This is a genomic window from Paenibacillus sp. AGC31 (genome assembly GCF_057334655.1).
In genome coordinates this window covers 1-57671 of the sequence record NZ_JBHFJH010000037.1, presented here as the reverse complement: position 1 = coordinate 57671, position 57671 = coordinate 1, and the positions used below count along the sequence as shown (strand labels likewise).

Annotated in this window: 46 protein-coding genes, 1 rRNA gene and 1 riboswitch (1 of these 48 running past the window's edge); of the genes, 32 read left to right on the top strand and 15 right to left on the bottom strand. The window is 47.4% G+C overall.

Annotated elements, in window-relative coordinates; genetic code table 11:
• The 3 genes in view from ACE04G_RS23455 to ACE04G_RS23445 are tightly spaced (at most 38 nt apart) and all read left to right on the top strand, a layout consistent with a single transcriptional unit that may run on beyond the window.
• A protein-coding gene (locus ACE04G_RS23455) for an alpha-mannosidase (protein ID WP_449003746.1) crosses the window boundary here: on the top strand, window positions 1-1170 show its final stretch. The gene continues 1977 nt to the left of window position 1, outside the view; 1170 of the gene's 3147 nt are visible here — the last part of the coding sequence; its start codon lies beyond the left edge, outside the window; the stop codon is at window positions 1168-1170.
• Between the two features lie 38 nt (window positions 1171-1208).
• Complete coding sequence (locus tag ACE04G_RS23450) at window positions 1209-2084, top strand: sugar phosphate isomerase/epimerase family protein (RefSeq protein WP_449003745.1); 876 nt, start codon at window positions 1209-1211, stop codon at window positions 2082-2084.
• Window positions 2085-2096: 12 nt separating this feature from the next.
• A complete protein-coding gene (locus ACE04G_RS23445) occupies window positions 2097-2969 on the top strand; it encodes a sugar phosphate isomerase/epimerase family protein (RefSeq protein WP_449003744.1) in 873 nt (290 codons plus the stop codon).
• Between the two features lie 48 nt (window positions 2970-3017).
• Here the strand turns inward: ACE04G_RS23445 and ACE04G_RS23440 are convergent, their stop codons facing one another.
• Both ACE04G_RS23440 and ACE04G_RS23435 read right to left on the bottom strand, forming a co-directional pair.
• Window positions 3018-3779, bottom strand: a complete 762-nt coding sequence (locus ACE04G_RS23440; protein ID WP_221822284.1) for a MerR family transcriptional regulator — start codon at window positions 3777-3779, stop codon at window positions 3018-3020.
• Between the two features lie 16 nt (window positions 3780-3795).
• Window positions 3796-4671 (bottom strand): CPBP family glutamic-type intramembrane protease, encoded by an 876-nt coding sequence (locus tag ACE04G_RS23435; protein ID WP_339181212.1) that lies wholly within the window; start codon window positions 4669-4671, stop codon window positions 3796-3798.
• A 177-nt stretch (window positions 4672-4848) separates the two neighbouring features.
• Here ACE04G_RS23435 and ACE04G_RS23430 point away from each other — a divergent pair, with 177 nt between their 5' ends.
• From ACE04G_RS23430 to ACE04G_RS23415, 4 genes are all read left to right on the top strand, one after another.
• Window positions 4849-5076 (top strand): hypothetical protein, encoded by a 228-nt coding sequence (locus ACE04G_RS23430; RefSeq protein ID WP_017691180.1) that lies wholly within the window; start codon window positions 4849-4851, stop codon window positions 5074-5076.
• Window positions 5077-5155: 79 nt separating this feature from the next.
• Window positions 5156-5539: a hypothetical protein gene (locus ACE04G_RS23425; RefSeq protein ID WP_449003743.1), complete on the top strand. Its 384-nt coding sequence runs from the start codon at window positions 5156-5158 to the stop codon at window positions 5537-5539.
• The gene (locus tag ACE04G_RS23420; RefSeq protein WP_449003742.1) at window positions 5532-5714 is read left to right on the top strand and encodes a hypothetical protein; all 183 of its coding nucleotides are present in this window, start codon (window positions 5532-5534) and stop codon (window positions 5712-5714) included. Before ACE04G_RS23425 ends, ACE04G_RS23420 begins: the two co-directional genes overlap by 8 nt.
• A 168-nt stretch (window positions 5715-5882) precedes the next feature.
• On the top strand, window positions 5883-6311 hold the full coding sequence (locus tag ACE04G_RS23415; RefSeq protein WP_047841503.1) for a VOC family protein: 429 nt from the start codon (window positions 5883-5885) through the stop codon (window positions 6309-6311).
• A 114-nt stretch (window positions 6312-6425) separates the two neighbouring features.
• Here ACE04G_RS23415 and ACE04G_RS23410 read toward each other — a convergent pair whose 3' ends face one another.
• Window positions 6426-7280 carry a hypothetical protein gene (locus ACE04G_RS23410; RefSeq protein ID WP_449003741.1) on the bottom strand — a complete coding sequence of 285 codons (855 nt, stop codon included), beginning with the start codon at window positions 7278-7280 and terminating at the stop codon, window positions 6426-6428.
• A gap of 224 nt (window positions 7281-7504) precedes the next feature.
• Here ACE04G_RS23410 and ytxJ point away from each other — a divergent pair, with 224 nt between their 5' ends.
• The 10 genes from ytxJ to ACE04G_RS23360 all read left to right on the top strand — a co-directional run bounded on the left by ytxJ (window position 7505) and on the right by ACE04G_RS23360 (window position 19849).
• Window positions 7505-8044, top strand: coding sequence for a bacillithiol system redox-active protein YtxJ (ytxJ, locus tag ACE04G_RS23405; RefSeq protein ID WP_256704196.1), 540 nt, complete (start codon window positions 7505-7507; stop codon window positions 8042-8044).
• A gap of 110 nt (window positions 8045-8154) precedes the next feature.
• Window positions 8155-8913, top strand: coding sequence for a spr1630 family ClpXP-sensitive toxin (locus ACE04G_RS23400; RefSeq protein WP_076210263.1), 759 nt, complete (start codon window positions 8155-8157; stop codon window positions 8911-8913).
• A 32-nt stretch (window positions 8914-8945) separates the two neighbouring features.
• Window positions 8946-10142 (top strand): spr1629 family repressor/antitoxin, encoded by a 1197-nt coding sequence (locus ACE04G_RS23395; protein ID WP_449003740.1) that lies wholly within the window; start codon window positions 8946-8948, stop codon window positions 10140-10142.
• A gap of 325 nt (window positions 10143-10467) precedes the next feature.
• Entirely contained in the window at window positions 10468-10545 is a 78-nt protein-coding gene (locus ACE04G_RS23390) for a potassium-transporting ATPase subunit F (RefSeq protein WP_074096687.1), read from the top strand.
• A 59-nt stretch (window positions 10546-10604) separates the two neighbouring features.
• Entirely contained in the window at window positions 10605-12284 is a 1680-nt protein-coding gene (gene kdpA, locus ACE04G_RS23385) for a potassium-transporting ATPase subunit KdpA (RefSeq protein WP_445253530.1), read from the top strand.
• Between the two features lie 208 nt (window positions 12285-12492).
• Window positions 12493-14493, top strand: coding sequence for a potassium-transporting ATPase subunit KdpB (gene kdpB, locus ACE04G_RS23380; protein WP_449003759.1), 2001 nt, complete (start codon window positions 12493-12495; stop codon window positions 14491-14493).
• Window positions 14494-14554: 61 nt separating this feature from the next.
• The gene (kdpC, locus tag ACE04G_RS23375) at window positions 14555-15115 is read left to right on the top strand and encodes a potassium-transporting ATPase subunit KdpC (RefSeq protein WP_221822272.1); all 561 of its coding nucleotides are present in this window, start codon (window positions 14555-14557) and stop codon (window positions 15113-15115) included.
• 92 nt (window positions 15116-15207) lie between these two features.
• Window positions 15208-17547 carry a histidine kinase gene (locus ACE04G_RS23370; RefSeq protein WP_221822270.1) on the top strand — a complete coding sequence of 780 codons (2340 nt, stop codon included), beginning with the start codon at window positions 15208-15210 and terminating at the stop codon, window positions 17545-17547.
• Window positions 17548-19146 carry an ATP-binding protein gene (locus tag ACE04G_RS23365; RefSeq protein WP_260632853.1) on the top strand — a complete coding sequence of 533 codons (1599 nt, stop codon included), beginning with the start codon at window positions 17548-17550 and terminating at the stop codon, window positions 19144-19146. It abuts the gene before it with no gap.
• A 1-nt stretch (window position 19147) separates the two neighbouring features.
• Window positions 19148-19849: a response regulator gene (locus tag ACE04G_RS23360; protein ID WP_221822269.1), complete on the top strand. Its 702-nt coding sequence runs from the start codon at window positions 19148-19150 to the stop codon at window positions 19847-19849.
• Window positions 19850-19966: 117 nt separating this feature from the next.
• On the opposite strand, the gene melA is transcribed toward ACE04G_RS23360, so the two are convergent.
• Entirely contained in the window at window positions 19967-21268 is a 1302-nt protein-coding gene (gene melA, locus ACE04G_RS23355; protein WP_036616368.1) for an alpha-glucosidase/alpha-galactosidase, read from the bottom strand.
• Window positions 21269-21470: 202 nt separating this feature from the next.
• Between melA and ACE04G_RS23350 the strand changes: the two genes are divergently transcribed.
• A complete protein-coding gene (locus ACE04G_RS23350; RefSeq protein ID WP_449003739.1) occupies window positions 21471-22298 on the top strand; it encodes an AraC family transcriptional regulator in 828 nt (275 codons plus the stop codon).
• A gap of 76 nt (window positions 22299-22374) precedes the next feature.
• Window positions 22375-22567: riboswitch (cobalamin riboswitch) on the top strand.
• Window positions 22568-23284: 717 nt separating this feature from the next.
• Here the strand turns inward: ACE04G_RS23350 and ACE04G_RS23345 are convergent.
• The 7 genes from ACE04G_RS23345 to ACE04G_RS23315 form a co-directional block, all read right to left on the bottom strand.
• Entirely contained in the window at window positions 23285-26179 is a 2895-nt protein-coding gene (locus ACE04G_RS23345; protein WP_486094921.1) for a DUF5704 domain-containing protein, read from the bottom strand.
• 496 nt (window positions 26180-26675) lie between these two features.
• Window positions 26676-27947 (bottom strand): S-layer homology domain-containing protein, encoded by a 1272-nt coding sequence (locus tag ACE04G_RS23340; protein WP_449003738.1) that lies wholly within the window; start codon window positions 27945-27947, stop codon window positions 26676-26678.
• Between the two features lie 333 nt (window positions 27948-28280).
• Complete coding sequence (gene csaA / locus ACE04G_RS23335) at window positions 28281-28610, bottom strand: chaperone CsaA (protein WP_076210279.1); 330 nt, start codon at window positions 28608-28610, stop codon at window positions 28281-28283.
• A gap of 112 nt (window positions 28611-28722) precedes the next feature.
• On the bottom strand, window positions 28723-29355 hold the full coding sequence (udk, locus tag ACE04G_RS23330; RefSeq protein WP_036616377.1) for a uridine kinase: 633 nt from the start codon (window positions 29353-29355) through the stop codon (window positions 28723-28725).
• Between the two features lie 240 nt (window positions 29356-29595).
• Window positions 29596-30138, bottom strand: coding sequence for a VanZ family protein (locus ACE04G_RS23325; RefSeq protein ID WP_449003737.1), 543 nt, complete (start codon window positions 30136-30138; stop codon window positions 29596-29598).
• A gap of 34 nt (window positions 30139-30172) precedes the next feature.
• Window positions 30173-31297: a DUF4179 domain-containing protein gene (locus ACE04G_RS23320; RefSeq protein WP_449003736.1), complete on the bottom strand. Its 1125-nt coding sequence runs from the start codon at window positions 31295-31297 to the stop codon at window positions 30173-30175.
• On the bottom strand, window positions 31281-31817 hold the full coding sequence (locus tag ACE04G_RS23315) for an RNA polymerase sigma factor (RefSeq protein WP_449003735.1): 537 nt from the start codon (window positions 31815-31817) through the stop codon (window positions 31281-31283). The genes ACE04G_RS23320 and ACE04G_RS23315 overlap by 17 nt, the downstream gene beginning before the upstream one ends.
• A gap of 339 nt (window positions 31818-32156) precedes the next feature.
• On the opposite strand from ACE04G_RS23315, the gene ACE04G_RS23310 reads away from it, so the two are divergent.
• The 4 genes from ACE04G_RS23310 to ACE04G_RS23295 all read left to right on the top strand — a co-directional run bounded on the left by ACE04G_RS23310 (window position 32157) and on the right by ACE04G_RS23295 (window position 37533).
• A complete protein-coding gene (locus ACE04G_RS23310) occupies window positions 32157-32993 on the top strand; it encodes a PRD domain-containing protein (RefSeq protein WP_036616378.1) in 837 nt (278 codons plus the stop codon).
• A gap of 139 nt (window positions 32994-33132) precedes the next feature.
• Window positions 33133-35061, top strand: coding sequence for a beta-glucoside-specific PTS transporter subunit IIABC (locus ACE04G_RS23305; protein WP_449003734.1), 1929 nt, complete (start codon window positions 33133-33135; stop codon window positions 35059-35061).
• A gap of 48 nt (window positions 35062-35109) precedes the next feature.
• Window positions 35110-36567 (top strand): glycoside hydrolase family 1 protein, encoded by a 1458-nt coding sequence (locus ACE04G_RS23300; RefSeq protein ID WP_449003733.1) that lies wholly within the window; start codon window positions 35110-35112, stop codon window positions 36565-36567.
• Between the two features lie 6 nt (window positions 36568-36573).
• A complete protein-coding gene (locus ACE04G_RS23295) occupies window positions 36574-37533 on the top strand; it encodes a 2-keto-3-deoxygluconate permease (protein WP_449003732.1) in 960 nt (319 codons plus the stop codon).
• 103 nt (window positions 37534-37636) lie between these two features.
• Here the strand turns inward: ACE04G_RS23295 and ACE04G_RS23290 are convergent, their stop codons facing one another.
• A complete protein-coding gene (locus ACE04G_RS23290; RefSeq protein WP_100526493.1) occupies window positions 37637-38320 on the bottom strand; it encodes a type 1 glutamine amidotransferase domain-containing protein in 684 nt (227 codons plus the stop codon).
• Window positions 38321-38702: 382 nt separating this feature from the next.
• Between ACE04G_RS23290 and ACE04G_RS23285 the strand changes: the two genes are divergently transcribed.
• Complete coding sequence (locus ACE04G_RS23285; RefSeq protein WP_076210297.1) at window positions 38703-39167, top strand: hypothetical protein; 465 nt, start codon at window positions 38703-38705, stop codon at window positions 39165-39167.
• 112 nt (window positions 39168-39279) lie between these two features.
• Here the strand turns inward: ACE04G_RS23285 and ACE04G_RS23280 are convergent, their stop codons facing one another.
• Both ACE04G_RS23280 and ACE04G_RS23275 read right to left on the bottom strand, forming a co-directional pair.
• Entirely contained in the window at window positions 39280-42300 is a 3021-nt protein-coding gene (locus tag ACE04G_RS23280) for a DEAD/DEAH box helicase (protein WP_449003758.1), read from the bottom strand.
• Window positions 42301-42305: 5 nt separating this feature from the next.
• Window positions 42306-44084 carry an SWIM zinc finger family protein gene (locus ACE04G_RS23275; RefSeq protein WP_486094897.1) on the bottom strand — a complete coding sequence of 593 codons (1779 nt, stop codon included), beginning with the start codon at window positions 44082-44084 and terminating at the stop codon, window positions 42306-42308.
• Between the two features lie 280 nt (window positions 44085-44364).
• On the opposite strand from ACE04G_RS23275, the gene ACE04G_RS23270 reads away from it, so the two are divergent.
• Window positions 44365-45183, top strand: a complete 819-nt coding sequence (locus ACE04G_RS23270; protein WP_449003730.1) for an endonuclease/exonuclease/phosphatase family protein — start codon at window positions 44365-44367, stop codon at window positions 45181-45183.
• A 177-nt stretch (window positions 45184-45360) separates the two neighbouring features.
• On the opposite strand, the gene ACE04G_RS23265 is transcribed toward ACE04G_RS23270, so the two are convergent.
• Window positions 45361-46188 carry a methyl-accepting chemotaxis protein gene (locus tag ACE04G_RS23265; RefSeq protein WP_449003729.1) on the bottom strand — a complete coding sequence of 276 codons (828 nt, stop codon included), beginning with the start codon at window positions 46186-46188 and terminating at the stop codon, window positions 45361-45363.
• 370 nt (window positions 46189-46558) lie between these two features.
• On the opposite strand from ACE04G_RS23265, the gene ACE04G_RS23260 reads away from it, so the two are divergent.
• The 8 genes from ACE04G_RS23260 to ACE04G_RS23225 form a co-directional block, all read left to right on the top strand.
• A complete protein-coding gene (locus tag ACE04G_RS23260; protein WP_221822250.1) occupies window positions 46559-48805 on the top strand; it encodes a glycoside hydrolase family 88/105 protein in 2247 nt (748 codons plus the stop codon).
• Between the two features lie 333 nt (window positions 48806-49138).
• Complete coding sequence (locus ACE04G_RS23255) at window positions 49139-50479, top strand: ABC transporter substrate-binding protein (RefSeq protein ID WP_221822248.1); 1341 nt, start codon at window positions 49139-49141, stop codon at window positions 50477-50479.
• Between the two features lie 47 nt (window positions 50480-50526).
• Complete coding sequence (locus ACE04G_RS23250) at window positions 50527-51477, top strand: carbohydrate ABC transporter permease (RefSeq protein ID WP_260632850.1); 951 nt, start codon at window positions 50527-50529, stop codon at window positions 51475-51477.
• The gene (locus tag ACE04G_RS23245; protein WP_192136130.1) at window positions 51474-52322 is read left to right on the top strand and encodes a carbohydrate ABC transporter permease; all 849 of its coding nucleotides are present in this window, start codon (window positions 51474-51476) and stop codon (window positions 52320-52322) included. Before ACE04G_RS23250 ends, ACE04G_RS23245 begins: the two co-directional genes overlap by 4 nt.
• 28 nt (window positions 52323-52350) lie before the next feature.
• A complete protein-coding gene (locus ACE04G_RS23240) occupies window positions 52351-54219 on the top strand; it encodes a cache domain-containing sensor histidine kinase (protein ID WP_221822246.1) in 1869 nt (622 codons plus the stop codon).
• On the top strand, window positions 54216-55820 hold the full coding sequence (locus ACE04G_RS23235) for a response regulator (protein WP_449003728.1): 1605 nt from the start codon (window positions 54216-54218) through the stop codon (window positions 55818-55820). Before ACE04G_RS23240 ends, ACE04G_RS23235 begins: the two co-directional genes overlap by 4 nt.
• Before the next feature lie 51 nt (window positions 55821-55871).
• Window positions 55872-56417 carry a GNAT family N-acetyltransferase gene (locus ACE04G_RS23230; protein WP_449003727.1) on the top strand — a complete coding sequence of 182 codons (546 nt, stop codon included), beginning with the start codon at window positions 55872-55874 and terminating at the stop codon, window positions 56415-56417.
• Between the two features lie 632 nt (window positions 56418-57049).
• Window positions 57050-57671, top strand: a 16S ribosomal RNA gene (locus ACE04G_RS23225); the annotation flags it as partial.

The following is a 57671-nucleotide window of genomic DNA, read 5'->3' as shown; positions in this document are numbered from 1 at the left end:
CTGCTCGTGCATGTTCCGTCGATTCCTGCTTTTGGGTATACAACGATATGGCTACGAGAGGCACCGGATGTTATCCTTCCATTAAGGGAAGAAGAACTTTTCCCTTCCACGTGGGAAACGGAATTTTACACGCTTGAGTTCAATGACTTGGGAGAGATTACCAGATGGTATGACAAAACGGTAGGACGCGACTGGCTGAAGCCCGGTGATCGGGCGAATGAGTGGCAGTTTTTCCATGACAAACCGACGTACTGGGATGCATGGGATATCGATCCACGGTTTGAATCCCAGCGCGCAGGTGAAGTGCAGTTGATCTCCAGAGAGGTTGTACAGCACGGGGCTACGCGAGATGTACTGCGTTTTGTCTGGAAGCTGAATCAATCGGAGATCAGTCAGGATATCATTTTGCATCGTTACCAGCGGCGTGTTGATTTCCATACAAAAGTGAACTGGAATGAGAGCCATAAGCTGCTCAAGGTGGCATTTCCGGTGGATCTGGTGGCAGCCAAAGCAGCCTATGAAATCCCGTTTGGAGCGCTGGAGCGTCCAACTCATAACAACACCAGTTGGGAGCAGGCACAGTTCGAGGTCTGCGGACATCGTTGGGCGGATATCTCGGAGGGCAACAGCGGTGTGAGTTTGCTGAATGATTGCAAGTACGGCTATGACATCAAGGATCGGACGATACGTCTGTCCCTGCTTCGTGCCCCGAAATGGCCGGATGAACATGCCGATCAGGGCGATCATGAGTTCACGTATTCATTTCTGCCCCATCAGGGGGATTGGCGACAAGCTGCCGTGGTTAGCCGGGCGATGGAGCTTAACCATCCGTTGGAGGTTGTGGCAGCGAGTCAGCATTCTGGTCCATTGCCAGCAGAACACGCTTGGATTCAGTTCCAGAGTGAACATGTCATTCTGGATGCAATTAAGCCTGCAGAAGATGGCTCGGGAACGGTACTACGTTTCTACGAATCATCAGGCAGTCGAGAAACGGTGCATGTCCAGTGGGCTGAAAAGGAAATCAAAGCGTCCATCATTAATCTGTTGGAGGATGAGATCCATCCGTTGGCTAGTGTGAATGGAGCATTCGAACTGACCTTTAAACCGTATGAGATCAAGTCGGTGAAACTTGTTGATATCAGTAATGAGTCGAACCTTACATTTATATGAGAACGTAGAGTTACTCATTCAATCACGGGAGGTATGACATGAAATTAACGAACAAGATCGGTGTCATCGTGGATAGCTTTGGTGTAGGCGTACGGGAAGGGTTGAACAAAGCCAAAGACGTAGGTGCAGAAGGTGTGCAGATCTACGCCGTCAAGGGAGAGATGGACCCCGAAAATTTGTCGCCTGCGGCGCGCAAAGAGTTAAAGAGTTACATCGATTCTCTAGGTCTCGACATTTCAGCATTGGTCGGCGATCTGGGTGGACATGGGTTTCAGGTCAAGGAAGATAATCCGTGGAAAGTAGAGAAGTCGAAGCGAATCGTGGATCTCGCTTTGGATCTGGGCACCAACATCGTCACAACACATATCGGTATTGTTCCACATGATTCTTCATCGGAAGTCTACGCTACGCTTCACGCTGCTTGTGAGGAGCTGGGCCAATATGCCAAAAGTGTTGGTGCATACTTTGCCATTGAGACAGGACCGGAAACGGCTGCTGATTTGAAAGGATTTCTGGATACGCTGTCGACCAACGGAGTATCGGTGAATTTTGACCCGGCGAATATGGTGATGGTGACCGGAGATGATCCGGCGCGGGGCGTTCATCTGCTCAAGGATTACATCGTACATACCCATGTGAAGGATGGGGTGCGGCTGAAGGAAGTGGACCCAAGAGATGTATACGGTGCAGTCGGTTATGCACCTATGGATCACGATAAGATTGCCGAGATGGTCTCTTCCGGAACCTTCTTCCGTGAGGTGCCACTGGGCGAGGGTGGCGTTGATTTTGACGGATACTTTGCAGCTCTTCAGGAGATTGGGTACACCGGTTATCTGACGATTGAGCGTGAGGTAGGCGATCAGCCGGAGCGAGACATTCGCAAGGCAGTTCAATTTATCCAACAATATCGATAGGGAGTTGAGCAGATGAGAGTGGGCCTGAGCACGTATAGTTTGTTGAATGATTTGAATTCGGGTGAGATGACGGTGCTGGATGTGATCGATTGGATTGCGGCGAACGGCGGCGAGCATATGGAGATGGTTCCTTACGGTTATACCGTGGAGGATAATCATGATCTGGCTGATGCGATTCGGGAACGGGCGGCATCTGCAGGTATTGAACTGTCCAACTACTCGATGCCAGCCAATTTTGTGCAGGAGACGGAAGAGGCATTTGCTGAAGAGATGGCTCGGGTCAAAAGACATGTGGATGTCGTTCACCGGATGGGTGTAAAACATATGCGTCATGACGTCACGGCGTTTACCCTGCCGAAAGAGAAGATGACCATTGCCTGGTTCGAGGAACATCTGCCGCTGATGGTGCGGGGAAGCCAGATTATTGCGGATTATGCTGCGCAGTTTGGTATCACCACTACCATTGAAAATCACGGCTTCAGTGTACAGGCGAGTGATCGGGTGCAGCGTGTTCTGCATGCTGTAGATCGTCCGAACTTCAAAACAACACTCGATATTGGCAACTTCATGTGCGTGGATGAGAATCCGATTATCGGTGTCATGAAAAATCTGCCGTACGCTTCTCTGGTCCACTTCAAAGATTTCTACTTCCGTCCTTATGATGAGCATCCGGGTGAGGGTGAATGGTTCACCACAGCCTACGGCAACTTCCTGCGTGGGGCCATCGTTGGACAAGGTGACATTCCAATTCGTAAAATTGTAAAGCTGATCAAAGACTTCGGTTATGATGGTCACATTACGGTGGAGTTCGAAGGCATGGAGGAATGTAAGTCCGCATCCAAAATCGCCATGGACAACCTGCGTCGCTTCTGGGAAGAGGCGTAACGAAGCATAAAGAAGGAATGGATCAAGGGCCACTTTTCGAAGTGGCCCTTATTGTTGATCATCAGGATTCTGGACTGCCCATCGATCCAGGATCATTTCGATGTAACGCATGGTTTCCGTTGTCATACCATATACACGAGCTGACTGATCATCCTCTGGGGCGATATAATCCCAATATTTTTCTGCCAATTCTGCATTCCCTTGAAAAGCCCTTTCAGCATAATCAGAGATTCGGATGGCCAGTAACCGTGAGGCTTCGGAATCCGGAGGTTCCATCTTGCATGTATGAATTTCTTTAAGAATATCGGCCCATTCCAGGGATATTGAATTGTTCTGATTATTCAGAGGTAACGATTCCATTTCTTCATGTGTAAAAACATCTTGACGGAACTTGCCCGGAGGCTGATCCAGTTCACGGATGAAACCCAACATTTCATCCAGACTGATTGTACCGGATGCTCTGATGGCATATAGGGTTGAAAAAAGAAGATGCTCGACCTTGCTTAATCTCTCCTGCTGTTCCTTAACGACGGCCAATTGTTGTTCCAACGTATTATTCCATAAAGTAAGGGTACTCTCTGGTTCAGAGCGAGCAGCATCCTGATCGAGGAATTCTCCAATCTCATTCAATTTAAAATGCATTTTCTTCAGAATGGTAATCTGCTGAAGCCGTAAAATATCCTTTTCACCATATAAGCGATACTGATTGTTCTCATTACGGGCCGGTCGCAGTAAACCCAGCTTCTCATAATAATGCAGTGTTCGGATGGACACTCCGGTATGTTTGGATAGTTGTCCAACGGTATACAACAGGCAGATCCCTCCCTCATGATTTCTGTATTCTCCACCAGCGCCATGCATTGAGCACCGCCAGAATGATCCCACCGACGAAGATTATCATCATATACAAAATAAATATTTCGGCCAACCCGTTATCTTGCGCGGTATAGTTTAACAATGCGGGTCTATCACCTGGCATAACAACGAATCTGGCTACTTCCAGGTAAGCGACATGAAATCCGATGGAGGCCCATAAAGATCCGGTCAAACTGCGCAGAAGCTGTAACGTAATACCATAGGTCAAGAGCAAGATCATATAATCCAAGGTTATCCGGCTTCCGGCATCCATACCGACGAGCTCTTGCAATAGGCTGACACTCATCGGAACCAGCAGAAAGAGTATGATTTGAGTTACATAAGCGAAAAACACAGGAAGTCGCAGTCTGAAGCGTAATCCATCATAGACCATGCCTCGCATGGATAGTTCCTCTGGCAAAGCCTCATACAAGAAAGCAATACAACTATTAAGTACGACAGCAAGCAAGAACTCAGCTGAGAAGTGCCACTCCGTAATCGTAATCCAGTTGTTCATACTGGCTATCGCCAACCCGATGAAGGCCAGAGAAGTGGCAAATAATGCGCCAGAGAGCAAGTGAACTATGCTTTTTCCTGTCAGAGGAAGAAGAATGGACTTCATATGGAAGTGTCTTCGAATGATGAACAGTGCGGGTAAGACGATACTAATAATGACAACAGCTTGGGTGAGATGAACCATCCAATCAGCAGCACCAATAGTGCCGACAAGCTCCCCTGCGAGTGTAGCAAAAAACAAACCCAATGTCATCGTTAACCAACTCATTCCAATAATGGCTATTCCACTGCTGCGTCGTTTCTTGGTTACATGTTCAGGTGACATACTCATGCTAATCCCCTCCTGAAGCCAGTATAAACCCTCGAGTTAACGTCAGGGTCAAGCAGGGAATATGCCTATCAGAATATGGTTCTGCGCAAGGATTAAGTTACGAGCAGCACAAGTGTGGTATACTGGATATATTCAGCCTGATAATAACTGGCTATGGATAGGAGATGTCACTGATCTATGCAGGTATTCGAGGACTGGAATCAGAAAGTAAAGAGGACGTTTAATGCTACGAACCCAGAGGTAGTGTTGACGGTATCGGAAGCTGGAAGTTTGCTTGGTTTGACCAAAGACCAGATGAAACTGTACGTGGACAAGAACAAACTAACGAAGGTCCCGATCATGAGAAGTGTTCACCGATACCTCTTATTGAAAAGTGAAATAGATAACATCGTTCAAGCTCGATAATTTCATAGGATTGAACACAACCATTTTACCGATAGGATTCGGGAGAGTGGTCTTTTTTTTATCGGAAAGGGGACAGAATGTGCTGAATAAAGTGTCAGGTTGGTTCTATCAGCGGGTGAATTGGAAATGGGTTGTAGCTGCGGTTGTTGTTTTTGCCTGTTTTATTGCATTCATTCTGCCCTGGCAGGCGGCAAAGTCGGAGGAGGCCACAGGTGGTGGGCAGTCCCCGGATTCATCGTTTCTGTACACGGCGGATGATCTTTATCAGATGGCTGAGCAGTATGGAGAAGCAGGGCGAAGCGCCTATATTCAGGCACGGTTCACATTTGACCTCATATGGCCCTTGGCCTATCTGTCCCTCTTGGTTGTTCTGTTATCGATACTCTATCGCGCTTCCGATAAAGAGTCGCTGGCGTTGGGTGAATCTGATTCCGGTCTTAGGTTGGGCTATGGACATGCTTGAAAATATAGGTGCATCCCTGATCATGTATCGTTATCCTGAACGTACGCCTGTGCTTACTGAACTCACTCCGATATTTACCTTGTTGAAATGGTGTCTGATCTATGCCAGCTTTGCAGCACTGGTTCCGGGTGTTCTGATCACGGTTCTCTATTATATACGCAAGCGCAAGAAGTAGTGGAGAGAGGGATGGATTAAAAATTATTTGGTAACCCTAATCGTGTAATGGTCCAACAGAAGTAGTGAGAAAATATACGCTTGTCAAAGGACAACCTGTTCATATATACTCATGTCGCAAGTGGCGTGAATCGTATAAATTACATGAGCCCAAGGAGATGAAGAACTCATGTCGATCAGCTTGAATGTGTATCTGGTTACAGACGGTAATGGACGTGAAGCGGTAGATTTTTATCAAAAGGCATTTGGAGCCGAAGTACTCGCGCTTCAAACATTTGGCGACGGTCCATCTGACCCGAATCACCCCATCCCGCCAGAAGCGAAAGACCGCATTATGCATGCTTCTTTGCAGATTGGCAGCTCGGTATTAATGTTGTCCGACACGTTTCCAGGTATGCCGTACACTGTCGGTAATCATGTTACGGTTACGGTGAACACGGATACGGCGGATGAAGCCAAAGCGATTTTCAACCAGTTGCAAGACGGTGGCGAAGTGAAAATGCCGATACAAGAAACGTTCTGGAGTCCAGCCTACGGTTCGGTTGTCGATAAGTTTGGCGTACAGTTTCAGATCAGTGCTACGCCGGGACAAGCTTAAGAGTGTACTCTTTGCTAATATAAACTTCAAATGGCAAAAACCTCCGCGGTCTGCTTTGAGCAGTTGTGGAGGTTTTTTGCTTTTTTGTAATGAATCGTGATTAATCTTCCTTGATTAGTCTTCCTTTTGAATCTTGGAAGGGTTGTTGATTTTATAAGGAACCGGGTTACGTGTCAGCTTCTTCTTGATAATTTTCGCTTCAAACGTGATAACATCTCCCACTTCCAGTTCTTGTTTCTTAACCGTAGCACTGTGGCTCGACCAGGCTTCCCCAACATCGATGACGTCTGGCTCCGTGATGGTAACTGCTTCATAGATGATGACTTCATCGTCATTGTCAGAGAAGTGATTCGGCACAGTGGTGAATTCTTTGACAACGGCACTCATCTTCACTTTACCTTCGGGCAGATCAATCTTGACGGCCTTGGCTTTGCTTGCTGTCTTGGCTTTGGGTTTGGCTTCACTGGCTGCCCCAGACTGAGGTCCAACATACTCTTCTACTAGCCCATCCGGATCACCCTTCAGCCCAGAGGAGAATTCATCTGTGTCCGTATCTTCCGCATCATCCAGATCCACCGGCATTTCATCCGGGTTAACCAGGGCATCTGAAGTTGGCGTAACATCAGCAGAGACTGGTGCAACTGTATCCGAAATTGCCGATTCTGTGCTTCGATCTGAACCGGCATTACTTATGCTTCTGGCACTGTAACTGGACGCTTGCATTTCCTTCAGATAAGACGGGTGAATACAATGCTTTTGTCCATTATCCAGTTGAATAACGGCTGCCATGTGGTCGACATATCCAATGATGGTGCACGGCATGTTTAATCCGTTTCCTTTATAATAGAACGTTTTGAGTTTGGTCGCTTTACCCGAAAGCAGGCCCCACTCCTGACATTTCTCAATCAGCTCATCTTCGTTATCCAGCGCAATAAAATCCTGCGGTTCAATCATAAATGCGTATGTCATATGGAATTTCCGCCCTTCCAATCCATTCTTCATGTTCATCGTTTCCAAATTACAACCAGTGTATCACAAATGAGCATTTTGCATAAATCCAATCACTGAAATCTGTACCCGGAGATGAAGATTATTAACGATTGCTCACAGAGGCCTATGCTATAATTTGATCAGAATATAAGGTAGGAAGTTTTATAGCCCTGATATACATATTTCAGGAAGGGAAGATCTGCATGAAGAAAAAAGTAAATCATCAAGCCTTATGGCTTGCTATAGGAACGGCTATGGGAGTCAGCATTGGTACGGCTACGCAGCAGCTTGGACTCGGGATTGCTTTTGGCTTGGCGCTTGGCATTGTGATTGGTTCGGTGGTTAGCAAACGTGCAGGGTCAGACTCGGAACATATGCTCAGCGAACATGTCCGTGAATTGCACAAAACGGATGACTGGGAAGATGCGCTTCATCGCTCGCAGGCTCATCCGGTCCTTATCCTGAAACACAGCACGACTTGTCCGACAAGTGCGAGAGCGTACAGAGAGTTTATGGCGTTTGTAGGCACCCATGCATCAGATCCCAAACAACCCATGGATTACCGCATCGTCAAAGTGATTGAAAATCGCTCGTTGTCCCGCCATATTGCGGAAGAGACAGAGGTTCACCATGAGTCACCCCAGGTACTTCTGCTCGATCAGGGGCAAGTTGTCAATCATACCTCCCATGGCAAAATCACAAAAAAGAGATTATTGCAGTGGGCACAGAATCCATTTGGATGAAGTGTATGAGATAGGTTTACTTTAAAAATATCAAAAAAAATCATATCTTTGCACACGAACTTCGATTAAAATATAACTTGTCTTCATATTTATGAATCGGAGTGATCTATATGGAACAATATAAGTTCAAGTCGGAACATAGTCAGATGCTTGTTGATGCTATTGTTGAAGGATACCGCGAATATATTGATCACCGTAAAGATCGGAAGAGAAACATGAAGATTAGTTCAGCCTTTGCCTGGACAAAGGGAAATTTTATTGAGAGCAAAATCGCAGATTATTGCGGTGAACAAGGATTCACTCACAAGAAATCCAAAGCAGGTTTAACATGGGATTATCTCCAGTTCACACATGAAGAATCAAAAGTTCTGTTTCTGATAAAGAACGCAGCCTACTTTAATGAGAATAGTTTTTCCAGTGCCAAGCTACCTACGGGCGTTGACAACAAAGGTGCTTTCCGTACCTATTTACACGATCTCTCCAAGATTAATAACGATCTGGAATTTTCTTTGATTCAACCACGCCGTAATGAACATGGTGAGTTGGAGAGGGTTGAGCAACTTTCTTTTCCAATCTCAGAGAGTCAGGTCAGCCGTGTGAAAGAAGAACTTGAACATCTTGCATCTACATATAATGAGTTTCATATACTCACTTATGCTATTGATGATGCATACCAAATTTCGAAGGTTCAGCATTATCTGCCTAATCCGAATGATAATATCGCTTATTTTATAGAAGATTTATCGGACCTCATCTCTGGTGCTGAACTGGATGATAGTGAACGGGAGGCGCTTACGCCTGATGTGGAAGATATCGTTGATCCGGCAGCTTATGATATTGAAATTTTGGAAGGAGAACAGCGGGGGTGATTCCCTGTGTCGTTCAGTAAGGAGGGAGCAGCATGTTCGTTGGTGAAAATTTGACCAATTTGCGGATCATGCATGGGTATTCTAGAAAACAGCTCTCCGAACAATTAGGTGTGACAGAACAAGCAGTCTGGCAATATGAAAATGCGTATACCTCTCCGAAGGTGCCAATTGTGAATGAGTTGAAACGCATTTTCAGTGTGAAAAGCAAGTATTTTTATACGAAAGATATGCTTACACAGCGTAATAACGCAGCCAACATTGATGTTATGAACATTGCCTATCGTTCGAAAGTGATGAATGTGATATCCAAGACACAGACAGAAGCAAAGCATGTAGAATATCTGGACACGTTCATTAATTATATTACCGCTCAGATCAGCCTTCCCACACTGAATATTATCCAATTGCGGGAAGAGGCAATTGAGTATATGAACCATACAGACGATGATCGTACGACTCAGATCCATTATGTTGCCCATCTTGCGAGACAACGGCTGAATATGGAGCCATCCACGAATGAGAACCTGATGTTCCGGATCGAAAAAAGTGGTGTATATGTTTTTGAAAAAGCGATTGGTGAAGAAATTGATGCGTACAGCCTTTGGACAAGAAATGATCGTCCGTTTATCATACTGGGCAACATCAAACGTTCTGCGGTTCGTAGGAATTTTGATATTGCACATGAGCTTGGTCATTTGTTGCTTCATTATCGTCTTGAATTTGTCAATCTGGACCGAAAAGAACACAAATTGATTGAAAATGAAGCTAATCTGTTTGCGGGTGCATTTTTATTGCCCGAAGAAGAGTTTTCATCGGACATGAATGAAATCACTTATAAGACGAATCCCGATCAATATCTTGATTTGAAAAATAAATGGAAGACTTCCCTACAAGTGCTGGGATACAGAGCAGCACATCTAGGAATGATGGAAGCTAAGGATCATCGTAATTTCTATGCGGCGATGCACCGAAGAGGATATCTGGAAAAGGAGCCTTTCGACAGGGAGATTCCACTTCAAAAGCCGATGCGAATTAAAACCATTATTGACCTGCTTTCCAATAAAGGTCTTGTGGATATTCGTCATATGATTGAGGAGGATTGGAAAGTGGAAACTTCCTTCTTTCATCATATGACAGGAATAAACACCGACTTTTTTAACAAGTACATGACGAAGAAGCCACAAACTAGTATTCAAAATGTTAGGGAAATGCCTACACGCAGTTCTTGAAATGACGGGTAGGTAATAGATTGACACGTAATGGAGTGCTCCGTATAAAAATGATGATAGACCCGTTCTTTTCAGCCCATTGCTGAGGAGATCGGGTCTTTTTTACGCTTTTTTTACACCTGTGGAGGTATTTCTTTACCCCTTTTTTACAGCGTTTCGTATTACGATTTTACATGTAGCAGGTGCAGAGAACGGTAGAGAGAGGGAGGAAGGGTGCATGGTAAATGATGCCACGATGATTGGATTGGTGGTGCTACTGTTTGGGGTATTTTGGGGATTCTTGAAATTCTGCGAGAAGGCTTGAGGGTAGAGAGGGGGAAGCCAGATGATTGTCATCGGCATGATTGTGCTCGCACTGGTGATTTATCTCGGTTATGTGCTGGTGAAGCCGGAGAAATTCTGATGCTGGCGATGTGCGTAATACGGGAACAAGGGAACGTCGAATAGGGAGGAAATGCGGATATGGGTATCGGTGTAGTGCAAGTAGCAGTGACGCTACTGATCATCCTGCTGTTGGTTAAACCGGTGGGGAAATATGTAGTGAACGTGTTCGATGGACAGCGAACGGGGCTGGATCGGGTTTTTGGCGGGCCGGAACGACTGCTCTATCGCGTGATGGGAGTACGCGAGAACGAATCCATGGGGTGGAAAAAGTACCTTACGGCGGTTCTCCTCTCCAACTTTGTAATGTTGGTATTGATGTTTCTGGTGCTGCGGCTGCAAAAGTATTTGCCACTTAACCCGGATGGGATCGGCAATATGCCAGCGGCGCAAGCATTTAATACGGCGGTATCCTTTATGACCAACACGAACTGGCAGTCTTATACGGGCGAGAACGCCCTGTCGTATCTGTCACAGATGCTGGCCGTGACGTTCCCGATGTTTACGTCCGCAGCGACCGGATTCGCGGTGGCTATTGCGTTCATTCGCGGGCTGATAGGCCGCCGGGATGAACTGGGAAATTTTTACGTCGACCTTGTACGGTCGATTACACGTATTTTTTTACCGCTGAGCTTCATCGTGGCTCTGTTCCTCGTGTTCCAGGGTGTGCCTCAGACGCTTGCGGGAGCGGTGAACGCAACCACGCTGGAAGGCGCGCAGCAGACCATTTCACGTGGACTGGTCGCCTCACTGGAGTCGATCAAACACATTGGCACCAACGGTGGTGGCTGGTTTGGAACCAATGCTGCACATCCATTCGAGAATCCGACGGCCCTGAGCAATCTGGTGCATATCGTCTGTATGATGCTGTTACCCACTGCACTGGTATACGCCTTCGGCTTGATGGTCAATAACCGGAAGCAGGGTTGGGCATTGTTCGCAGCGATGAGTTTTCTTTTCCTTGTGATGTTGACCACCGTATTTGTCTCCGAATATCGCGGTGTACCTGCGCTGGATGCAGTGGGTCTTCAAGGCAATATGGAGGGGAAAGAGGTCAGATTCGGCATACCCGAATCGGCTTTATTCACGGCAGTCACGACAGCGGCTACAACAGGTTCGGTCAACAATATGCACGAGTCGCTCACTCCACTTGGAGGCATGGTATCACTGGCTCAGATGATGCTCAATAACGTGTTTGGTGGCAAAGGAGTAGGGCTAATCAACGGACTGTTGTATGTGATTCTGGCTGTGTTTATCTGTGGATTAATGGTGGGACGAACACCTGAGTTTCTGGGCAAAAAAATCGAGGGGAAAGAGGTAAAGCTCGCATCCATTGCGTTGCTCATTCATCCTTTGATTATTCTTGCGCCAACGGCACTCGCGCTTATGCGGCCTGAAGCCATTGTATCCATCTCGAACGGGGGCATGCATGGCCTGACTGAAGTTCTCTATGCTTTTGCCTCAGGTGCAGCCAATAATGGATCGGCCTTTGCCGGACTAAATGCCAATACAGACTTTTACAACATCGTAATTGGTATCGTTATGCTGCTGGGAAGGTACGTTTCGATGATCGCCATGCTGGCCATAGCGGGTTCACTCGCTACGAAACGGGTTGTACCGGTAACTACAGGTACGCTGCGTACACACACGCCTTTATTTGCTGGCATCTTGGTCATGATGATCGTTGTTGTCGGCGCGCTTACGTTCTTCCCGTCGCTTGCTCTTGGACCGATTGCAGAGCATCTGGCGATGATTCAATGAGGGTTATAACAGGGACAGACAGAGGAATTGGGCGCAAGGACGTAACGCATGGAGGTGGCAGTGCACGATGAATGCAGTTGAACGAAAGAAGGAACAGACGATGCAACACATGGATACAGAAATGTTCAGATCGAAGGGCAATGAGCCGGGCAACAATCGCGGTAATATTCAACGTGATCCTGGATCGAAACGGTCGTTAAGCAAGGATATGATACTTCAGGCTTCACTGGATGCGTTCAAAAAGCTAAATCCGGTGGTCATGATCAAAAATCCGGTCATGTTTATTGTCGAGGTAGGTACATTCATTACGCTCTTATTATGCATTAATCCCGATCTATTCGCCGCATCCGAGGCTGGACGCGGGTACAACATCGCCGTGTTTTTCATTTTGCTGTTCACACTGCTGTTCGCTAACTTCGCGGAGGCACTTGCAGAAGGCAGAGGTAAGGCGCAGGCGGATACGTTACGCAAGACGAAGTCGGACACCTTGGCCAATCTGGTGCAGAAGGATGGAACAATCCGGCAAGTGTCTTCGACCCAGTTGAAAAAAGGCGATATGGTCCGCGTGGAAGTCGGTGAACTGATCCCAACGGACGGTGAAATTACAGAAGGTTTGGCCTCCATTGATGAATCGGCCATTACGGGAGAATCCGCACCGGTTATCAAGGAGGCAGGAGGCGATTTCTCCTCGGTTACCGGGGGTACCCGCGTCGTGTCCGATTATATCGTCATGCGTGTTCAGACCGATCCGGGTGAGTCATTCCTTGACCGGATGATCTCTCTGGTTGAGGGTGCACAGCGCCAGAAAACACCCAATGAAATTGCGCTGACAACCCTGCTCGCCGTATTAACCTTGATCTTTCTGATCGTCATTCTGACAATGGTTCCGATGGCGAGTTACCTGGGTATTCGACTGGATCTGGCGACTCTGATTGCACTGCTCGTCTGCCTGATCCCAACCACAATTGGTGGATTACTGTCTGCCATTGGTATTGCCGGGATGGACCGTGTTACGCAGTTCAATGTGCTCGCCATGTCGGGTAAAGCGGTAGAAGCGGCCGGGGATATCGATACGTTGATTTTGGACAAAACGGGGACGATCACATACGGAAACCGCATGGCATCTGAATTCATTCCAGTTCAGGGCATTACTTCGTCAGAGATGACGCAAGCTGCTTTACAGGCTTCTGTGTGGGATGAGACCCCGGAGGGACGCTCTGTTGTGGAATTGGCAGGTAAACAAGGTCAGAGCTGGTCTGAGACGGAGTATGCGAATGCGGAAAATGTGGAATTCACAGCAGAGACTCGGATGTCCGGTCTCAATCTGAGTAACGGTATGAAGATTCGTAAAGGTGCCGTGGATGCGATCAAACGTTATATTGCTTCCGAAGGAGGTCGCATACCCGATGATCTGGATGAGATTGCAAATCGTATTGCGAAGGCTGGAGGCACCCCGCTTGCTGTAGCCATCGATGAGCGAATCTACGGTGTGATCTATCTGAAAGATACCGTGAAGCCAGGGCTGAAAGAGAAGTTCGCCGAGATGCGCGCCATGGGCATCAAGACCATTATGTGTACAGGCGATAATCCGCTGACCGCAGCGACCATAGCGCTGGAAGCGGGCGTGGATGATTTTATTGCCGAAGCGAAGCCCGAGGACAAGATTGCGGCGATCAAAAAAGAGCAGCAGGAGGGCAAACTCGTCGCCATGACGGGCGATGGTACGAACGATGCTCCTGCTCTGGCGCAGGCCGATGTGGGCCTGGCGATGAATTCGGGCACCATGGCGGCCAAAGAAGCGGCCAACATGATTGACCTGGATTCCGACCCGACCAAGTTATTGTCGGTCGTCTCCATTGGCAAGCAGTTGCTGATTACACGCGGCGCACTGACAACCTTTTCGATATCCAATGATATCGCGAAGTATTTTGCCATCATTCCAGCCATGTTCATTCTCGCTATGCCGCAGCTTCAGGCTCTGAACATTATGAATCTGGCTTCACCGCAGTCTGCGATCCTTTCGGCGCTGATCTTCAACGCTATTATTATTCCACTGCTTATTCCCATTGCGATGAAAGGGGTTAAGTATCGGGCGATGTCAGCCGAGAGGCTGCTTGGCCGCAATGTATTTATTTATGGCGTAGGTGGTGTAATTGTACCTTTTATCGGCATTAAGCTGATTGACTTGGTTCTGTCAGGAATTCTTTAACGAGATAACAACGCTTATCAACATTATTCTTTTATCCTAATGAATTCAGGAAGTGATCTGTATGAACATGTTCTTGCCCGCTATACGGTTATCCGTCGTGCTTATGCTGATATGCGGCCTAATCTACCCGCTCGTAACGACTGGCGTAGCCCAGCTTCTCTTTCCTGCGCAGGCGAATGGAAGTCTGATTACGCAAGATGAGAAAATCATCGGCTCGTCACTGCTGGCGCAGGAAATCCAATCGCCGGGGCTGTTCAAGCCCCGGGCATCGAATGCCAGTTATGACCCAACGGCTTCAGCCGGCTCAAATCGCGCTGTAGCTTCAGAGGAATATATCAGCGAGATGAAGGAAAAGATTGCTCAGCTCCAGCAGGAAAACCCGGGATTGAAGCAGATCCCTGCTGATCTCGTGACGGGTTCAGGTTCGGGACTTGATCCGGATCTCTCTCCTGAAGCTGCTGAGGTGCAGATCCCGCGCATTAGCGAAGCTACGGGAATTAGTGAACAGCAGCTTATGCAAATTGTAAATGAGCATACGGAAGGCCGTCAGATGGGGATATTCGGGGAGCCGCGTGTGAATGTAACGGCTCTGAATCTGGCGCTGACAGCAGAACTGAAATAAAGGACGAATGTAATTAGCCTGCTCACGATATATCGGGAGGGGCTTTCTCCATTTTTTCATCGTATTTTTAAAGGAAAGGGGGAGATGGACGGATGGAAGACAGCTTCAAGCGCAAATCACCGGAAGAGATGCTGAAGATGATTACGAAGCTGCAGCAGGGTACGCTCAAAATCTACATCGGCCCAGTCAGCGGATCGGGCAAAACGTATCACATGTTACGAGAAGGGAATACGTTGCGTGAGCAGGGCATTGATGTGGTCATCTGCGCCGTCTCGACGATGCGCAGACCGGAAACGGTGGAGCAACTTGGCGCACTCGAACGAATTCCAAGCATTCACTGGGTGCGCCGGAGTGATGATGTAGAGATAAAGGATCTGAACTTGGATGCACTCATGGCGCGTAATCCGGAGGTAGTGCTGGTGGATGGTTTGGCACATCGCAACAGAGAAGGCGCTCGCTATGCTACCCGGCTGGAGGACATTCAGTTTTTGCTCCGAAACAACATCAGTGTCATGACAACGGTGAATGTGTATGAACTGGAAGGCTATACAGAGCTGGCACGGCAACTTACGGGGATCGCAGCAGAATATACGGTGCCTGCCGATACATTGGAGCTTGCGGATGAAGTGAAGTTGATTGATGTCACGCCGGAAACGATACTGAACCGTCTTGCAGAGGGTCATTTGCAGGGACATGAGGGTGAAGCTGTATTTCGTCAAGGCAATCTGGGTATTCTGCGCGAACTGGCCCTGAGATTGGTTGCGGAAGGGGTGAATGAATCCCTGCGTGAGCATCGGGAGGAGATGGGGATTACCGTCACGACAGGCATCATGGAGCGGATTCTGGTATCCACGCAATATCATTGGAACGGCTCCATCTATATCCGGCGTGGGCAACAGATTGCCAAACGGCTGAATGGTGATTTGTGCGCCGTTGTTTTCCGGAATATGAAGCAGCCATTAACCAAGGAGGCAACCGTATTTCGGCGCAATATGATCAAGCTGGTAGAGAAGTTTGGCGGCCATATGGAGGAGTTGTCTATTTTACACCGTCGCAACATCCCGTCTACGCTGGCGCGTTACGCAATGGAGCACCAGATTACCCGCATTGTGATGGGACACTCCCGGCGTACGCGCTGGCAGGAACTGTGGCAAGGGTCCGTTGTTAACTCGCTGCTGCGCAGATTACGTGGTGTCGACCTGTTTCTGGTTGCTGATCGAGCGGCCCGGGAGGGTGAACGTGTGGTTCCGGCTAAAGTTAACGATGTGGAGTCACTGACATACCGCAGACTAAGCGAGCAGGAAATGAAGGAACAGATTGGTCAGATTCAGCGCGGCACATTCAAAATATATATCGGAGCCGCACCAGGTGTAGGCAAAACCTACATGATGCTGCGGGAAGGCAATGACTTGCTCCGCAAGGGCATCGATGTGCAGATCGGCTTGCTGGAGACACATGGGCGGGCGGAAACTGTGGAGCAGAGGGGTCACTTGTCTGTGATCCCTCGCGCACAACGCGTTTATCAGGGAACTCGTCTGGAAGAGATGGACACGGAAGCCATTCTGCATCTTTGCCCAGAAGTGGTGCTTGTGGATGAACTGGCGCATACGAATGTACCCGGGAGTGTTCGGCAAAAGCGTTATGAAGATGTTCTGCTCCTGCTGAATGCAGGCATCTCGGTGATTACCACAATGAACGTACAGCATCTCGAAAGTCTGAATGATGCCGTTGAACATATTACCGGTGTTCGTGTCCGCGAGACCGTACCCGATCGGATCATTCAGATGGCGGATGAGGTGCAGTTGATTGATGTGGCGCCCCAGGCCTTGCGGCAGCGCATGAGGGAGGGTAAAATCTATGCAACTGCCAAGGTCGAGCAAGCCCTTGCGAATTTTTTCAAAATCGGCAATCTGATTGCCTTGCGAGAACTTGCCCTGCGCGAGCTGGCGGACGATGTGGATGAACGGCTTGAAGCACAGCAGGCCAAAATTGCACTTCGAGGACCTTGGCGCAGACAGGAAGCAGTCTTTGTATGTGTAAGCAGTGATCGTCATGCCGAGCGGCTGATCCGGCGCGGATTCCGCATGGCTTTTCGTCTAAAAGCCATCTGGCATGTACACCATATCCACATCGGTGAGTCCATGAGTGACGAAGTGAAGTGCCATCTGGAAGCGTTGGAGCAGCTGACGATTCGGCTTGGTGGTCAATTTCATATTCATCACAGTCCAAGGCTGCGCGATGTACCTGAGATGTTGGCCAGAAAGGCATCGGAGGCGAGAGCAACCCAGTTGGTGGTCGGGCAGGCTAGAAGGGTGTGGTGGCTGAATGGCTACCGCGGCTCAGGTTCGGTGGTCAACCGACTAGTACGCTTGTCGCGGCATCTGGATGTGTTAATCGTTGCAGATTATGATTATGAACTGAGCGGGATGTGAATGATTTTGTCTGAACGGATAAAAAAAGAAACGCGGGAATCCCATGGGAAACGGGTTCCGGCATATGCATATGTATGGGTGACCCTCGGGGTGACGCTGCTAACTTTGCTGTTTCATGCCATCGGCATGAGTGGTGATCTGGTTAATGTTGGGCTTGTATACCTGTTTCCCGTCTTGGTGAGTGCCGTGTACTGGGGAATGGGACCAGCTGTATATGCTGCGAGTATTAGCGTCATTATGTTTGACTTCTTTTTTGTACCGCCATATCTGAGCTTCACGGTTGAGGATTTGAGATATCTCATCTCCTTTGTTGTGTATCTTGCGGTGGCAATCCTGACAGCCAGTCTTGCAGGTCGATTGCGACAACAGCTGGAGATGGTAAAAGCACGTGAAGCTACGACTAACTCCCTGTACGCATTGAGTCGTCAGATGACAGCCATTACGGATCTGAATACGTTGCTGGTTAATATTGCAACCCAAGTATCGCTTACCCTGGGTAAGCCGGCCGCTGTGTATCTTCCAGATAAACAGGGTGATCTGCTGGTTACAAGCTCTTCCGCATCAGAAGGAGATAAGGATGGGTGGGGGAATGGGGAGTCGGAGATTGCCATTGCCAAATGGGTATATCTTCACGGACAGATCGCCGGTAAGGGATCATCCACTTTGCGGGAATCTACCGGACTTTACGTGCCGCTACGCACAGAGGAGCAGATTCATGGCGTGCTCGCCGTGAGCATGGACGCTGGTGAGGGTCATGAGCAGCAAGAAGAGCTTCGTCTGTTGGAGGCATGCGGCGGACTGGCCGCAGGTGCCATTGCCCGAGTGAAGCTGGCGGAAAAGGCAAGATTGGCACAGATCACTGCCGAATCAGAGCGCATACGCACAGCGCTGCTGGACTCTGTCTCTCATGAATTGCGTACGCCCCTAACCGCCATTATCGGCTCGGCTACGGGATTGTTGGAGAATGATACTCTTTTTACACCCGAGGATCGGAGAGAATTAACAGGCAACATTCGGGATGGAGCCTTGCGTATGAATCGTCTCGTCACGAATCTGCTGGGTATGGTTCGGCTGGAGAGCGGTATGTTGCAACTGAACCGGAAATGGTGTGACGTGGAAGATATAATCAGCGTTGTACTGACACAGGTTCGGGAATTCAGTCTCAATCGTAACATTCAAGTTGAACTTCCTGATGATCCGGTGTTCATTTACGGAGATGAAGTATTGCTGGAGCAGGTATTGGTCAATATCGTCAGCAACGCCATCAAATATTCGCCTGATGAGAGCCGGATTGTCATCACTGTGACGAGTGACAAGAGTCCAAGTCAATTGACGATCATGGTGGCTGATCAAGGTATCGGTATACCGGAAGCGGAAAGAATACGTATATTTGATAAGTTCTATCGCTCAGAGTCGACTCAGCATGTCACCGGGACAGGGCTTGGTCTGGCCATCTGCAAAGGCATTGTGGAGGTCCACGGAGGTACTATAGTAGCAGAGCCGAATTCGGGCGGAGGAACGAGAATACGCATAGATATCCCCATGGAGGCTCACGGACCGCGGTTTCCCTATTCAGAACAAGGAGAGGTTGAAGAATAACATGAACGTACCACTAGGGGCTCGCATACTGGTGATCGATGATGAGCCGCAGATTCGCAAATTGCTCAAGGTCACCCTTCAGGCACACCAATTTGAACTCCACGAGTGTGGGGATGGCGAAGAGGGTGTTATTCAGGCCAGTATTGTACATCCGGATCTGATTATCCTTGATCTTGGTTTGCCGGGCATGTCCGGTATGGAGGTCCTTCGCCGGATTCGCGAATGGTCACAGGTACCGATTATTGTGCTGACAGCGAAGGATCAGGAGGGAGACAAAATTACCGCGTTGGATGGTGGTGCAGATGATTATGTAACCAAACCATTCGGGATGGGTGAGTTGGTCGCCCGTATTCGGGTGGCGCTGCGTCATGTAGCCAAAACGACAGATGAGCCCATATTGCGCTTCGGATCACTTACGATTGATCTGGCCCAAAGGCAGGTCGAACTGGAGGGAACTTTGGTCAAATTAACCCCAACGGAATATGAGATGCTGAAGGTGCTTGCTTCCAATGCGGGAAAGATCATCACCCAGCGTCAGCTTTTGCAGCAAGTATGGGGAGGGCATCATCATGAGTCTGACAGCCATTACCTCCGGGTATATGTGGGACATCTGCGTAAAAAATTAAATGAAGATCCGACAAATCCCCGATATATTCAGACGGAGCCGGGCATCGGTTATCGCTTTTTGCTCCCTGCCGAATAAGGTTTAAGGGAGCGAGACATTTCTTAACCATGATGTGATGCACCATTCAGCGGGTGAGCGTTATGGAACGAACAAAACACCGTCCCCTTTTGCAGCAAAGGAAACGGTGCTTTTATATTATGACGTGTATTTTGGCAACCAGTCGCCGTGAGCCTCAATCAACTCATCACACATGGCTACGATGTCATCGATAGACAGTTCTGCAGCTGTGTGTGGATCAAGCATGGCGGCATGATAGATATGTTCTTTTTTGCCAGTGATTGCCGCTTCAATCGTCAGCAGTTGCGTGTTGATGTTTGTCCGGTTTAGTGCCGCGAGTTGTGGAGGCAGATCCCCAATGTACGTAGGGCTGATTCCTGATCCATCGACCAAACAAGGTACCTCAACACAAGCCTCGCGAGGCAGGTTGGTGATCAGTCCGTTGTTCATAACGTTTCCGCCAATCTTGTACGGGTTATTCGTCTCCATCGCTTCGATAATATGCGATGCGTATTCACGGCTGCGGGTATGTTCAATATTTTCGCTGGCAAACAGTTTGGTACGCATCTCTTTCCAGCCTTCAATCTGGTTCACACAGCGGCGTGGGTACTCATCCAGTGGAATGTTGAAGCGTTCGATTAGCTCCGGGTAATTCCGTTTGATGAAGTAAGGGTGGTACTCAGCATTGTGCTCGGAGGACTCCGTTACATAATAGCCAAAACGCTGCATCAGCTCAAAACGAACCATGTCGTCATGCTGTTCCTTCTGTTTTTCCTTCGCCAGACGTTTGATCTCGGGGTACAGATCCTGCCCGTCTTTGGTAACTTCGAGCAGCCACGCCATGTGGTTGATGCCTGCAATTTTGGCTACGACACCCGTCTGATCGATCCCCAGTGCATCAAAAAGATGCGGTACACATACCTGCACGCTATGACACAATCCTACGGTTTTGATCCCACCATGTACGTTCATGACGTTAGTAAGCACGGCCATTGGGTTGGTATAGTTCAGGAACCATGCATCCGGACATACTTCCTGCATATCCCGGGCAAAATCCAGCATGACCGGAATCGTCCGCAAGTTACGGAAAATTCCGCCGATACCGAGTGTGTCTGCAATCGTTTGACGCAGTCCGTATTTCTTCGGAATCTCGAAGTCCGTAATGGTGCATGGATCATACCCACCCACCTGAATGGCGTTGATGACATATTTGGCCCCGCGCAGCGCTTCTTTGCGGTCATGATATACGTTCACGACGCAACGACTTCCGAGTGAACGGGCCAGACTGGTCAACAAACGCTCTGAATCACTCAAGCGTTCAGCATCGATATCGAACAATGCCAGCTCAAAATCTTGCAGTGCTTCGGTCATCATGACATCACCCAATACATTTTTAACAAAGACGGTGCTGCCTGCACCGAGGAACGTAATTTTATTCATTTAAGTTTAGCCTCCCTGAAAAATGTTGTACCCCAACTATAGGCCGATTCGGCACATATAACTATGGCTCAAACCCTTTCAAACATGTCATAATCCCATTTTTGTTTCCGCTTTCAACTAATATGGAAGTACTTTAGCTGTTATAATATAAATAGTCTTAATGAAGAGATAAGCGGAACGAAGTCAGGATGGAGGGCGAAAAATGAGTCGCATTGAGATGAATGTGGTTCCCGCAGGCTGGACACAGATGGAGCTGATTTTGTTGTTTTTCGGGTGGGAGGCATGTGATCCTGCGCATTATTGGGGACCAGGTGTACGTGATTCTTACATTGTGCACTACATCCATGAAGGACGGGGGATTGTGTACATGGGGGACCAAGAATACAAGTTGACTCAGGGACAGGGTTTTGTCATACTTCCGGACACGCTTATACATTATGAGGCAGATCCAAAGGATCCCTGGACGTATTCATGGTTTGGATTCAAAGGTGTGCAAGCCAAGGCATTCATGCAACGTGCCCGATTGAGCCCGGAGCATCCAGTGTATGATGCCCGTGATACGAATACAATGGAACACTTGTATACGGAGATGGTTCAGGCCTCCACGTATTCGGGAGGGGATGTGATGAACCAGAGTCTCTTGTACCGCCTGATAGCGGAGTTGATCTCATCGTCACCGGTAGAGGAAGAGGAGGGGCAGCTTCTTTCGAACAAAGAAGAGTACATCAGGCAGGCAGTCCAGTTTATGGAGAACAGGTACAGCCAGCGGACCTCTATTCTGGATATTGCCCACGCCGTGGGGCTGGATCGCACGTATCTGTCGGGATTGTTCAAAGAGCGATATGGCATGTCGCTACAGTCCTTTTTCCTGGAATACCGTATGAATCGGGCTGCCGAACTTCTTCAGAATCCAGGGCTGTCGGTCAGTGAAGTGGCCCATTCGGTTGGTTATACAGACCCATTATTATTTTCAAAGATGTTTAAGCGTGTGACGGGTGTGTCTCCGAAGGGATCGAGAATTCGCGGTTAGACGTATCCAGTGTTTCAAATTTGAAAGAAAAGTTTTGATCATTATTCGTCATCCCGCCATACTGATCAGAAGTGTAATTGAATATGTGGAACTTGGTGCTTTGCCCGTCAGGGTGGAAGCTTAATAGGGAAGGCCAGTGTAATACCGGCGAGGTCCCGCTATTGTAACAGAGGAGTCAGGTAGCGATAATCCACTGGTTTAGACCGGGAAGGAGCTGCAAGTGACGATGATTCTGGAGCCAGGAGACCTGCCAGGTTTAACAAACACAGTAGTACCCTACGGGAGATAGGAAGGTGTTTAGAGAGCATGATTTTTTCTGAAAATCTGTTTATTTAAGGCGTCCTCATCCAGTAACACGGAGAGGGACGCCTTTTTTGATAGAATTTATAAGTTTTCAGCGGAGCTGTGGACGGAGAACATCATGGCACATACATAAAGTTGTGGGCAAGGACGTTTGAGCACTTGAGCAGATATATCGTTAAGCGTTTATTACAACTGGTTGTCGTATTGTTCGGCATCACGTTCCTGACGTTCCTGCTAACCTACCTGTCTCCTGGAGAAAGTTTGTCAGGATAATACGGATGTGCGGGTTTTCTTTATAGTCTAAGTAAGGTTATAAAATGAGAATGATGCAAGAAGGGTTACCCCAGAAGTCCATAGATGACTTTTAGGATAACCTTTTTGTTGTATAAAGGCATGTTGTGTGTAGTTGGGATGTGACACTGGAATCACTTGTGAATGCTTTATCGTATGTGGTTCAGTACACCTATGTCATTCAGTACACCATAGTTTTGCACAGGCTGTATAGTACTTAGTCTGGCACTTCATGGCTATTTCATCATATATTTATTGATTGCTTCATGGGTGAATATCGCTCTACAGATATTCAGTCTTATTTTGGAGAGGTACTCCGCATATAGACTCTTCGGTCCATATGCAGTTGGCTACATCTGCTTAGCCAGTCGTACTGACATGAGAGATTTAAACTAATGTGGTACCTGGGATTGAAAATCGTTCCGGCTGGACTGATCAGCATGGTAAAAGACAATATCGCCATCCTTCAGGGGCCAGGTTCTGCCTTGACTGTCTGTTGGCGTTTTGTTGAAACCTTCCATCTGCCATTGATTCATCAGAGGTGCGTGAATATATTGCAGATGGGGCGCCTCTGTATTTCCATTCCGCAGGCTCTCCATGTTGAAGTTAACCACAATATAACCATTCTTTAGAAAAACATTCGATTTCTCATCCAGTTGATTTTGTCGAGCAAGAGGTTCGAGATCTGTACCTTTTGGTACGGCATATACATCGGCAGGTAAGCTGTACTCCCCGTACCAGCGCTGGATTGATGCATTGGCCCGGGCCACGTTGACCCCGGAAGGAATGTCCGTTTTGGGTCCAATGAGTGTCCGAATTGGAGCAGACAGGATCATCCAGTCATAACGACCTACCCATGTTTTTTGATGAGAAATCTGATCGACCAGGCGAACCATATGTTCTGCCAACGTATGCTGGTTACGTTCTTCCGCTGACAGTTCATAAGTATACTGATAACGCGCTGTATCGCCTAACTCTGTGCCGGGTACATTTCGAAGCCGGGAGTTCAGGACAACAAATCGTTTCTCCAGATCCTGTGCCGATCCGATACGGATCAGGCGTTCCTGACCTCGATGGTAGTACAGATCCACTTCTTGCCGGGAGGCCCCGTCTTTACTCACAAAAGCAAAAGTGGGTGTAATTCGAATACCATCCTGTTTACCAAACATATTGCCCTTAGTCTTGAGATCAAACTTAAAATGGTACCCTGTCTTCACAGTTGCATTAGCGAATCCCTGCACCGGATGGCTTCCTGGTCGGATGGGCAATACAAATGGAGCCAGATTACCTCGTGGATCACCATCAATGTTATTCATCCCGGTCCAGTAGCTATAGCCTGTTGGTTCGGGACTGCCCAATCGCTTGCGAAATACATTTTCCCAATTGTAATCGGAGATATCCGTGACGTGAAAATCATATAACCTTCCGATGACATCTACTGGTACGGTGTCCGCAGCAACATGATGTGCCAGATTGGTATTGGCATCCTGTTGCTCGGTAAAGTTTGCAGGTGCATTCTCTGCAATATTACGGAATGCAATGTGATATTTGCCTTCGTCTACCCATACAGGGAGATTGAATGTGGTGTCCAGTTGATTGACCGGAATATCGACCCATGTCTTGGCAGGAATAAACTGACTTCGATCTGCGTTGTAGACATCAAACGGGAATTGCACCTGTTTGATTCGAAAATATTTAGCATAGTCCCGATTTCCATAACCGGGATAACTCGCTGCGTCCAAGTGCTGTCCCGATGTGGGAATTCGCACAATGAACGGACGTTCCAGAATGAGTGCAGCGCTGGTTGGGTCTGGTACGGTTTTCTGATTATGCGGCTGATCATCCGATACCCAGGCGTAGTTGATGACAGGGGTATGTACCGTGACCGTGTTGATGCCGTTAATCGGTAATATTTTATTGGCGCCGCCATTCACGTTACCCGGTAGCAAATCATAATAGATCTCACCAGAGCTTGTGGTGTTTGCTTTATTCAGCAGGGAATTGCTGATCATATTACCCGGTTTGTATAGCACATCACGCCCAATCATCGTTGGATTAGGAATATTGGATGGCGTTGGTCCATCTTTGGTTGCTTCCACAGCATTCATAATGGTTGTGTTGTTGAATTTCACTAAATCATTATTCACTTTACTTTGAGGTGTGTTGGATTCAGCCATTCCTTTTAACCGTGATGTATCATCAGGCACACTGGGAGGTTGGTTCAAACCACCTGTTAATTTGGGTGGATTATATGAGATTGAAGTGGTTTGCCCTGGTCGTACATGGCTTTCTACGGATTCATCATTTTTAGACTCCAGTGTTGGTGGTGTATATCCTGCAGGACTCATCGTAACGGTCTCTCCGGGCAAAGCATAATTGTTCATGGTTGCTTTAGCGATCTTGTATACTTCCAGATTGTTAATTTTCCAGTAGGAGTAGTCTCTTGTGATTTGGAAAGTGTATGGCTTGGGTGCCGTGTCGTTCGCGGGTACAGGTGGCCCTGGTGTACAACCATCATCATCACATTCCTCTGGTCCAGGTACTGTCCATTCTCTGTCGTAAGAGATTGTGATATTACAGTTGTATGTAACTTTACCGCTCATTTTCGCCCAAGCTTGTTTAAACAGGTAATTATCAGCAAGGGCATTTGTGTAGAGTGACTCGGAAGTAGGGATACCTTTTAATACATCGAATGTCTCATTATCTCTGTTATCTGACTTAATAACACCGTTGGCATTTGGATCGAGATCGTTCATGCTCATGATGGTTCCAGCAGATGGTGGTCCAATCGTTGGCGTGCAACCTCCACCACCGCCTCCGTTACCGTCGCCCCCGCCCGTACCTGGGTTCTCTTCAACACCAATGTTTGTTGTGGTAGTTAACTGAAATCCATCTTTCTTCCACAGTACAGTGATGGTTGTAGTTCCCCTACTGACTGCTTGAACTACTCCGGAATTACTAACGGTAGCAACACCAGGATTGGAGGATTCCCATGTGGTTGTACCACCGCTACCGGTGTTTACATTGGTCTCCGCTCCAAAGTTTCCATCTCCAGTTTTCGTTTTGACCGTTGCATTCAATTGTTTGGACTGGTTCAAGCTAAGTTGCCCGCCAGCTGTGAGGTTGATCTCTTTGGTTATTTCGGCAACGGCCCGCCAATATATATCCGTATTGAATATGTAGTCGGCAGAAAATTTAGGTGGATTGTAGGGTCTGTGAGCTGTTGGTTCAATCGCACCTCCGATTTGAGTTGTAAATTTCACCGTATCACCGTCAAATGATTCCACACTAACCAAGATTGGTTTTCCTGGTAAGTAATATTGTGTGTTATCCATGTACATGGGCTTTAAGGAAATTGTAGTTAATTCACTTCTAGAATACCTCTGACCAGAACGATCAAAGTACTCAGAGGGTTTGTAGCTTGGTGCATCTAGTGAAAGATTTACGCAAACTAATGATGAGTTTGGTTTGTTAGTATCCGGGTTATTGCTTAATGTTTGGCCGTTGCATTCTCCATCTACACGCCATCTTAAATTATCGAGCTGGTAAACATAAACACCGATATTAGACATTCCACTGCCCTCAACGGGGATTACTTTTTTCTGAGACTTTGCAGGTGATGGAGGTACTATATGAGAGGCTTCTAACACTGGTTTTGTTCCGGGCCCCCCTCCAGCAAAAACAACTGAAGGGGTTGGGAACAATATACACAATGTTATATATACTATTAATAATTTCTTTAATAATTTATAGAAATGCACATTGGAACACCCTTTTCATAGTTTAATTTGGAACTACAGTATAGTTTGTTCCATCTTTGAGCGTCAGGCGTACTCCAGGATTTAGTGACTTATCAAAATGTAAGAGACCATGGCCCCAGTAAACAGGGTTCTTTACGATAAACACGCCTTTGGGTCCGAGTAAATCATTTATATGTTTAGGTCCGTACTCGCTAAAAGCTTTGGTGCTTGGTGAAGTTAGAGCATTAATAGTTGGGGAATGGATGAGACTACCGGCTTGCAGTTGATTCATAGAGTTCTTAATACTAATATCAAACTCTGTAAAAGAATAATAAGCACCTCTTAGTAATCTATCTTTTTCATCAACGAAAACAGGATAATAGATACTTCTCTCAGTTTCTTTTACATATGGATTGACGATGATCCAGTTCTTGACCTTCAGATTTGCATAATTCGTTACTGTAACTAATTCTTGATTACGAACTTTCGCAAAATCTCCAGTTACTTTGCTGTAATCATACGATTCAGAAAATTTTTCTGGGCCTGCTTTCTGATACTTAGGCGCAATAATATTCAAATTCGTCCCCGTCAAGCCCACCGCTCGCAGCTCATTTAAACCCTGAAAATCGGCAGGTTTTGTTTTGGCAACGGCTGCATAACGGGCGATCAATACAGCTACTTCAGCTCGTGTTGTAGTACGATCAACGCCAAATGTTTTATCGTTTGCGACACTCATCAGTCCTGTTCCCAGGGCAACGGCTACTGCATTTTTTTGAGCGCTTGCGAGTTTACCTGTGAAATATTCCTTTGCAGGCACAACGGTGTTGGTCACATCAGAGAGTGCTTGTTTGTACTCAGGATCAACCACGGTTAGCCCTTGCGTCAACCAAGTAGCCATTTCTCCTCGTTGAAGAGCGCCTTGTGCATCCAATTTCCCCTTATAATTAGAAGGGCTGATAAAACCTTTTGCTATAGCAGTAGAGACACCACTTTTTGCCCACTCGGGTATGTCTGTGAAATTGTTTTGTTCTTGTGTTGATGCATTAGGCTGATCGGATAAACGTCCCAGGATACTTGCCATTTCAGCTTTGGTGACCGGTGAGCTTGGTTTAAATGTCCCGTCGGCATACCCCTTGAAATAACCTTGTTCCACGGCCGAATTAATTGCTGAAGATGCCCAGTGTGTAGAAGGAACATCCTTGAATGTAGTTGCAGCTGGAGCGGCTTCTACAGAACTCCCAACGCCTCCAAAACCTACGGTACCCCCTGTTAATAAAGCTAATGCCGTTACGCCGGAAATCATCATTTTTTTCATGAATTTTACTCCTCTCAATTGTGAATTTCTCTCCTTGATATGTACTTTTCAGGCTACTAGATACTAAATTTGTAATAATAATCAATATTCTACCATGTATAACTAGGCTGTTGGTATGATTTATCAATATATTTCCTCCTCTCCACCCAACTATTACTAATGCTCAAGACCTATATTTCCTCAAAAAACACAAAAAAAGGCCACGAATCCGCAGATTCATAGCCTTATGCTTTAAGGTCTCCAACATATGTAGTTCCATCAATAATCAATAAATCAAGAATACTCGATTTCCAAACATTTGAAAAGCCCATATTCTTCTTACTCAAAATAAAGTCAGGCTATCGGTGTTCCATTAGGCAATGGGCTATCCGGTGTAAGCAAGACAACATCGCCTTCACCAGGCACGCCGCCAAGCACAAGTACTTCAGAGACAAAACCGGCAATACGCCGAGGTGGAAAATTAACTACAGCAACAACCTGTTTGCCGATGATCATGTCAGGCGTGTATCGCTGGGTAATCTGAGCACTGGAGCGTTTCAGACCAAGTGGTCCGAAGTCGATCGTCATTTTAATAGCGGGTATGCGAGCCTTGGGGAATGGTTCGGCTTCCACCACGGTACCAACCCGGATGTCATGCTGTATGAACTCTTCAAAAGTAGCCATAGGGGTAGATCTCCTTTCAACTATTGGGGACTATTATAAATGAAAAATCAACAAAAAATCCAGATTACGCTGTATCGTAACCTGGATTTCTGTTGTGTTGCTTTGAAACAAATTAAGCGCCGTTCCAATTCTCTCCGGTGAGGTATTTCTCGGTGAGGATGGATAACATCTGAATACCTACTTCATTATGTCCGCCTTCTGGAATAATGATATCAGCATACTTTTTGGATGGCTCGATAAAAGCATCGTGCATTGGTTTTACCGTTTCGAGATATTGTTTGTACACGGATTGGATCGTGCGTCCGCGTTCTTCAATGTCCCGCAGTACTCTACGTAGAATACGCACATCGGAATCGGTATCAACAAATACTTTGATGTCCATCAGACTGCGAAGATGTTCATCAATCAGCACATGCAGTCCTTCTACAATGACAATATGGTTCGGTGCCAGTTCAACCGTCTCATTGGCAGCACGGTTATCTATGGTGAAGTCATATACGGGAGCATACGCCGCTTGGCCTTTTTTCAACAGGGTGAGATGTTCAATCAACAGATCATTATCGAAGGCAAACGGGTGATCGTAATTGGTGAGTCGGCGTTGCTCAGGTGTGAGCTGCGACTGATCTTTGTAATAATTGTCTTGGGATATAAACGTAACTTTAGCTGATCCCAGACGGTCTATGACGGAGCGAGCTACCGTCGTTTTACCGGAGCCGGTTCCTCCGGCGATACCAATAATGAGCATGGTTGTTCCATAAGCCTCCCTAAAATGGCAGCATGATGAATGGATAAAAGCGCATCAGAAATCCGTAGTTCATGGCCTTTATCCACATGTCTGTCTCTGAATACACAATTCCTTCATTGTACCATAGCACACGACTTTTTTCATCTTGGTGTATGGACCATGTTTTGCCTTCAAGGGATGTTATGCATGCTCATATTCATTTTACTGCATATTTTTGGATGATACTCCCCGTGGTGACTCCTATAGGGCCATTAGTCGCTGGCCGATGGAACTTTTGGTGAACAGATTCAGGATGATAAAACCAAGTACACTTCCCGTTGTATTGGCTATTATATCGTTCAGATCGGTGCTGCGACCGTTGCCCAAGGTTACTCGGAGCATGAGCTGTGTTATTTCAATGAGGATACTTAGAGCCAATCCTACTGATGCTGCTGTTCTCATCGAATGAATCCAAGGCTTTATGAAAGGAAGCATGAACCCTAGTGGCATAAACAGCACAATGTTTAGGAGAAAGCTTGGTGCATCCACGGTCAGGAGCGGAATCCATTGAATGCTTTGATACCATGGCGTTTGATTGGCATAGATTCCGATGTTCACGTCGATAGGGAAAAATACAAAATGCATAACGCCCAACATATATATTGCAAAAGAGAGCATCGACATATAATGTCTGACCGTGTACCTGGTTTTGCTCACCCTGGCATGGAGCATCAGGGCGAGCAGGACCAGAACGAATAACGGACCAAGTACGATGAGAGATGAGATTGAATATTGGATGGACATGGAATGGCTCCTTCGATAAGGCAATAATATTAGGCTATTGAAGCGGAATCTTCATTTCCATTCCCTTGATGAATTGATTATCTATAACCTCTTCAGCGAAGTCATCCTTGATCTCAAAAGGTTTCACTATCAGATATTTTATATCCTTGGCAGTTGTGGCATATATGCGTTCGGATGTTAATTGGGTTCCCTTATAGGTGCCCTCGCCGCTAAGTGAGGTCAGTTGCCGCCCTTGATCATCATAGACAGCAAATCCGATGTGACTCAGCTGTTCCTGCTCTTTTGCCGTAAGAGTATTCTTATCATTCAAACTGATAACAGTAGTTAGGCGAGTGGTGACAGGGGTAACCTCAGCTTCCGTAACAGCGGCCGTATACAGATCGTTGGTCATGGCTGTGTTAGGCAGAACCCGATGAATGTTATCTGTTGATTTGGTAAATGGAACCGTCAGCTCGAACTCATGATCAATACCCTGCAATGTCAATTGAACTTTGGCGTCAAACTGATCCGGCCAATGTGCCGTTCCCTGATCGGAGGAAATGACCTGCTCAAAGAGCAGTGTATCTGGCTGCGTTTCTCCTACCGAACTATAGAACAGTCCGCTATTCGGACGGGTCCCGTCGACTTTTAGAAAGACATTCTCAATTCCGCTGCTCAGTTTCACGATGTCCTTGCCATTGTCATATTCGCCTTGATTCAGATTAGGCGCAGTGAAATGAACCAGAAACGCAGCACGTGTACCATCATATACCGCTTCAAGCACTTCGAGCTTCACATCCTGGTAAGCAACCTTGCTGTTAACAGGAGTAGTCAAGCCTTCGTTGCCCGCCGTTCGCAGACCCATATCAGCTTCTATCGAGCTGAAGAGGTTGCCCACGAGTGGAATATTGCGCAAGGAGGCAGCCATGGCCGGTGATACAAAGCCGGATGCAAATACGGTAACGCCCAACACTCCGGCTGCGATCGTCGCAGCTGCAGCCTTGTGCCATCGCTTGTTCCGGCGACTGGAGCGCAAAGTCTGTTCCGTTTTCAATGTGTCTGGCGACACCGGCAGAGATTCCAGAGTGGCATCAATCCGGTTACGAACGAGTTCAGACATCAGGGGACGCTCCTTCGCTTGGTTCTTTAATTCCTGATCGATATTAAACGGGTTTGACATGTAAGTTTACCTCCCGAAAATTTTTGAATTTCTGATATAACTCCTGCCTTGCCCGAGTAAGTCTCATTTTCACTGCACTTTCGGAAATATTCAGCGCATCGGCGACTTGACGCAGGGACAGGTCTTCAAAATAATGCAAAACGACTACAATTCGTTTCGATTCCTCCAGACGGTCTACCGCTTCTCGCATATCGACCTCGTCGTAGGGACTGGAATGCTCCCGCTTATCTGAAGGTACTTCCGCATAAGCGGTGGAGAGAGCGCGGCGGGACAGCATCGTGTTACATTCATTGATGAGGATACGAAACAGCCAGGTTTTGAAATACCGGGGTTCCCGGAGTGTATGCACCGATTTGTATGCGTTCAAAATTGTCTCCTGAATGGCATCGGCCACGTCCTCCTCTTTTCGCAGCATGGATTTTGCCGTATTGTACAAAGAGTTTTCAATGTCTCGAATAAGCCGGATAAAGGCTTCACGATCTCCTTGGATGGTCTGGTTAACGAGATCGGTTGAACCCATGGATAACAGCTCCTTTCGTATTGGAGGGATGAAGCCAGCACTTGGCTGGTTTTTATATGAATTAGACTGGCGGGTAGGGCATATGGTCACATTTTCTTTTTATATTTTTAAAAAAGGGGCGTTGTTATATCTGACGTATCGGGTCTCTACGTTCCCTTCAATGATAAGAGTGTCTGATTTTTCCCTAAGATTGGATGATTGACTTTTTCAAAAACAGCACTATAATAAACTTATATTCATAACACGGACTGTTACTGGGGAAACCAGGCATGACCGAATTCGATTGCTTTACTGTAATCGCTTTCGGTCTTTTTTTATTTTTGTTGGGGGGTGAGAACATTGAAGGTTATCAAGAAAGTAAACAATAACGTGGCCATCGCTATTAATGAACATAACGAAGAGGTTTTTGTCGTAGGCAAGGGTGTAGGATTTCTGAAAACGCCCTATGAGCTGACGGAGACGGACTTGGTGGAGAAAATTTTCGTGGCACCGAAGAACATCCGGATGTATGATCTGCTGAACAGTATTCCGATTGAGGATATTTATCTCGCGGAGGAAGTCATCAAGTTGGGCAGTCAGATTCTGAATAAAACATTTAACCCGAATCTGCTTCTCACCCTGTCCGACCATATCAGTTTTGCATTAACCCGAACCAGAGAAGGCATCCGTATCAAAAATCCGCTGGAATGGGAAGTGCGGACACTCTATCCGGACGAGACCCGGGTGGGGGAGGCTGCCCTGAAACTGATTCAGGAAAAAACGGATATCGCTCTGCCAACAGCCGAAACAACACTGATTGCTCTGCATTTTGTTAATGCACAGGTGGGCTCTGGAGAGATGACGGATACCACGAAGGTAACCACAGTTACGGGCGAGATTCTGTCTGTGATCAAATATGCTCTCAAAATTGACTTTCAGGAGGATTCCATCCATTTCATGCGCTTTGCCACACATATCAGATATTTCATTCTGAGGCAGATGAGCGGTAAGTCGCTCAAGGATGAGAATGAATCGCTTTTCCTGATGGTGAAGGAGAAGTTTCCGAAAGAACTGGCTTGTGTGGAGAAGATTGCTGACTTCCTGAAAAATAATTACGGCTGGACCTGTTCGGATGATGAAAAATTATATTTGATCTTGCATATTCAACGATTGATCTCAAATGAACCAACGGAATGAACTAGTGAAGGAACTAACCGAATAATCCATATTGGACTGTTACTGATTCGATCAGGCATGACCAAGCGTAGGGAATGACGATTCCCCGGCTTGGTCATTTTTTATATAAACATTTCAGTTGATGTAGAGGAGAAGGGTCATGAACAACAAAGACTTGGCTAAAAACGTACTTGATCTTGTTGGCGGCGAGCAAAATATATCGGGTCTGACACACTGTGCAACCCGTTTGAGATTCGTATTGAAGGATGATAACAAAGCAGACCTCAAGGCGCTGGATCAGCTTGAAGGCGTGCTCAAGGCACAAAATTCCGGTGGACAGATTCAGGTTGTTATCGGTGCCAAAGTAGACGCGGTATACAGTGAAGTGAAGAATCTAACTTCTGACCATATTGGCGAGCTTACGGAGTCTACAGACAGTGGACCAAAAAAGAGACGTAACCCCGTCAACGTAGTGCTTGAAACCATCGCAGGTATATTCACGCCTGTTCTGCCAGCACTTGTTGGTTGCGGGATGATCAAATGTTTGGCCACCGTTATAACTGCAATGGGTTATCTGGAAGGCTCCGGATTCCTGACGATTATTAACATGATTGGGGACTGCATTTTCTACTTCATGCCGTTCTTCCTGGCTGTCAGTGCAGCAAACCGTTTCAAAACTAATCCCTATTTGGCGGTAGCTCTTGCTGCGGGGCTGATGCACCCCATCATTCTGAACGCTGCGGCTCAGATTGCTGAGACGGGTGTGAACAGCATTGATTTTCTCGGCATGCCGATTCTGTTGATGAAATATTCCTCTTCCGTCATTCCAATCATTCTGGCGGTATGGATTATGAGTTATGTGTATCCGATCGTCAATCGGGTGATTCCCAAGTTTTTGCAGGTCCTGCTTACCCCAATGATTGTTTTGTTCATTATGATTCCAGTGGAACTGATCGTGCTTGGCCCAGTAGGATCATATATCGGTGACTGGTTGACCAACGGCATTAACTCATTGTTCTCAACCGCAGGTGTTCTTGCTGGTGCGATTCTTGGATTTTTCAAACCGATCATGGTCATGTTTGGTATGCACTATGCCATTATGCCGATTCAGGTTCAACAAGTGGCTACACTGGGTGCAACCGTGCTGTTACCAACGGCACTGGCAGCAAATTTGGCTCAGGCTGGAGCAGCCTTCGGTGTGTTTGTCCTAACCAAGAGTAAAACGATGAAATCAGCGGCTGCTTCGAGTGGATTCACCGCTTTGTTCGGGATTACTGAGCCGGCGATCTATGGTGTAACGCTGAAATACAAACGTCCGTTTTTCGCAGGTTGTCTAGCAGGCGGATTAGTCGGTGGATTCTACAGTTTGGTGCATACAACAGCGAATGCAATTTCACTTCCAGGTGTATTGGCCATTGGCACGTATTCATCGGATCGTTACATGTATGTCGTTATTGGTTGTATTGCCGCAGTTGTACTCGGGTTTGTGTTCACGCTGTTAGCGGGCATTAAGGAAGATACTGAAGGAAGTAAATCGAAGCAGCAAGCTACGGATAAAGTAAACGGCAATCAGCCAGCCGTTGCCACAGAGGTGACTCCAGCATCCGTATCATCACAGACATCCACATCTTCGGACATGCTTATCGTTAGTCCAATGACAGGGGAGATCAAACCGATCTCTGAGGTAGAAGATCAGGCATTTGCCCAAGAGTTAATGGGTAAAGGGATTGCGATTGTTCCGACAGATGGCAAGGTATACGCTCCATTTGACGGAGTAGTCGAAGCACTTTATCGCACCAAACATGCCATCGGATTGAAAGCTGCGAATGGTGTCGAGATCCTGATTCATATCGGGGTGGATACCGTCAGTCTGAAAGGGAAGTATTTTAACGCCCATATCGAACAGGGGCAGACAATCAAGGCCGGCGATTTATTGGTGGAGTTTGATCCAGAAGGCATTACGTCAGCAGGCTATAACACGATTACATCCATTGTGGTAACCAACATGCAACAGTATGGAGACGTACTGACCACAGCGACCAACGGCCCGATTCGGGAGAGCGAAGCGCTAATGAAGCTGATCCCTTAAAACTTTAAATAAGACCTTAATAATACGTAATAACAGGAGGAAACTAAAATGACAAATTCCAATTTTCCAAAAGATTTTTTATGGGGCGATGCACTATCTGCCTGTCAGGCCGAGGGAGCTTATAATGTGGATGGCAAGAGCCTGACCATTCCAGAAGTGATGAAGTTTAACGAGAAGAACGACCGCAAAGTGACCAAGCAGATCAGAGTGAATTGGGAGATGATTGAAGAGGCCAGGAATGACCCGGATACCGTGAAATATCCAAAGCGCCGGGGAATCGATTTTTATCATTCTTTCCGTGAGGATATCGCCTTGTTTGCCGAGATGGGCTTCAAAGTATTTCGTTATTCCATTTCATGGGCCCGAGTATTTCCGGGTGGCGACGATGCCGCTCCGAACGAAAAGGCACTAGAGTTCTATGATCAGGTGATTGATGAATGTCTTAAACATGGAATGGAGCCCCTGATTACCATCAGCCACTTTGATACACCAATTGTACTGATGGACAAGTTCGGAGGATGGTATAACCGCAAGCTGATTGATCTGTATGTGAACTATTGTGATGTGCTGTTCAATCGCTACAAGGGCAAAGTGAAATATTGGGTGACGTTCAACGAGATCAACATGAGCGTGAAAGCATCGGCCAAAACGCTGGGAATCATTGATTATGATGCTCCGAATTATGAGGAAATGTTGTTCCAAGGATTGCATCATCAATTTGTAGCTGCGTCCAGAGCAACCAAGATGGCTCATGAGATCGATGCGAATAACCAGATCGGAAGTATGGTCGCGTATTTCACAACGTATCCTTACACTTGCAAGCCGGAGGATGCACTTCAGATGCAGCAGGATGATCAGATGAAAAATCAGTTCTATCTCGATGTGCTCAATAAAGGCGAGTACCCTTACTATAGTAAAACGTATTTCAAAAACAAGGAGATCCAGTTGCACATCGAGGATGGCGATCTGGATAGCATTCAAGCACATACGGCTGATTTCGTGGGGATGTCTTATTACAACTCGATGATTTCCAGCAGTGATACAGAGCAGCTCGAACTAACGGCAGGCAATGTACACAGTGTATATAAAAACCCGCATCTGCCCGCTAACGAGTGGGGTTGGCAGATTGATCCGATTGGCCTGCGTTATACGCTTAATCTCGTCTATGATCGGTATCAAAAGCCTGTCTTTATTCTGGAGAACAGCTCAGGCTTCTACGATAAGCTGAATGAAGATGGAACGATCAACGATCCATACCGGATTGATTTCCTGAGCAAACATATCGAACAGATGGGACTCGCCATTGCGGATGGGGTCGAAGTGTTGGGATACACGATGTGGGGGCCAATCGACATGATCAGTTCAGGGACTTCTGAGATGAGCAAACGGTACGGATTTATCTATGTGGATCAGGATGACTATGGCAATGGTACGCTCGAAAGATATCGTAAGGATTCCTTCTTCTGGTATCAGAATGTGATCCGTACCAACGGAGCAGAACTGTAACGCACCATGAACATTTTGGGTCGTATCAAAAAAATACCCGGCGGCTTGCTGATTGTTCCTATGCTGGCCGCCGCGGTCATCAACACGGTGTTTCCATCGTTTTTTCAGATCGGAGATCCAACAACAGCGCTGTTCACATCGAAAGGTACCATGGTGCTGATCGGTATGATTTTACTGATATCAGGAACACAGCTTAACTTGTCACAGCTTCTGGTGACTTTGAAGAGAGCAGGGGTGCTCTGTATTTCACGTATCCTCATCAGCTGCCTGTTCGGCTGGGCGTTTGTACACTTTTTTGGCATAAGTGGGTTCGGGGGTGTTTCTGCGGTAGCCTTCATTGCCGTTCTGACCAGTTGTAATCCGGGATTATATCTGGCCTTGATGAACACGTACGGAGATGATGTGGATCGTGCTGCGTTTGGCATTCTGAATCTGATCGCCGTACCGGTTATTCCGGTTATGATATTGAATTCGGCAAGCGGCGTCGGTATCGATTATCTCAGTGTACTTGCTACGCTAGTACCTTTCTTGATCGGGATACTGCTTGGTAACCTGGACAGAAATATACAGAAGATGTTCGCTCCGGGAACACTGATTCTGCTGCCTTTCCTAGGTACAAGCTTTGGGTCCAATATTGATCTGCGTATTGCATTTCAGTCCAGTCTGTCCGGTTTGCTGGTCACGGTGTTATTTTTGCTGATCTGCATGCTGCCGCTCATTGGAATCGATCGCACGGTATTAAGACGGCCCGGTTACGCAGCGGCTGCGACATGTTCGGTTGCTGGATTGTCCATGGTGGTGCCTTCGATGGCTGCCGGGTTCAATCCGGCGTATGCGCCATATGTAGACACAGCTATCGCTCAGATTGCGTTTGCCGTTATCCTGACGTCGGTGACCGTGCCTTATATCGTGAAGCGTTTGGCTGGAGGAACAGCAACGGAAGCTTCTGCATCAACAAATCACTAGAAAAAACAGCATGTGTTCTGTCAGGTCATGACGGATCACGTGCTGTTTTGCTTTGTACATCTATATGATCTACTGGGGGAGTAGAGGGATTGATCGGTTTATTTTACAGACCCAGCAGTTGTTTAACACTTTCAGCTACAGCTTTGCTGGATTGCGGATTCTGTCCTGTGACCACGCGGCCATCTGTTGTGACATAGGAACTGAAGGCAGCAGCTTTATCATATTGTGCAGCGCGTTCTCTCAACGCATCTTCCAACAGGAAAGGAACATACTCAGTTTGTTGAGCCAATGTTTCTTCTTCATTCGTGAAGCCGGAAACGGTTTTATCGTTGATTAGAAGCAGGCCGTTGGACAGCTTCACATTCAGCAGGGCTGTAACCCCGTGGCACACGCCGGATACAACGCCACCTTTTTCATAGATATCACGAGAAAGCTCTTGAAGTTCGGCATTGTCCGGGAAATCCCACATCGTACCGTGACCCCCTGTGAAGTAGATTGCATCGTAGTCACTCGCGTTTACTTCGCCAGGTTTCAACGTATTTTTCAATTGGTTCATGAACGTTTCGTTCTCGAAATAGGCTTTGGTGCTCTCATCCAGAGAGTCGCCCAGACTTTTCGGATCAAGTGGTACGTTCCCACCTTTAGGGCTAACCAGATCGATCTGAACATTGTCATTATGGTCAAACTCTTCAATAAAGTGAGTTGCTTCGCTCAGCCACAAGCCAGTAGGCTCGTCCTTTGTTGCGTACTTATCTACATTTGTTAGAACAACCAGAATCTTTTTCATATAAAAACCTCCCGTAAAATATATATCATCAATTTATATTAAATATCACAAAATTAGATTGTGTAAAATCTATTATCAAATATAACATAACCTTTTTCTAAAGTAAAATCATGAACGTATCGTCGTTCTCCAATGTGACTTTCATGCGTAGGAGTAAGGAACAAACTAGTAGTAGTAAATATGCCGTAAAAATATAGTTTTACTTATTATGCCCTGCTTAATTTACTCAAATTGTAAGCCGAGGTAGGCGTGTGTAAGGGGAATCTTAATTAATTCAAATTTGAAGTTAATTTGATTGAACAACTAGTTCTTTTGATTTAGAATGGCGGAAGATGCCAACGAAAAACTGGTACATATTACATATATACTTGGAGGAACATTCATGAAACGTTCAGGCAAATTTTTCGCTTCAACAGTAGTTGCTGCTGTTGCTGCAGTATCCATCGTCTCTTCAGCTTCAGCGAGCACAGTTTCAGTCTCCAACATTTCTGGCGTAACACCTGTCAACATCAGCAGTATGGATATCGAAACGGCTTTGATGATGGTTCAGAGCGAACGCACCAAATTGCTGGATGCGCAATTGCAAACGCAAATTCAGGAAGTTCAGAACCGTAATCAACTGATCGCGGATTTGAACTCTCAATTGCAGATAGCCCAGCAAAACGGGGATGAAGCAGCTATTCAAAAGCTGAAAGGCCAAATTGATGCAGCGGGCAATTCCCAACAGATGGACATGCTTCGTCTGCAGTCCATGTCCAACAAGCGCAATGAAGCGTTTGATGTCATGACGAACTTTGTCAAAAAAATGCAGGATTCAAGATCATCCATCATCGGTAACATGCGTTAAGAACGGATGATTAACTGTAACAACACAAAAAGAGCGAAGCCGGAATTTAAATTCCGAAACTTCGCTCTTTTTGTATTTCTCTTTTTCTATGATATATCTCATCTAATCCAAGTTAGCCCGACCAGTCACGACGCCGAGTGAACAGATCCTGCAACTCATCCGTCGACAATTCGGTAATCCAGTTTTCGGAGCTTGTGATGATATTATCGCTGAGCTGCTGCTTGCTCTCCAACATCTCGTCGATACGCTCCTCCAATGTGCCAAGAGAGATGAATTTATGCACCTGAACATCTTTGGTTTGGCCCATTCGGTAAGCCCGGTCGGTAGCTTGATTCTCAACAGCCGGGTTCCACCAGCGGTCAAAATGGAACACATGATTGGCTGCGGTCAGATTCAATCCCACACCGCCAGCCTTGATGGACAGAATGAAGACGGATGGTTGCTTATCCTCAGGCAATGTACGGGACTGGAATTCCTCAATCATGCGATCTCGCGCCGTTTTGGACGTACCCCCGTGCAGGTACAATACAGGCTCCTGCAACTCCTGACGTAGTACTTGTTGCAGCATCTGTCCCATACCGATATATTGGGTAAAAATCAGGCACCGTTCGCCCTCGTCCCTTAATTCCCGGACAAGCTCCATCAGTCGTTCCAGCTTTGCGGAGCGGCTGATCAGCATCGCCATATCCTGCGGGCTGTACACATCATAAGCAGATGTCAGTGCACCGTCTTCGGGTAGCTCCTCCGGCAAAGCTTCCTTTGTCAGCAGAAGTGGGTGATCACACAGCTGCTTGAGCTGGGTTAACGCCGATAGGATTGCGCCTTTGCGCTTGATACCTTCCAGCTCTTTCATTTTATCCATCAGGGCCTGCACGGATTGGTCATACAATGCACTTTGTTCGCCCGTGAGGTGAATATAGGTTTTCATCTCGTTTTTGTCCGGCAGATCTAGCTGGATATTGGGATCTTTTTTCTTGCGGCGCAACATGAATGGTTTCACCAATTGCTGCAGATCCTGCATGCGCTGCTCATCTTTATCTTTTTCAATGGCACTGATGAAGCGAGTCTGGAATGCCCGGGCGTTGCCCAGATATCCTGGATTGATAAAGTCATAGATCGACCACAGCTCGGATAACCGATTCTCGATCGGCGTACCTGTCATGGCAATGCGGTGTTTCGCCGGGAAACTGCGGACAGCCAGCGACTGTTTGGTCTGAGCATTCTTGATATTCTGTGCTTCATCGAGACAGATGCATGACCACGTATAGTTTTGTAACATCTCCTGATCCAGTGTAGCCGTAGCAAAGGACGTGATAATAATATCCACCTGCTCGGTCTGCTCCCGGAATTCTTCTCCACTTAATCGGCGTGCGCCATAATGCAGACTGACATGAATGGAGGGAGCGAAGCGGCTAATTTCCTTTTGCCAGTTGCCCAGTACGGAAGTTGGGCAGATTAGAAGTACCGGGGCTTGTCCCGGCTTACGTGGTTCATGATCCTTGATGTGTAACAGATACGTGATGAATTGAATGGTTTTTCCGAGACCCATATCATCGGCAAGACATGCCCCAAGGCCGAATCTGCGCAGGAAACCAAGCCATGCAAAACCTTCCTTCTGATACGATCGCAGCTCGGCATGAAGTCCTGTCGGAATGGGCAGGGAAGGTGCGCCGCCTTGTCCACCCCCGAGTTGTGCAATAACCCGGTTCAGGTGCTCATTCAGTTCTACTTCCAGCCGAATGTTCTGATCATCCTGTGGTTGCTGCTCTTCCTCAGTTTGTTGTCCTTCCTTCCATTTCTGGTTGCGATATTCCCGTTGCTCATTGTGCAGCAGATGCAGGTGCAGAATATCCTGGAATGAGAGTCCTTGTTCCCGATCTACACCGCCCATGGCACGACGTATCTGTTCCAGCAGGTCGGGGTCGAGAGGAACCCATTCTCCACGGAAGCGAACCAATCGTTCATTACGGGCAACAAGGTCGGCGAACTCATCTTCGCTGAGATCGGTGTCACCAATCGCAATTCGCCAGTCAAAATGAATAATCGAGTCCAGTCCAAAGAACGACTGTCCCCGTTCACTGCCTTCCTCCGGCTGCACCTTAGCACGTAGCTTTGGTTTCTTCTTACGGGCTGCTTCCCACCAACCAGGCAGCAGAACTTGCCAGCCCGCTGCGAGCAACCTGCCGCTATCCTGCGTCAGGAACTGCCAGGCTTCCTGATCTCCCAAAGGATCACTCAGCACATCCCGCCTACCACTAATGGAGCTTCCAAGACGCGGCAGATGTGCACGCAACTGATCCAGCCATCCGGCGGAGCGATCCAGAATGAACGGTGTCCATACCTCTGGCCATTCGCCTTCAAGTCTGCCCCGTGAATCCAGCATGACGGGCACCAATACAGCGGCATCCAGCTTGTTCTGCAACACCAGTCGCAGCCGCCAAGATGGCTCATCCTCGTCCGGCTCCTGCAATTGCAGCATGGGTCTGAATGGTGCGGCATCTGCTTTCCAGCCAATGGATACGAGCCAGGACTGAGCATCCATCCCGGCTGTCTTGGGTAGAGTGCCACGCTCTGGGAACAACTGCGGGAATTCACGCCGCAGATCGGTTGCCGCTTCCTCTGAACTGTACCAGCGTTGGAATACGAAGGCGGAGTAAGCCGCCCCGAGTCCTTCGGCATAACTCTCGTCCGTTTGTTGAATCGCCTTGGTAAGCGATGCCCGCTCCTGCTTTTTCAAGCTATCCGGGTCCCAGGTCCACTGAAGCTGTCCTGCACGGTATGCCTCGAAGCTAGGTACGTATTTTCGTTTCTCTATGGAGGATGCCAGTGCTGGAGCTAGTCGAATCAGATGTTCCGCTTGCTCGTCCCACTTCCATTCAATATGAAGCAGCGTATGCATCTCGGCAAAGAAGGAAATCACTTCTTCCGCAGGCAGAACAACCAGCTCAATCTCCTCAATCTGCCGAACTTCCAGTTCGGTCCCGTAGAAGGAAGGCGCATGCCAAGCGAACAATCGCTGCTTAAGCGACTGTCCCGGTACAAAGTGGTGTGTGTTGAGTGCTCCGTAAAACAAAGCATCGCCATATCCGGTTAAAGCGACGTGAACCTCAATCGTTTCAGTGTAAGGATGAATTAAGCTCATGAGATCAGTTTACCTTTCCGAAGCTCTTCCTGCAGGGCGCGCAGCCGACTGTTACGAACGGCGAGTGTGGTGATGAATTGCTCCCAGTGCGCTTCTTGCTTCATTTTTTTATAGATTTTGGACAGACGTTTCAGCAGCTTCACCGCCGCTTTGTATCCGTCCCTGTTTTTGTGTCCTATATAACGCTCCACTGCCTGATGATAGAAGGGAAGCAGCAGTTCGGGTGCATCTTTTTCGATCGGTTGCAGCATCGCTACGCGAAATTCGAGAGGCTCCGTCCCTGTACTCAGCTGAAAATCAATCCACCTGCGCCACTGTCCACGCGAATGCATAGCATCCTCGTAGGCGGGGCGGGAGTGGGGAAGCATACTGACAAGCGTGTCCCACATTCGGTTCTCTGTATCAGGCAGATGTTGAATAGCCGTGTCCCACAGATGCATGTAATCATTCAAAGGCGTATTACGCCGATTCGACAGCAAGGGACCAAGTTGTACCAACCAATCCCCAAGCCGCTTCCATTCAGCCGAGTCTGCGAGTACATGGAGAAAATGCAACAGTTGTTCTGGCGGGAAACCGTAGGTTGAGCTTCCATGGATGAGTCGCTGCCATGCCTGATCATCTTGCCCTACATGGAAGTACATCCAGCTCTGCGCGAGTAAGAGTGGTAAAGGCAGTGTTACTGCTTTGCTTGGTCTATCAATACCACTTTCATTACTCTGAGCGCTACCCAAGACACTCCCACCTGACTGGGAAGGTGGCGAAGCGGCGGTTATATTGCGCTCTATATCATCTAAGATGGCCTGTTCCGACACTAACATGTCCCGCGACCCTTGAAGCTCAGGTACAATCCAGTTCAACCAAAGTTGTCGATAGATCGGGGTGAAGAACATCATGCTGGCTGTCTCAGGCATCATCTGTTTGCGTAAATAAGCTGAGGTTTCGGCCAGTCTGCTCCAAAGTTGTTCAAGCTTGTTTCCCTTTAGACCCGAGAGGTCTAGTGGATGGTTAAAGATCCGCTCAATGTCTTTCAGAAGTGCATCCACCGCGAGCTGGGCAGGGTAACTCAAGTACACGGGAGTATGCGTGATGGAGTTACGGGCCGGTGGCACGCAGAATCGGATGAGGTGCAGCTGTACATGTAGTTCAAAAAGTTGGTCCATTGCAGCGTTCAGTCTTGGCTTAATGGCATATAGCTCGTCCGTTGCTTCCTGTACGTAGGACGTGCTTGCTGTGCCAGTACCCAGCCGTCTCAGACAGGAGTGGAATAGCTCGTGCCATTCCGAGATTTCGAGATCAGCAAGCTCTGTTGCACGTTCCTTGATCTGGCTGTATTGGTTGTCCGGAATGTCCGTATCCTGCTGTTCATCGGCATCTGTATAGCTGGATAGTCCTGCGGACATGGCACCGACGGGTTTGGTCGTTTGTTTGAGCGCAGTACTGGAGTGCGCATTCACAATCGCATGCACAGGTCGCTCCAGTTGCTCGGCATAACTCATTAATACAGCCGTCATATGTTTGCATACGGAACTCACCGGGCAGGTACAATGACTTGTAGTCAGGGACTGCATGCTTAGTGTGACCTCGTACTCTTCCGATCCTTGTACAACGGCCGAGATCCCTTGTTGTTCGGAATAGGTTAATGGTCCGACACGTTTCTGTTTATAATATTGGAATCCGCGCATGATCGTCAGGTTATTAAAATGCTCCGCAACCTGCCTGATCAACTGTCGCCACTGCGCATCATCCATCCTCATGTTATTCGGTATGTTCATCATTCCATCTCCTGGGGTAAACATAGGTTCAGTAATCACCACGTCTATGACGTGATGTTGTAAATTTGTTGTATCCATCATATCAGTTATGAGCCAATCCGTGCATGGGTTATGAAGAATTTGAAGTTATTTTAGACCAACTGGAATCAGGATGAACACGTCGGTTCTGCTGGCGGACGGAATGCATGATTACACCATATTGTGTATGCTTATGGTATGTATTCCTTTCAGGAACGATGCAGGCCGGGGAAACGGCCATATTACACACAACAGGAGAGAGCATATGAAAATACTTACGTTAAACACACACGCTTGGGCGGAAGAGAATCAACTGAACAAGATCAGTCAACTGGCTGATTTTATTAATACACATCAATTCGATGTAATCTCCATGCAGGAGGTCAACCAATCCATGCAGGAAGCGGCGCTTTCTGAAGAAGAACTGAAGATGTATTATGTTACTGAATCCGACGCTGTGATTAAAAAAGACAACTATGCCTACGTCCTGCTTCAGCAGCTGACAGAGCAATATTACTGGACGTGGATTCCCGCTCATGTTGGGTTCCAAAAGTACGATGAAGGACTGGCGATCCTTAGCCGGACGCCGATTAAGCAGGCTTTTGGGGAATACGTGTCCCACATGCGGGATTATAACAACTATCGTACACGCAAGATTGTGGGAATCCAGACGGTCGTCCAAGGTGAAGCAACCTGGTTTGTGAACGGACATTATAACTGGTGGGATGATGCGCAGGAACCTTTCAAGGGACAGTGGGAGTTAACGGAGAGCAAGCTTGCCCCCTACATGGATCAGCCGTTATATATAATGGGTGATTTCAATAATGTCGCGGAAGTGCGTGATGAAGGTTATGATTATATGATGAGCAAAGGCTGGAATGACCTGTACACCACAGCATTGCAAAAGGATGAAGGAGCAACTGTGGTGAAGGCCATTGCCGGCTGGGCAGATAACAAACGCGATCTTCGGATCGACTATATTTTCTCCAATCGTCCGATTCAGGCTAAATCTTCTACCGTGGTCTTGAACGGTAAAAACGGGCCGGTCGTGTCCGACCATTTTGGTGTCGCTGTAGAGATATAACAGCCGTGTGACCATAAACTATAAAGGTGATATCACCGCAAATACGAAACAAAGCCTCCGCTGACTTCCTGTTAAGGGAAGTTGCCGGAGGCTTTTCACATTCTAAATCATTTTCTGTGTCTATGTACATTTCATATCATATCATTCATTCTTTCTTTCTGCTGCGGAACTGGACTGTTACTCGAGCGACAGCATCTGATGTACAAACTTTTTCAGATTCGCGCTTGTCTCGCTAAGTTGTTCGATACTTTCCATGAACTCGGTAACAAGCTTGGCCTGATCCACTGTTGCGGTTGTAATCTGACCGATCTCTTGTTCCATATGCTTCATGGAATCTTGTACACTACCGAGGGATGTTTCGATATCAGCCGCTGCTTGTTTCGTATGATCGGACAGCTTGCGTACTTCACTGGCAACTACACCGAAGCCGGCTCCCTGATCGCCCACACGAGCTGCCTCTATCATGGCGTTGAGTCCAAGCAGGTTGGTTTGTTCCGATACTTCACGAATGACGTTTGTTACTTTACCTACACTGACCGAGTTCTCTGAAGCTTTTTTGGAGTTACGCAGAATCTCTTCCGAGGTTGCGGAGAGTTCTTCGGAATGTGCAGCAATCTGCTGAATGCCACCAACGAGAGCATTAATGGTTGTTTCATTTTCACGAATCAGATTTTCCAGTGTCATATGACTATCCAACGCGTAGTTTACACCCAATATACCCACAACCTGATCGTTCTCTTTAATAGGGATTAGAATGGAATCAAAAGGTCTACCCTGCAGATCACCAGGCATACGTGCCACGGTACGGGAATCTCTGTTAGTCAGCATTTTGAAATGTTTATAATCATCATGCAGCTCATCCCCAACCTTCACGCCAATCTCCAGACTTTTTGCCTCGGAAAAATACAATACTTTCTCATGATCATTAATGGATATGGATATGTCGTCACGGAACATTTGGCTAACAAAAGGCATAGCATTTACCAGAGATTCAAGAGTATTCAATGTGCATCTTTCCTTCCCGATACAAAAAGTGGAATTTTTCAATCTAGTATTTATATCGGTAACGTTTTCTTGTTTTTAAACCATTGTTTAAATTTAAGTTAACCTAGAGAGAAAAGGCGACTAAATCCAATATAATTGTAAGCGTAATCAAAAATCTGTAGCCACCACAGAACATGTCAGTTATACTGGGATTATTATTCGGCTATTCAGAAGATAACCAAGGGACATACCTATTTCCCGGTAAGGGGATTACCCACCTAGGTTAAGCGCTATACTTTATTACTGCATATTAGTTTAGTGCTCTAGTGTGGACGGTATGAATGCTATGATATAAGAATTTATTTCAACAGAAGAAGGATGTGTGCCATCGATGACGACCTATTTCAGTGAACCGCAGAGCATGTATTACCGATTTGGAGAAGATCAGGATCAGGTGTTGAAGGTACTAGCCGAGAGGTATATTGGAGCCAATGCGCAGGCTGATTTTGTATATCGGGTATTCCAGAAGTCTGGTATTTTGCAAAATGAAAAAGGGCTTTATGATCTGAATTTAGGTAAACGCTTTCCTGGTACGCCTAAAGACCATATATCCTACGCAGCTGCACTGGTTTGGGGGGACGAGGACCGGAATCTGGACGTGTTGGTCCGCTGTTATGGGCCTGTTCGTTTCTATTTCAATGAGCAGTTGGTCTATCGCTCTACCGTAATGGATGAGATTAGTCCAGACGCAACGGTGAAGCTCAGCATCGATATCAAGCCTGGTTGGAACACCATTTGGCTGGAGATGAAAAACACCCCTGCCGGATTTGGCTGCCAGTTTGGGTCAGATGAAGGAAAAGTGCGCATTTTGAATGTATTTGCTCCATTTCAGGAGAGACAGGGGCAAGCGGGGTGGGTGTTCTCCCAACCGAACCCAGCCACGAGTAAACAACCGGACCTGCTTGGAAAAGAATCGGACTACAGCTTGAACTGGCTGCCTGAGACAGGCTGGTCTGATGAAGATAAAACCAAGCCAGCTTTCGAACGAATATTCGGAAATCTTCCTGGAAAACATGCTTATGCTTGGACCCATCTGAACAATAACGATTCAACCGGGAATGCGGTGCGATTGTCAGGTCAATCTTCCGGTTCTCTGAGTATATGGATTAGTGGCAAGCCTGTGGCGCAAGTGAAGGAAGCGGGTTCGTTCGAGGTGGATGTACCAGCCTCTTTTGGGCGGAGTGACCTGATTGTCCGAAGTGAATGCAATGATACGGCGGCGGGACCTTGGCATTTTAATTTGAACGCAACCGTGTCGGGCAAGCCGCTCTCACTGGAACTTCCTCAGCGTGTGCACGGTGCTAATGGAGAGTCTTGGTTATATGTTGGACCTTTTGAATCGGAGGTTGAACCGGACTTGGCGGATCTGACTCGAACGGACCGAGTGTATCAAACGGGTCTAGAACAGACGTATTGGCGCTTAGATCGACCGGATGCTTGGATCAGACCTTATTATGAGAACGCGATGTTAAGCAACAAATGGACAGTGGGCAGTGTGACTAATTATGGTCGCTGGGATTATCCATTGGGTGTCACTGTATATGGTCTATTACGGACGGGGCGTTATTTGCAAAGACCGGACATTACACGTTATGCGGCTGAGCATGTGCAGGCATGTACCCAGATGTATGAGTACTCATTATGGGATCGGGAGCAGTATGGTTTCCCGGCAGTCAATCAACAATTGGTCATGCTGAAAATGCTGGATAACTGCGGTTCTTTTGGTTCAGCCATGCTGGAAGCGTATTCCGAGTGTCATGAACCAACGTTTCTTCCGATTGCTGAACGGATCGCCGATTTCATGCTTTTCCGTTTGGAACGACAGGAGGATGGGGCATTTTATCGCACATGTGTAGGGGAGTATGCCGAGAATACCATGTGGGCAGATGATCTCTACATGAGTACGCCGTTTCTCGTTCGTTATGCACGGGTGACAGGCAACTCGGCCGCATTGGATGAAGCCGCCAGACAATTTTCACTGTATCGGAAGTATCTGTTTATGCCTGAGTTCAAGATCATGTCCCATGTGTATGATTTCAAATACGAACAGGCAACGCAGATTCCATGGGGACGGGGAAATGGCTGGACACTGTTTTCCTTGACGGAGGTATTGGAAGCTTTGCCGGCAGAGCATCCCGAGCGTCCAGCCTTAATAGATTTCTTCAATGAGCTGTGTGAAGGGTACGCAGCGCTTCAAGGGGAAAGCGGGTTGTGGCATCAGGTGTTGAATGTTCCGCAGACGTATGAAGAAGCCTCCTGCACGGCGATGTTTGCCTATGGTTTTGCGAGAGGTGTGCGTTTTGGCTGGTTCAAAGACCCTGAAGTTTATGTCGCAGCTGCCGAGCGGGCTTGGAAGGGACTCATCTGCAAAGCAATCGATCGTCAAGGGAATGTGCATGGTGTGTGCAGCGGTTCGAGATATGCGTTTACGGCAGAGTATTATGATCAGGACTTGCGTACCGTCACCAATGACAATCACGGAATAGGCATTATGATGCTGGCAGGAACTGAAGTGGCAAAAATGAAGAAACATCTGGCTGAGCACAGGGTGTCTTCACCTGCCGTCTCACATTCCTGACAGACTCGCAGGAAACACATTTTTATAGCTGAACATCGAGCTTTTCCGACCATTCAATGGCCCGTAGAAAGAAATGCCGTGATTTGATGTTCATACTTTCGTTCCATATCAACCCGCTATCTTTTTCTCACGTATCATGCATGTATACCCATAATCATACCGATACGGGAACGGAACCGCCGGGAATATCATTCCTGGTGGTTTTTGATTCCTGTAACTCCTTACTTTTTTGACAGGAAAGCTTACTTTTGTTTATGTCATGTGCAGCAATGGATCGATACAATAGATTTTGTAAGCGATTCCATAAATGCAAGAAGGGGAGGAAATTCATTTATGATGATTACAAAAAAGTGGGTAACCCTGTTCTGCCTGTCCCTGTTATTGTTCGCTACAGCCTGTTCTGGAGAGGCCACCGATACACCATCTTCTTCTGGAGAAGCAAGTGGAAGTGAAGGAGATTCATCAGGCAAGATTGAACTGCGCATGACCTGGTGGGGATCACAGACTAGACATGATCTGACGACCAAAGTCATCCAATTGTTTGAAGAGAAACATCCGGGAATCACCATTAAACCTGAATATTCCGGTTGGGACGGTTACTTTGACAAGTTGACTACACAGGTAGCTGGTTCGAATGCACCTGATATCATCCAGATGGATTACGCCTTTCTGACTGACTTTGCCCGGCGTGGGGCCTTGCTTGACCTGACCCCGTTTGCAGAGAGCAAAGAGCTGCGGACAGAGGACCATGATCAGAGCATGATTACAGCCGGATCAATTGACGATAAATTATATGCGATTACCCTCGGAGTTAACGCACCGGGTGTCATCTATGATGCCACCGTATTTCAGGAATTAGGAATCGAAGAACCACAAGAGAGCTGGACATGGAAGGATTTTGGGGATATTGCGACTAAGATCGCCGCAGCCAAAGGTGAGGGGTTCTATGGATCTGCAGACATTTCCGGTACAACGAACATGTTTGAAGTGTTTATCCGGCAATCCGGAAAAGGATTGTTCGATGGTGGCACAATGACAGCTACCAGCGAGGAGCTTCAGCAATGGTTCGATATGTGGAGCGCACTACGCGAGAATGGTGGAGTGACCACAGCGGAGATAACGGCATCCACAACCAATGCGCTGGAGACACGCCCGATCTCGCTGGGTACAGCTGCGATGGATTTTGCATGGTCTAATCAATTGCTGACATTCCAGCAGGTGAACAAAAACCAGGATCATAAGCTTGGCATACAGGTTCTTCCGCATGGTGTAGGTGAAAAGCAAATCGGTGAATATCTGAAGCCAGGCCAGTTCCTCTCCGGTTATGGCAAAACCAAACATCCAAAGGAAGTTGCCATGTTCATTGATTTCATGGTCAATGATCCAGAAGCAACCGCTATTCTTGGTTCTGAACGTGGGGTACCGGTCAATTCCAGTATTCGTGAACAGATGCAACCTACGCTGCCGGAAGCAGAGCAAGTCATTTTCCAATTTATCGATACGGTATCGAAGAACTCCAGCGAGATTGACCCGCCATACCCGCAAGGATTTGCTGAAGTGGACACGAGTTTCAAGAGCGCAAGCGAGCAGATCGCCTTCGGTCAAGGCAGTACTCCAGATGTCATTGCCCAGTTTATTGAAGGAGCCAAGGCTACGCTTGGATCGAGTCAATAATAATTGAAACTGTCTCAGACTTCTAATTCTGCGGGGAGGTTGCGAAGATGACGACATCACAGGTCAGTCAAGCCCGAATCGAGCGTGTAACTACCCGGCGGGTGAAACGGAGATATGCCCACAATGGAGCAGCGCTTCTGTTCCTCGCCCCATGGCTTGTCGGATTGTTATTTCTAACCCTTGGTCCCATGCTGGTATCGTTATACTTCTCGTTCACTGATTACAGTATCCTGGCCGCCCCTTCCTGGGTCGGTCTGGATAACTACACCACGATGTTTACATCGGATAAACTGTTTACCCAGTCGCTCAAAGTCACCTTCACGTATGTCGCTGTATCCGTACCGGTCAAGTTGATCTTTGCGCTGCTGGTAGCCATGTTGCTCAACAAAGGGATTCGAGGACTCGGTATTTACCGGACGGTGTATTACATCCCGACATTGCTTGGGGGTAGCGTGGCGATTGCGATGTTGTGGCGTAAAATGCTGGGTGGGGATGGGCTGCTCAATAGTGTCCTTGCCATGGTAGGTATTAAAGCTCCCGATTGGGTTGCGAATCCGAAGTATGCCCTGTACTCCATCGTCCTGTTATCCGTATGGCAGTTTGGATCGTCGATGATTATTTTTCTGGCTGGCCTGAAGCAGATTCCACCCGAGTATGATGAAGCCTCAGCGGTAGATGGTGCAGGTCCTCTTCGGAGATTCTTCTATATAACGTTGCCGATTCTGTCACCTGTCATCTTCTTCAATCTCGTGATGCAGCTGATTACATCGTTTCAATCGTTCACACAGGCTTTTGTTATCAGTAACGGTAGCGGAGGGCCAGTGAATTCAACCTTAATGTACTCTCTGTATCTGTACAAAAAAGGATTCTCATTCTTTCAGATGGGCTACGCTTCCGCGATGGCCTGGGTGCTGGTCATCCTGATTGGCGTATTTACATTGCTCGTATTCCGCAGCAGCAAGCTGTGGGTGCACTATGAGGATGGTGGGAAATCATGATTGGACAACGGAACTCTACAGCATGGGTCGTCGGCAAACATGTGTTGATCTCAGGCATCGCCTTTATCATGCTCTACCCGATCCTCTGGATGCTGGGCAGCTCATTCAAACCGGGACATATGATCTTTACAGAGACCTGGTTCTGGCCACAGGAATGGAATTGGCAAAATTACATGAATGGCTGGTCGGGTATTCAGGGCAATCCATTCTCCCGCTTCCTGACCAACTCTGTCATCCTGTCGCTTGGAGCTGTGCTGGGTAATGTGATTTCCTGCTCTATGGCGGCGTATGCGTTCGCTCGGCTGAATTTTCGTTTCAAAGCTATCTGTTTCGGCCTGATGCTTATGACAATCATGCTGCCCCATCATGTGACGCTGATCCCGCAGTATATCCTTTTCAACCACCTGGAGTGGGTGAATACGTATCTGCCGCTTGTCGTGCCAAAATGGTTGGCGACTGACGCCTTCTTCATTTTCCTCATGGTACAGTTCTTCCGGGGATTGCCCAAAGAGTTGGATGAGGCGGCCACCATCGATGGATGCGGTCCTGTGAAAATATACACCAAAATCATCATTCCACTTGCTTTCCCAGCGCTGGTTACCACGATGATCTTTACGTTCTTGTGGACATGGGACGACTTCTTCAGTCAGTTGATCTACCTGAGTGACGTGAGCAAATACACCGTGCCGCTGGGTCTGCGTTTGTTCCTTGATTCCAGCTCTCAATCCGATTGGGGTCCGATGTTTGCCATGTCGGTGTTGTCACTGGTGCCATGTTTTATCGTATTTATCGTGTGTCAAAAGTACTTCGTGGAAGGAATCGCGACCTCTGGGCTCAAAGGGTAATTCCAAGACGAAACGAGTTGATTTTTCCATGGGGAAAGGAAGATGGTCTTCATTCATTAATCAAAAGCTGCAACAAAGCAAGCTCTCCACGTTGATGGTGACTTGCTTTATTGCGTTTAACCTCCTGCTCGTCTCGGTTGTGGTCTGGCTGGCATATCAGTCTTTCTCCACGGTCACATTTGCCGAGATTAGCAAAGCACGTCTGGCTCTTCTGAACGAAAGCACACGTCGGGGATTTGATTTTATCACAGGGGTAACTGGAACCGCTTATGCCTTGGCAAGCAATCGGGAACTGTCCAGTCTGCTCGAAACGGCTGATACGGGCAGGCTTGCACAGATTCACCAGCGGAGAGAGGTCTCTCGAATTCTGGATCATACCATGGTCGTGAGTGAAGGCATCACTTCCATTGAACTGTATACGGATGTCTTTAATGAAGTGACAGTGACTATGGCTGATCGCATATTTCCGGTGGACACCATCGCACACGACTCTTGGTTTGCTACGCTTGAAAAGGCTGATGCCGCTTGGGTTCCGCTGCGTGAGAACGAATCAGGCCAATCCCTGGTCGGATACGCCCAACGGATTTTCGACAGTCGTGGAGGGACGGTTGCCTATGTGCTCATTCGACTGAGCAGAGCGGACATCGTACGCAGGTTTGCCGATGTACCCATGGTGCTTGATGGAAAAGTCCTGTTGGTAGATACCGCTGGTAATGTCGTAATGCAGATGGGGAGAGTTGATCCAGCAGGGGAGAAGGAACGAGCGGATAGAAGAAATGAAGCGAGTACAGTACAGGAACCGGGTGGAGCTGTAAATTCATCTTCTTCTATTATAGATAGTGCATGGATTCAGGAACATGTCCAACCTGGTGCAGACGGATACGAAGTGGTTTCCGGCCAACCCGGAGGTGCTCAATTGGTGCTGTACTCCAGGCCAGCCATGCTTCAGTGGCGCCTTGTACAGACTATTCCGGTATATACACTGTTATCTCCGCTCAGACAAGCGGGCTGGCAGATCCTTGGCATCGCCGTACTTGGACTATTATGCTCGGCTGTGCTGGCGTACCTGTTTGTAAGGCAGATCATCCGGCCTTTACGACAATTGATCAAGCGAATGAGACAACTGGAGAAAGGGGACTTCGATACCCGGGTCCAACTCTCATTTACGGAGGAATATGCCCACTTGGCTTATGGCTTTAATCATATGGCTTCACAGCTCACGACGCTGATGGAACAGGTGAAGGATGAGAGCCGGGCCAAGCGTGAAGCCCAGACGGGCTTGCTTGAGGCCCAGATCAAACCCCATTTTCTATACAACACCCTCGACATGATCCACTGGCGCGCACTCGATTACGAAGCCAAGGATATCAGTCGTATGATTGTACAACTCAGTAAGCTGTTACGGATCGGACTGAGTGGAGGGAGATTGTTTATACGGGTTCGTGATGAGTTGGAACATGCCCGTTGCTACGTTAACATCCAGTCAGAGCGGCTACCGTTCTCCATTCAATATCAGGAGCAGATCGATCCGCATATTCGCGGTTGTTACATTCCCAAAATCATTTTGCAGCCCTTCATCGAAAATGCCGTTATGCACGGGCACCCTGAAGAAGGCACACTTCGAATTCAGGTGTATATGCACGAAGAGGTTGGCCCGCATGAGGATATCGTCATTCGTATCACGGATAATGGGCGGGGTTTGCCGGAGGGGTGGAAACTCGAAGAGACGTGTGGCATCGGCGTACGGAATGTACATCAGCGCATTCAGCTTTATTGTGGGAAGAGATATGGTGTTCAACTGAGCGATAGAGCGTCAGGTGGCGTGGAAGTGACCATTACGCTGCCGCGTATTGAGACCGACGAGCAATTAAATCTATGGCTGGACGGTGAAAAATGATGAAGACCATTATGCTTGTTGATGACGATCCTCATATTGTAAAGGCATTAACAGATCATATCGATTGGCCTTCTCTAGGCCTCAGCATTGCAGGCACTGCTTCCAATGGCTTGGATGCGCTGGAGCTGTTTCACCGCATGCATCCAGATGTCGTTATGACTGACGTCTACCTGCCGGGGATGACCGGGCTTGAGATCACACAGACGTTGCGCCGTGATCATCCCCACTTGCCGATCATCATTCTTAGTGGATATGACGAATTCGAGAACGCCCGGGCAGCCATGCGTTGGGGTGTGAATCACTTTTTGCTGAAGCCGGCAGAGGTTGAGGAGATTGAATCTGTGCTGCGGGAGGTGCTACTGGAACAAGATGTGAGAGAGCGGCATGAGCGACTGGAGCAGACGTACAAGCAGGAGGTTGGACGGGTACTTCCGTATTTGCGCAAACAATTTCTTTACGAACTGCTGACTACGCGATATCGGGCAGACGAGCTGCCCAAAGAACGCATGGACTATATAGGCATTCATATTTCCTCACAGACACGCGCCATTAGTCTGCAACTGAATCGCCCCGTATTTTTGACACGAATGAAAGAACGGGATTGGCAGCTTCTCCGCTATGGGGCGGCAGATATTATTCAGGAGACGGTGAAGGAGCAAGCGGCGCGCATGAATGGTCAGGTAGAGATTGTTGATTATTCGGATCAGGTATTTGTGTTGCTTCTATTAGGAGATAAAGATCATCTGGAGGAATGCCTGCCACTCGTGGAGCGGATGATCGATCAGATCTTTACGTATCTGAAAATTGAAGTGAGTGCTGGAATCGGAAGATCCAAAAGTCACCCATGTGAGGTGATAGATTCCTATCTCGAGAGCAGGGAAGCGGTGGAAACAGCAGAGTTTCAAGGTGGGAGTCGTATCTACCATTATGAAGCATCAAAGGAAACAGAACCAAGTGTGACCGATTATTCATTATTGCTTCGTCAATGGAATGAGGCTTGGGCGGATATTCGACCTGACCTGGCGGAAGAGGTATGGCATCATATTTGCCTTTTGCTGAAAGAGGGGAAATGTGTTGGGATACAGGATGTACAGGTTGTGGCCGTCAGTCTGTTTGACACATTGATGCATAGCTGGAACCGACTTCATCCTATGTTAACGCCGCCGCTGGCGATGAGTGCCTTTCTGCGTGAAATTCAATCGAAATATGCTTTGCATGATCTGGTAAACTGGATGGATCGTATTATCTGCGACTGGTTGGAACAGATACGCAAGGAGATGGGCGAGAAGAAAAGCAATAAACTTATCGAGCAGGTGAAACAGTATGTAGAGCTTCATTTCGCCGAAGAGATTAGTTTTGAAGCGATAGCCAGGGGGCTGTTTGTACATCCGAAGTATCTGAGTCAACTTTTCAAAAGGGTGACCGGTGAGAATTTCGTCAGTTATTTGAACGGGTACCGGATTCAGAGAGCGTTGGAACTGTTGCAGTCGGGACATTACATGGTATATGAGGTGAGCGAGATGACGGGGTTCCGGAATGCGACGTATTTCAGCCAGGTGTTCAAAATGCTTACGGGCAAGAGTCCGTCTGAGGTGGGGTAGGGCGATACAGGTACAGTAATTATACAGAGCGGAAGAGGAGATATGGTTCTTATGATGATCGATCGGCAGGAATATAACATTAAAGGCTTATCTTACTCCATTAGATCAGCAGAGGAAAAGGATGCTGAGGCCTTGTCTTTACTACGTGTACAAATCGATGGGGAAACCGAGAACATGGATCGTGAAGAGGGTGAGGCGTATATCGACGCAGCCGGGTTTAGGCGGATCATCCATTTGGACACTGAGAAGTCACGGAATCTGTTCCTTGTTGCTGTAGTGGCGGGCGAGATTGTGGGATACTCCCGATGTGAAGGTACAGAGCTGAAGCGCTTTTGCCATAAAGTTGAGTTCGGCGTGTGTGTAGCCCGAGAGTTCTGGGGACATGGGATTGGCAAGAACTTGTTGGAGAAGTCGATAGAATGGGCAGACCAGACTGGTGTAGAGAAGATGACGTTGAACGTGCTGGCATCCAATGAAAAGGCAATCGACCTATACCAAAAGAGTGGCTTCGAGATCGAAGGCATTTTGAAAAAGGATCGTCGACACACCGATGGACAGTATCACGACACGATAGTGATGGGCAGGTTCAGAGACTAATAGTATAAAAAGTGAAAATCACAATCTATATAAGCCCACAGGCTATGGAGTTCAATGGTTAGATTTGATACCGACATAATAGATAGCAGCGTTATTTAGTAGAAGTATTATGCTTCTTATCTTATAGAACGAATGTAATGATGTTGAATGAGTCTATTCACAACCTATTATTGAGATAGATTAGACCGGTGAGTGTATATAGGATATAGTAAGAGGATATTACCATTGGAAAAAGAGATTATGAAGAGATTGAATCATATATAAAATCAGTTTCCGGATGGGATATTTTACAAGTAGTAATTGTGTTGTGTATATGATATATTCTATTTCCGGCCAAAAAAACACGAGAAACAAAGTGCCGCAGGCAAAACAAATAAGCTTCGAAAGAAACTTAAAAAAAGAGCTTGCTAATTTGGTTCGGAAGTGTTATGATATAAAAGTTGCTGAGGAGAACAACGCTCGGTAACGAAAACAAGTTTGATCTTTGAAAACTGAACAACGAGTGAGTAAACATTCTGCTTGCAGAATGAACGCGAAAGTTTGAGACAAGCCTTGGCTTGGATCGACTAGAGCACAAATGAGATTTTTAATCTCGTCAGATTCAAAATGAGCTTATCGCTCTTTTCAATACTTTATTGGAGAGTTTGATCCTGGCTCAGGACGAACGCTGGCGGCATGCCTAATACATGCAAGTCGAGCGGACTTGAAGAGAAGCTTGCTTCTCTGATGGTTAGCGGCGGACGGGTGAGTAACACGTAGGCAACCTGCCCTCAAGTTTGGGACAACTACCGGAAACGGTAGCTAATACCGAATAATTGTTTTCTTCGCCTGAAGAGAACTGGAAAGACGGAGCAATCTGTCACTTGGGGATGGGCCTGCGGCGCATTAGCTAGTTGGTGAGGTAACGGCTCACCAAGGCGACGATGCGTAGCCGACCTGAGAGGGTGATCGGCCACACTGGGACTGAGACACGGCCCAGACTCCTACGGGAGGCAGCAGTAGGGAATCTTCCGCAATGGGCGAAAGCCTGACGGAGCAATGCCGCGTGAGTGATGAAGGTTTTCGGATCGTAAAGCTCTGTTGCCAGGGAAGAACGCTTGGGAGAGTAACTGCTCTCAAGGTGACGGTACCTGAGAAGAAAGCCCCGGCTAACTACGTGCCAGCAGCCGCGGTAATACGTAGGGGGCAAGCGTTGTCCGGAATTATTGGGCGTAAAGCGCGCGCAGGCGGTCATTTAAGTCTGGTGTTTAATCC

What these genes read in the sequence shown, in the direction of transcription:
- ACE04G_RS23450 (WP_449003745.1), top strand. Translation starts at nt 1,209, where the DNA reads ATGAAATTAACGAACAAGATCGGTGTCATCGTGGATAGCTTTGGTGTA.
- ACE04G_RS23445 (WP_449003744.1), top strand. Translation starts at nt 2,097, where the DNA reads ATGAGAGTGGGCCTGAGCACGTATAGTTTGTTGAATGATTTGAATTCG.
- ACE04G_RS23435 (WP_339181212.1), bottom strand. Translation starts at nt 4,671, where the DNA reads ATGAGTATGTCACCTGAACATGTAACCAAGAAACGACGCAGCAGTGGA.
- ACE04G_RS23430 (WP_017691180.1), top strand. Translation starts at nt 4,849, where the DNA reads ATGCAGGTATTCGAGGACTGGAATCAGAAAGTAAAGAGGACGTTTAAT.
- ACE04G_RS23420 (WP_449003742.1), top strand. Translation starts at nt 5,532, where the DNA reads ATGCTTGAAAATATAGGTGCATCCCTGATCATGTATCGTTATCCTGAA.
- ACE04G_RS23415 (WP_047841503.1), top strand. Translation starts at nt 5,883, where the DNA reads ATGTCGATCAGCTTGAATGTGTATCTGGTTACAGACGGTAATGGACGT.
- ACE04G_RS23410 (WP_449003741.1), bottom strand. Translation starts at nt 7,280, where the DNA reads ATGACATACGCATTTATGATTGAACCGCAGGATTTTATTGCGCTGGAT.
- ytxJ (WP_256704196.1), top strand. Translation starts at nt 7,505, where the DNA reads ATGAAGAAAAAAGTAAATCATCAAGCCTTATGGCTTGCTATAGGAACG.
- ACE04G_RS23400 (WP_076210263.1), top strand. Translation starts at nt 8,155, where the DNA reads ATGGAACAATATAAGTTCAAGTCGGAACATAGTCAGATGCTTGTTGAT.
- ACE04G_RS23395 (WP_449003740.1), top strand. Translation starts at nt 8,946, where the DNA reads ATGTTCGTTGGTGAAAATTTGACCAATTTGCGGATCATGCATGGGTAT.
- ACE04G_RS23390 (WP_074096687.1), top strand. Translation starts at nt 10,468, where the DNA reads ATGATTGTCATCGGCATGATTGTGCTCGCACTGGTGATTTATCTCGGT.
- kdpA (WP_445253530.1), top strand. Translation starts at nt 10,605, where the DNA reads ATGGGTATCGGTGTAGTGCAAGTAGCAGTGACGCTACTGATCATCCTG.
- kdpB (WP_449003759.1), top strand. Translation starts at nt 12,493, where the DNA reads ATGATACTTCAGGCTTCACTGGATGCGTTCAAAAAGCTAAATCCGGTG.
- kdpC (WP_221822272.1), top strand. Translation starts at nt 14,555, where the DNA reads ATGAACATGTTCTTGCCCGCTATACGGTTATCCGTCGTGCTTATGCTG.
- ACE04G_RS23370 (WP_221822270.1), top strand. Translation starts at nt 15,208, where the DNA reads ATGGAAGACAGCTTCAAGCGCAAATCACCGGAAGAGATGCTGAAGATG.
- ACE04G_RS23365 (WP_260632853.1), top strand. Translation starts at nt 17,548, where the DNA reads ATGATTTTGTCTGAACGGATAAAAAAAGAAACGCGGGAATCCCATGGG.
- ACE04G_RS23360 (WP_221822269.1), top strand. Translation starts at nt 19,148, where the DNA reads ATGAACGTACCACTAGGGGCTCGCATACTGGTGATCGATGATGAGCCG.
- melA (WP_036616368.1), bottom strand. Translation starts at nt 21,268, where the DNA reads ATGAATAAAATTACGTTCCTCGGTGCAGGCAGCACCGTCTTTGTTAAA.
- ACE04G_RS23350 (WP_449003739.1), top strand. Translation starts at nt 21,471, where the DNA reads ATGAGTCGCATTGAGATGAATGTGGTTCCCGCAGGCTGGACACAGATG.
- ACE04G_RS23340 (WP_449003738.1), bottom strand. Translation starts at nt 27,947, where the DNA reads ATGAAAAAAATGATGATTTCCGGCGTAACGGCATTAGCTTTATTAACA.
- csaA (WP_076210279.1), bottom strand. Translation starts at nt 28,610, where the DNA reads ATGGCTACTTTTGAAGAGTTCATACAGCATGACATCCGGGTTGGTACC.
- udk (WP_036616377.1), bottom strand. Translation starts at nt 29,355, where the DNA reads ATGCTCATTATTGGTATCGCCGGAGGAACCGGCTCCGGTAAAACGACG.
- ACE04G_RS23325 (WP_449003737.1), bottom strand. Translation starts at nt 30,138, where the DNA reads ATGTCCATCCAATATTCAATCTCATCTCTCATCGTACTTGGTCCGTTA.
- ACE04G_RS23320 (WP_449003736.1), bottom strand. Translation starts at nt 31,297, where the DNA reads ATGTCAAACCCGTTTAATATCGATCAGGAATTAAAGAACCAAGCGAAG.
- ACE04G_RS23315 (WP_449003735.1), bottom strand. Translation starts at nt 31,817, where the DNA reads ATGGGTTCAACCGATCTCGTTAACCAGACCATCCAAGGAGATCGTGAA.
- ACE04G_RS23305 (WP_449003734.1), top strand. Translation starts at nt 33,133, where the DNA reads ATGAACAACAAAGACTTGGCTAAAAACGTACTTGATCTTGTTGGCGGC.
- ACE04G_RS23300 (WP_449003733.1), top strand. Translation starts at nt 35,110, where the DNA reads ATGACAAATTCCAATTTTCCAAAAGATTTTTTATGGGGCGATGCACTA.
- ACE04G_RS23295 (WP_449003732.1), top strand. Translation starts at nt 36,574, where the DNA reads ATGAACATTTTGGGTCGTATCAAAAAAATACCCGGCGGCTTGCTGATT.
- ACE04G_RS23290 (WP_100526493.1), bottom strand. Translation starts at nt 38,320, where the DNA reads ATGAAAAAGATTCTGGTTGTTCTAACAAATGTAGATAAGTACGCAACA.
- ACE04G_RS23285 (WP_076210297.1), top strand. Translation starts at nt 38,703, where the DNA reads ATGAAACGTTCAGGCAAATTTTTCGCTTCAACAGTAGTTGCTGCTGTT.
- ACE04G_RS23275 (WP_486094897.1), bottom strand. Translation starts at nt 44,084, where the DNA reads ATGATGAACATACCGAATAACATGAGGATGGATGATGCGCAGTGGCGA.
- ACE04G_RS23270 (WP_449003730.1), top strand. Translation starts at nt 44,365, where the DNA reads ATGAAAATACTTACGTTAAACACACACGCTTGGGCGGAAGAGAATCAA.
- ACE04G_RS23260 (WP_221822250.1), top strand. Translation starts at nt 46,559, where the DNA reads ATGACGACCTATTTCAGTGAACCGCAGAGCATGTATTACCGATTTGGA.
- ACE04G_RS23255 (WP_221822248.1), top strand. Translation starts at nt 49,139, where the DNA reads ATGATGATTACAAAAAAGTGGGTAACCCTGTTCTGCCTGTCCCTGTTA.
- ACE04G_RS23250 (WP_260632850.1), top strand. Translation starts at nt 50,527, where the DNA reads ATGACGACATCACAGGTCAGTCAAGCCCGAATCGAGCGTGTAACTACC.
- ACE04G_RS23245 (WP_192136130.1), top strand. Translation starts at nt 51,474, where the DNA reads ATGATTGGACAACGGAACTCTACAGCATGGGTCGTCGGCAAACATGTG.
- ACE04G_RS23240 (WP_221822246.1), top strand. Translation starts at nt 52,351, where the DNA reads ATGGGGAAAGGAAGATGGTCTTCATTCATTAATCAAAAGCTGCAACAA.
- ACE04G_RS23235 (WP_449003728.1), top strand. Translation starts at nt 54,216, where the DNA reads ATGATGAAGACCATTATGCTTGTTGATGACGATCCTCATATTGTAAAG.
- ACE04G_RS23230 (WP_449003727.1), top strand. Translation starts at nt 55,872, where the DNA reads ATGATGATCGATCGGCAGGAATATAACATTAAAGGCTTATCTTACTCC.